Below are 57,671 nucleotides of genomic sequence, written 5' to 3' on the forward strand. Positions count from 1 at the left end.
TCTTCTGTTGTGATCAACCTTGCTTCGACAACAAGATGATCAACCAGGAGCCACGGGCACCCTCACGCCGGGGTCCACCCTGGACAGACTGACGGCCTCAGCCGACCCCCATCAACTTCGGTGAGCCGTTAAAGTCGGATTCTGGCATCAAAACTGTCCGTACAGGTGTGTATGGACGGTAAATCGGTTGTCCCCCGAAGAGCCGACTACCGGGTTGAAGAGGTAACTGCCAAAGTGTTTCTCAGGCAGTGAAGTCTGTTTCGAAGACAATCAGAAACCGGAGGAGGAAGCATGCCTGGTTACAATCCCAACTGCGACAATTGCTTCAAGTGCGGGACCTGCCGAGGGACAGGGGTGGTGCGCACGACGAAGATGGATCGTGGCATTGCGTACTACGTCGACGAGACGTGCAAGACCTGCCGAGGTGTCGGTGGTCGACCGGGGGCTGGGAAGCACAACCATTCGTAGTGCTTGGGCCCAGTAGAGCGGCTACGGCGAAATTGACGACGCGTGTCGTCTTGGAAGCAAGTCACGTGACTCCGCGGAGAGGGTGGTGAGCGGCGATGGAGTTCGTCGGCTGGCACAGGTCGAGGAGTGCCCTGCTGCCTCGCGACATCGTGCGCCGGATGGAGGACTTCGCACGCTACGAAATGCTGGGTGACGCGAGTGGGATCGACTCGAGCCAGGTGTGGCCGATGGTCGGCTCGATGTTGCCGGTGGCCCAGTCGAACCGGGACGGCTTCCTGACCGCGGTGGCGGAGACCGTGACACCGGTCGGTGGGTGGGCGGCCTACGGCGCCAGCCGGCTCGTGGCGGAGGTGATCGACTCGGACTTCGAGGAGGAGACCGCGCGGGTCATCCTCGACGGTGCCGTGACGTTCCTGCGACAACACGGTGTTCCGCCGCAGCGGCTGCGGACGTACGAATGGTTGTTCTGGCTTTCGCACGGGGGCAGCATCGACAACTGGCTCACCCGGTTGGAGCCGCCGCCGCCGGACGACACGTGCATCACCCAGCTCGCCCGGGGCGAGGTTCGCCGCGTCGCGCAGCTCACGGCGGCGCACGACTCGAACACGGTCCACGTGGGTTGGTCGGACGACGGGACGTTCGTCGGGGTCATCGACGCGCGGCGTAGCGACGAGGACCCGACCCGCGGCCGTTGGGTCTGGAAGAACGCAGGCACGATGTACGAGCTGTACATGGACATGGGCCTGGCGCTGCAGGTGCCGCCGTTCTGGGTGGATCCGGAACTCGAACACTACATTCCGCTGCCTCGACCCAGGATCTGAGAGTCCTGATCTCCAGGCACTGGTCCGGGCGATGTCGCCTCAGGGTCCGGCGCTCGCGTCGGTCGGCCTGCCGAGAGCCAGTCGCCCGGCGAAGTCGCGGCAGCGGGTCTTCCAGTCGGACTCTTTCGAGGCGTCCAGGCAGCGTGCCAGCAGGGCTCGGACGGCGTCCTGCAGGCCGGCGGCGAGGATTGCTGCCTCGTGACGTTCGAGGAGATCCGCCAGCCTGCGGCGGGCCCCCACCTCGACCAGGTCGAGTTCGGAGATCGCGTCGACGGCGACGCCGAGGTCGATGTCCAACAGGGACGGGATCAGGCGGCGGGCGAGGCCGACGTCGTCCGAATGATTGGCCAGTGCGACGCAGTGCTCGAAGAAGTCGGGCTCGGCAGGTCGCCTCACATACAACGTCGGCAGCAACTGTACGGCCAGCCGTTGGACGCCCTGCTCGGCGCTCGACAGCAGGGTGAGGATGGTCTCCTCGTCGGCCGCGGCCCGGGCGGCCAGGGCGCGTACGGCCTGTTTACGAACCGTCTTGTCCTCGAGTTCGTCGATGGCCGTCTGGCGGGTCAGGTCGAGGTCCGACAGCGTCAACCGGGCGGGGTCGGTGAACATGCGTGCGACGGCTGTGCGCCGGTGCCGGTCCCCGAGCAGACGCAACGACTGGGCGAAGAGCGTGGCCAGTTGCCGGCGGAGCGCCGCCTCGAAGAGGCCGTAACTGAAGGGGACAATCGTCAACTGGCGTTCGGTCTCCAGCTCCTGCAGGACTCTCACGAGGTTCTGCTTGCCCTTGTCGGTCACCGCCGACAGGTCATCGACGTCCTTGATGAGAGTCAGATAGGTCTGGTAAGTGCGGTCCAGGCACAGGACCACGAACGGTTTGCCGGAGACCAACGCCTCGTGCAGCTCGGTCTTCCACGTGATCTCGCCATAGTTCTCCACGATCACGAACACGCAGAGGTCGGCCTGCTGGACTGTGGAGATGGAGTTGTCCCGCCAACTGGCCCCGGCCGAGTTCAGGTGTAACACGTGCCCGGCCAGGTAGTGCCATGGTTGGCCACCGAAATCGGTCACCACCTTGACGAAGTTCTCGCGGACGTTGGCGGTGTCGGACGCACCGCAGAGCATCACTTCCAGCATCGACAGGCTCCCGTATCGCCGAAACCCGGACATGGACGAGGCCGGCGGGAGCACGGAGTCGAGTGTCTCCGCGCTCCCGTCCGGCGGACGAATCAGTCAGGAGCACCTACCCCACTGGCAGTTGTGTCCCGACTTCGGCCTTCCCATTTTCTCGGCCTCCTTGCACCAGGCGCACTTCGACCGTCCTGCCTTGATACATGCGCAGCCCATTGTCGCTCCCATCAAATGTGGATCATCGTTGCCGAACTGATTTCACCGGGGGTGGGTCAGGGGGATCATCTCGAACCGGGATCCGGCCATGCCCGCCGCTACTCCCCGGAGGCGGCCCGCGTCGTGCGCCTTGCCTAGATGAATGCACAGACCGGCCCAGGCTCCGTGGTCCTTCGACCATTTCATTGCCGGATACGAGTTGCAGCGAGGGCACAGCCACGTGAACTCGCCCTGGGCCTGGCGGCGGAAATTCTCCGGAAGCCAGACAGGCCGGTCACCGGATACCAGCTCGACATGCCTCATGGATGACCCGCAACCCTCTGCTTCGCCCTTGCCGCAAGCGTCGCAGGCGGGACCTGCTGGCCCCATGTCGATGTCTCCCAAGGGTAGTCCTCTCTATTTCACAGCACGGGCGGCATCACCGCAGGCTCTACGCCCGGCGGGTCAGTCGGAGGTGATCTTTGCGGACTGGTCCGCGGCGCGAAAGGTGTCGATGGCCTTGCGGATCAGCTTCGCCGAGTGCATACCGCCGCCGAGTCCGTGCGGTGAGAACAGCTGCACCTCCCGGAAGTCTCCGCGGTCCCACACGTACATGTGCAACGTCCCGACGTTCCCCTGGGCGCCGGCATTGAACTTCGGGATGCCGACCCCGACGGCGAAGGCGGGCTTGTCGTCGTCGAGTGACGAGAACGGGGAATTGTCCGTCGGCGTGAAGAACCCGCTGTTGTCTTTTCTGTTGACTCGGGCGGCGAAACCGCCGAGGGCGGCGCCGAAGCCACGGGCGGCCGCCGCGGCCTCCTGGAAAACCGCCGCGCAGTCCTTGACGCTCATTCGAGTCCGGATCTCCGCACTCTTCTGACCCATCAGATGCCTCTCATCAGTGAACGATATGCGTCACGGCCCGTAAGCCCTGACACGTGCACAGCCCACGGGTCCTCCGCCAGTCTTCCCCGCGCGTCGGCCATGGGCTATGGACAGACTCGACGGAACTGGCCGGCCGGTCGACCCACCACTAGGGAACCTCGGGACCGACGGGGCATCACGCCGTCGTACGAGAACATCTGGGCCGCCCGACCCGGCGGTGGGTCGCTGATCGGTCATATCTTGGTGGCCGAGCCGTCACGCTGAGCATCGCGACGCTCTCCCGCCGTGCCACTGCGCCTAAGCTCTGTCACATGCTGTGTCCCTTCTGTGGCAGTGAGACAACAAAGGTCGTGGACAGTCGGATGTGCGAGGGCGAGCGGGTCCGCAAACGCCGGTGTGACAAGTGCACCCGCACCCACACGACCGCCGAACGGATCAGTGCCGAGTGGATGAAGGTGCGGAAACGGAACGACACAGTGGAGCGTTTCGTCCGAGCGAAAATCGCCGAGAGCATCCGGACAGCGGCGGGCGGCACGCCGCTGTCGCCGGCTGACGTCAAGACCTTCGTCGACCGGGTGGTCCAGGTTCTGCAGCCGGACGCGCCCGATGTCCCGGTGCACAGCCGTGACATCGGCAAGCTGGTCATGGAGCAACTGCGCGGCGACACGGCCGCCGTGGACGTGGTGCGGATCCGGTATGCCATGGTGTTTCTCGGTAGCCGCGTCTACCCCGGCGGGTTCCGGGACATCGCCGCCTTCGTCCGCTGGCTTGACCAGGAGTACGGGTCTCCTCGCGTGACGGCGGCGCCCGAGGGGCCCACCAGTGTCATCAAGCGGGACGGCCGGACCGAGACGTTCCAACCGGGCAAGATCCTGGCCGGCGTGCGCCAGGCAGCCGCCGGCCGCGGCACCCCCGCCGAGGTCGACCAGTTGGCCCGCCGGGTTACCGACGAGGTCGGGACGCGGCTCGCCGGCCAGGGGGTGGTCACCTCACAGCAGATCGGCGCCGAGGCGATCCACGCGTTGCGTGCGATCGACCCGATTGCCTACCTGCGCTACGCGGCGGCGGTCAAGGGTTACCGCTCGGTGGACGACTACTGGCTCGACGCGACGGCCCTGCTGGAAAGCGCCGGTTAGCCCTCCAGCGCGAGTCGCGCCTTGGCCAGACCCCGTTGGGCGCGCTCGAGCTGGAAACGATCGCCCGATTCGGTGGCCAGCTGCTCCGCGCGCTGAAGCAGCGCGATCGCATCGTGTGGCCGGCCCGCCTTGGTCAGGGTCTCGCCAAGGTCGTTGGAGATCTCCGCCATCACCCCCCGGTCGTTCGCCTCTTCGCTGATCGCCAGGGCCTCCTGGTGCCCGGCGACAGCGCCCGCGAAGTCACCCATTTCGGCACGTACGCTGCTGAGATTGCTCAAGACCATGGCTCGGTGGTTTACGTCCCCGGCTTCCCGCGCGATCTCGTCGGCCTTGGTCAGCTCGGCCAGTGCGGCCTCGTACCTGCCCAGCCGGGCGAGGCAGAGCCCGACGTTCCCGCGCGAGCTGCCCTCGTTGGTTCGGTCCCCGAGCGCCTGTTTCAGAGCGAGACTCGAGCGGAAATGGTGCAATGCCCCCTCCCAGTCGGCCAACCGGTAGCTGATGACACCCATGTTGTTGAGCGTTCGCGCCCGGCCGTGCTCGTCGCCGGCGTCGGTGTATCGGGTCAGCGCATCCCGCAGACTGGTCAGCGCCTCCTGGTGCAGACCGAGCGCGTCAAGAGTGTTGCCGATATTGCCGAGACCATCCGCGATGCTGCTGCGGTGGTCGGACCGCAGGGCCAGTTCCAGGGCCTTCCGGTGGTGGTCCAGCGCCTCCCGGTAACGACCGAGCCGATCGAGCGACAGGCCCCGGTTGCCCAGGGCCGCGGCCTCCCCGCGGAGGTCCCCCGCGACACGCCGCGTCGCGATCACCTCGTCGGAGAGTTCCAACGCGCGGGCGTTCTCGCCGAGGTTCATGTGCATCACCGCCAGGCGATGAAGGACATCCGCGCGGTCCGTGGGGTTCCCGGCGGTCGCCAGGGCGGCCTCGTGCACGATCCGGATCGACGGCCAGAGGCCCTGTGAACTGAGGTACCGGTTCATGGTCTCGGACAGGCGGAGCACCCGCTCGCCCAACTCGAAGGCGTCGGCCCGGTGGCAGGCCGCGACCACGTTCGAATGTTCGGCCGCCATCCAGGCCAGGGCCGCCGGCCGATCGGGGAACGGGGGCACCTCGCGGTCCGGCACCGCCCCGATGTTCGCCCGTACGCGTTCGCCGAAGATCGCGACGGCAGCCGCCGCGGACGAGGCGGCGTAGTGGTCGGCGAGGCGTTGGACGGATGTGACGCGGTCCTGCGCGGAGTCCTCCTGCTCGGCGAGTTCCCGCCCGTACATGCGGAGCAGCACATGCATCTCGAAGCGGCGCGGTTGCCGCTCCTGCAGCAGCGACGCCCGGGCGAGAGCCCAGAGAGTCCCGCCCGCGACGACCCGTTCCAGGTCGGCCAGCGCGGCGAGGTCCCACGCGTCGTGCTGGGCGCCAGGGCTCAGGCCCAACAACCTGAACGCTCTCTGTAACTCGATCGGCAGGTGGCCGTACGACCAGGAGAAGACGGAACGGCAACTGGCCTGCGGATCATCCCTGATCTCCAACTGGTCGAGAGGGCGCTGTGCCTCGGCCAGTTCCTCGGCCAGGTCGGCAAGACTCAGCAACGGCCTGGCGCTCACCACCTCGGCGGCCACTCGCAGCGCCAACGGCAGCCGGGCACACCGCTGCACGATCTGAGCCGCCGCGGCCGGGTCGCTGTCGACCCGCTCGGCGCCGATGATCTCCCGTAACAGCATGAGCGCCTCGTCCGACGTCAGCACCTCCAGAAAGATCCTCTGCGCCCCGTCCCGCGCGGCGAGCCCGGCGAGCGCGTCCCGGCTCGTCACGATCACGAAGCAACCGGAGCCGCCGGGCAGCAACGGCCGCACCTGCTGCGCTGATGAAGCGTTGTCGAGCAGGATCAACAGGCGCCGCCGCGCGGTTGCCGTCCGATAGGCGGACAACCGTTCGGCCTCGGTCAGCGGGATCTCCTCGACCTGCAGGGCACGCAGCAGGACGCCGAGCGCTTCCCCGGCCGGCATCGGTTGGTTGGTCGGGTCGTACCCGCGTAGGTCCAGGTAGAACTGTCCGTCGGGAAACCGGTCGGGGTGCTCGTACGCCCAGTTCACCGCGAGTGCCGTCTTACCCACCCCGGCCGTTCCCGCGACGGCCGAGAGGATAACCGGCACGGATCCGCCCGCCCACTCGCTGAGCTGGCCCATCTCGGCGGTGCGGCCGACGAACGGCGTGGGACGCATCGGCAGGTTCGCCGGACCGTCGAAGACGGGCGGGCCGTACTTGGCCGCCTCGAAGAGCGCCCGCAGGCGCTCCTTGCTGGCGGCGTCTGTCGTCAGGACGTCAAGGATCGTGTCGATGCGGTCGGCAGGCGGTAGGACCGACCCGTCACGGTAGGCGTAGACGGTGCTGGCGGCCACCTTGAGCTCTTTCGCCACTGCCGCGACCGACAGCGAGCCTCGATCGACAACGCGCCGGAACTCTTCGGCGAACTGCTTGATCTGGGCCTCGTACTTACGGACCATCTTTCGTCCTTACAGCGCCTTACAGCGCCTTCCAGGGAACTCGTTCCGTCCAGTCCGGAATTGGTGTGCTCTCCGCACGGCCCGATTGGGGGCCGATCCTCAGAACCGGAAGGGGACTGCTGCACCATGCCCAGAAAAGGACGGATCAGGCTCGTTGGCAAGTGGGAGAAGTTCGCCGCCGAGGAAAGAGAGCGAGAGCTGCGGGACCTCGCCGACAGGCTGCGCACGGAGCTGCATTATAGCAAGGCCGAGGCGCGCAAGGACCTGCCGTGGGGGACGTCGAACTGATTGCCGCGGGACTACGAACCCGTCGGCTTTGTTCGCGAGGGCCATGCGCGGTACCGGGGGATGCTCGGCGCCGCGCCGGACGAGACCGACTACTCCACTGTCTCCGCTGATCGGGAAAGAGGCCGCCGGATCGCTGCGGCCTATATGGCCGGTCCGGTGCTCGACGACCGGGCCCGGCCGGCGTACCACGCCTTCGCCGCCGAGACGGCGCGCCAGTTCGATCTGTTGACCGCCCCGGTTCGTCGCGGCGGCCTCGGTGTCGAGGTGCGGGTGTCCAGTTCGGACCCGTATCCGGACGCTTCCAGCATGGCGCGGGACCTCCGTCGCCGACGGCTGCTATGGGTGTATTCGACCGCCGCATCGGGCTCCGCGCACCCACTTCTGAGCGACGAGGAGAACGACATGTTCCGAGCCGTGCACGACGCATTCGGCCACGCGGCGATCGGGCGCGCGTTCGATGCCGACGGTGAGGAAGCGGCGTGGCGGTCGCACTATTCGATGTATTCCCCGCTGGCCGGCTGGGCGATGACCACCGAGACGCGTGGACAGAATTGCGCCATGCTGCATCATTTCGGCGGGCGACGATTCCCGGAACAAAAGGCATTCCTGCTGCCGCCGGAGATCGCCCTGCTGTTCTGAGATTCGACGTCTCCCCGGCGGTGACACCGCGCCGCCGGGGAGACTCGGCGGCGCGCCGGGCGGTCGTCAGCGAAGAATTCATGGGAGACCTCGCGTTCATCCGCATCCGCTCATCATTCCCAGACGTTGGTCGAAATCCATCCCCGAACCGGCCGGGATGGATGGTCCTCCAGACCGTGGGTCCGTACCAGCCGTGGCGATATGGGCGACTTGGGGGGTGGCTTCGGACTCCGACCGGTCAGCCCACCTAACCGGGTTGTCGCTTAACGCCGACGGAGCGCTACCGATACGGTGGTGACTATGTCCCAGCCCACCGCCCCGCCGCTGCTCAGGGAGTTCATCGACATCCCGGAGCGCACCAGCACCAGTGACTTCGTGCTCAAGCTTGCCGACAGCGTCACCGACGCCGACGCCACCCTGCGCGAGTACGTCATCACCGACCGGCTGGTGGGCAACTTCGATGAGGCGCTCGGGCTGATCCGCTCCGCGGTCGAGGGGCAGGCGTCCAAGGCGGCGTACCTGCACGGATCGTTCGGTTCCGGCAAGTCGCACTTCATGGCCGTGCTGCACGCCCTGCTGCGTGGCGAGCCGGCCGCCCGGGGCCGCGACGAGCTGGCCCCGCTGGTCGCCAAGCACAGCGTCTGGCTGGACGGGCGCAAGTTCCTGCTCGTGCCGTACCACCTGCTCGACGCCCGGTCGCTGGAGCAGCGGGTGCTCGGCGGCTACGTCGACCGGGTCCGCGCCCTGCACCCGGACGCGCCGATCCCTGCCGTGCACCGCACCGACTCGCTGCTGGAGCAGGCGGCCGACCTGCGGGACAAGATAGGCGACAAACAGTTCATCGACGGGCTGCCCGGCGGCGACGCCGAGGACGAGTGGGGCGACAGCGAGACCTTCTGGAACACCGAGCGGCTCGACCGGGCGTTCGCCGGCGACTACTCCGACGAGTTGCGCCGCAAGCTCGTCAATGACCTGCTGGTCAGCTGGAACAAGGGCTTCTTCAGCAACGCCCGGGAGGACGCCGAGGCGTTCGTCTCGCTCGACCGCGGCCTGACCGAGATCAGCCGGCACGCCAAAGAACTCGGCTACCACGGCCTGATCCTCTTCCTCGACGAGCTGATCCTCTGGCTGGCCAACTCGATCGGCGACCAGCAGTTCGTCTCCCGGGAGATCCAGAAGATCACCAACTTCGTCGAGGGCGGCGACACCCGCCGGCCGATCCCGGTGGTCAGCTTCATCGCCCGCCAGCGCGACCTGCGCGAACTCGTCGGCGAGGACGTCGCGGGCGCGCAGGAACTCGGCTACCAGGACACCCTCAACCTGGCCAGCGGCCGGTTCGACGTGATCCAGCTCGAGGACCGCAACCTGCCCGAGATCGCCCGCCGCCGCCTGCTCAAACCCCTGACTCCCACGGCCGCCGCGGCGATCGGCAAGGCCTTCGACACCACCACCAAGGTACGCCGGGAGGTGTTCGACACCCTGATGGGCGCGGACTCCGGCACAGGCGCCGACATCGACGCGTTCCGGTCGACGTACCCGTTCAGCCCGGCGTTCCTCGCCACCCTGGTGCACGTCTCCAGCGCGCTGCAGCGTTCCCGTACCGCGTTGAAGCTGATGCGTCAGCTCCTGGTCGACCGCCGGGAGACCCTGCGCCTGGGCCAGCTGGTGCCGCTGGGTGACCTCTACGACGTGATCAGCGGCGGCGGCGACCAGCCGTTCACCGAGAAGCTCAAGGCCGAGTTCGAGATGGCCCAGAAGCTGTACGCCCTCAAGCTGCGCCCGCACCTGCTCGGTCAGTACAGCCTCACAGACGACGACCTGGAGACCGCGCGCCGGGGTGGCGCGCTGCCGGCCGACGTGGCGGGCCGGATCCGGGCCTTCACCGGCGACGACCGGTTGATCAAGACGTTGCTGCTGGCCGCGCTGGCGCCCAGCGTGCCGGCGCTGCGCAACCTGACCGCCCGCCGGCTCTCCGCGCTCAACCACGGCAGCATCACCAGTCCGATCCCCGGCGGGGAGGTCGCCCAGGTCAGCCGCAAGCTGGCCGACTGGGCCGGCCAGTTCGCCGAGATCCGGATCGGTGAGGGCGACGACCCGGTGGTGTCGCTGGAACTGGTCGGCGTCGACGTGGACAGCGTGCTGGCCACCGCCAAGCACTACGACAACGAGGGCGCCCGCAAGCACCTGGTCCAGCGGTTGCTGTGGCAGCAGCTCGGCGTGCCGTGGACCGATTCGTTCTTCGCCGAGGCCGCCCTCACCTGGCGGGGCAGCCGGCGCGGCATCGAACTCGTCTACGGCAACGTGCGGGACGCGGGCGACATCCGGGACGAGGCGTTCCAGCCCGCCGACCCGGCCGGTTGGCGGCTGATCGTCGACTACCCGTTCGACGACGGCAGCCACGGACCGGCCGACGACCGGCAGCGGGTGCAGGACCTGATCACCCGGACCACCGCCCGAACCGTGTGCTGGATTCCCGCGGCGCTCACCGTCGAACGGCTCAACGAGCTGGGCAAACTCGTCATCATCGACAAGCTGCTGGAGGGGCAGCGCTTCGACAGCCACGCCGGTCACCTCAACCCGGACGACCGGCGGCGGGCACACGGGGCGCTGACCAACCAGCGCAGCGCCCTGCTGGCCAAGATGCAATCCGTGCTGCGCCAGGCGTACGGGCTGGCCGCCAAGCAGGCCACCGACGTCCGGCTCGGCTTCGACGACCATCTCCAGTCGCTGACCCGGGCACTGGCGCCGAAGCTGCCGATGGGCGCTACCTTCAACGACGCCCTGCGCAGCCTCGGTGACCAGATGCTCACCCAGCAGTTCCCGGCACACCCGGACTTCGACCCGGACCGCAAGGGCGACCCGGTACGACCGGCCGACGTGAAGACCGTGCTCGACCACGTCCGGCGGGCGGTCGAGTCACCGGAGGGCCGCGTCGAGGTCGAGCGGGCGTACCGGCAGACGATGCGCCGGATCGCCAACCCCCTCGGGCTCGGCACCATGCACGAGGCCGCCTTCGTCATCGAGGGGCAGTGGACCCAGCACTTCCAGCAGAAGGCGGCGGCCGAGGGCATCCAGGGCGAGCTGCGGGTCGCCGACCTGCTCCGCTGGATCGACCAGCCCAAGGCGCGCGGCCTGGACCCGATCGTCGCCCAGCTCGTCGTCGCCACCTTCGCCGAACAGACCGACCGGGCGTTCTACCTGCACGGCAGCGAGGTCGTGCCGGCGCCCGAACCGGGCCGCGTAACCGCCGACCACACGCTGCGCGAGGAACGCCTGCCCAGCGAGGCCGACTGGGCAACCGCCCGCGCCAGGTCCGTCGCCATCTTCGGTTTCCAGCCGGCGGCCCTGCGCAGGGGCCGGTTGCTGGCCATTTTCGGGCGGGACCTGACCATGGAGGCCAAACGGCACCGCGATGCCGTCCAGGAACTGGTCTCCCAGTTGGAGACGCACGCGGCGAAGCTGGGGCTCGACGACCGGGCGACCAGCGGTCGGCTCGCCACCGCACGTGCCGCGAAGGAACTGTTGACCGCGCTGGACGAGCGGCGTTCAGCCGTGGAGATCGTCGAGCGGCTGGCCCGCGCCGACCTCGGCGGACCAGCCGACCGGACCGGCCGCAGCATCAGCAGCGCGGCCCAGGTCTCGGCCGCACTCGCAGCCGCCTCCTGGGACAACTTCGACATCGTCGCGGGTCTGGCATCCGGCGAGTACGGCGCCGAGGCGAACGCCATTCTCGCCGCGCTGCGCGGCGCCGCCCGAGCGGACGAGTTGACCACGCCACTCGCGCCGGCCCTGCACCGCGCCCAGACCGACGCGACGGCCTTGCTTCGTCGCGTGACCAGAAGTGGCTCTGGAGGCGATTCCGGTCCGGACCCGAGCCGTGGCGGTGGCTCGGACAGCACCGGGGGCGACCCCGGTTCGAGATCCGGTGGCGGCACCGGCGGTGCCGGTGCCGGTGGCACGGACGCCGATGGCGGCGGCCGTCGTCATGGTGGACGGCAGGTCAGCTCCGATGCTCTCGATCCGGCCCTCGCGGACCTGCATGCGTTCGCGGCCGACCACCCCGGCGCCACCATCGAGGTGAGCTGGAGAATCGTGCCGTGACCCAGGCGACCGCGCCGGCAAAGGCGTTGCGGATCAACCCGGCCGCGCTCGGCCAGAAAGTGGCGCAGCAGCTCGACCGGCACCGCAACGGTGAGGCGTACCCGGTGATGCTGATCCGCGCGGAGCCCACCTGGACGCACGACCCGGTGCTGCTGTTGCCCCAGGCGCGCCGGGCCCGGGTCGTACCGTGCGTGTCGCCGCTGGCCGTCTGGGAACAGCTCGCCGCCGAGCGCGGCGAGGAGACGTTGGTGCTGCTCACCGACGTCCCGGAATCCGATCTCGGGCCGGGCGTACTCAGTCGGGTGTTCCGGCAGCGGGTGATCACCGTCGAACCGTGGGACCTGGTGGTGGACGCCTTCGGTGCCCAACTGCCCGACACCGCGTTGGAGCACGAGTCGTGGGCCGGCGAGGCCCTGCTTGACGCCATGCCGCCGGGTGGCTGGCCCAAGCTCACCACCGCGGTGCTCACCCGGGACGTCGCGCTAAGGCACCTAGCCTCTGTACGCCTCGGGCTGGACCGGCGCGGCGAAGACCCGGACGACCTCGACGTGCCGGCGCTGCTGCGCTGGACCGGTGAGCCGGGCGCGGTCGAGGCGTACGGGCTGCTCCGGCCGGCCGAACGCGACGGTCTCGGTCGGTGGTTGGTGGACCGGTTCCGGCGCCCGGCGAAGGCCCTGTTCGCCCTCATCGAGGCCGGGCACGGCGCCGACGCGCTGCCGCTCGGCCTGGTCTGCGACGCGCTCTGGACCACGGACGCCGCCGAGGCGGTGCGCGCCCGAGGCCGCGTCGACCAGTACTTCGGCAACCTCGACGACGACGCCACCATCTGGAGCTTCGCCGACGCGGCGGTCCAGGTGGTCACCGCCATGCTCGCCGCACCGCGGGTGCGGCCCGGTGACGACCGGCGGGACCGGGAACCCGGCGCGCACCGGCGGGCGGCCGCGGTCCTGGACCGGGCCGAGGAGTTGCTCGTCCAGTTCGGGGCGGTGGGCAGCGCCGGCCACAGCCCGATCCTGCGTACCGGATTCGCCCGCCGGCTCGGCGCGGCCGCCGAGGCACTGCTGGCCGGGCTGCGGGACGGTTCCTCCGTCGCGGCGTTGGACACGGCGGTCGAGGACCTCCTCGGGCACCGGCTCGCCGACGTCGAGGTCGAACGGGTCCGGCGGGTACGGATGGCGCAGCGACTGGTCCGCTGGCTCGGCACGCCGGTCGAACCACCGGCCAGCGTCGCCGACGGGGTGGACCGGCAGATCGCCGACTGGGGCTGGGTCGACCGGGCGCTCGGTCACGTCTGGGCCGGTGAGGACGTCGACCCGGGACTGCAGTCGGCGTTCGGTCAGGTCCACGAGCGGGTCCGGCAGCGTCGTCGCGAGTTGGACCGGGCGTTCGCCGCGCGGCTCGCCGGCTGGGCCACCGCCGGGCCTGGCAACGACGGGGGACTGCTCACCGTCGAGAACGTCCTGCCCCGGGTGGTCGAGCCGCTGATCCGCGCCGACGGGCCGGTGCTGCTGGTCGTGCTGGACGGGATGAGCGCCGCCGTCGCCGTCGAGCTCGCCGAGGAGCTCTCCCAGCACTGGGTCGAGTACGACCCGCTGGCTGGTTCCGGGCCGGCGCGCCGGCGTGGCGTGGTAGCAGCCCTGCCTACCCTGACCGCGGTGTCGCGCACCTCGCTCTTCGCCGGCGCACTGCGGACCGGTACCCAGGCGACCGAAAACCAGTTTTTCGACCAGGGCCGGTGGGGTCGGGGCGCCCGGATCTTCCACAAAGGGCCGGCGCGCGGTGCGGCCGGCGAGGTGCTGGCCCGTGACCTCGCGGACGCGGTGGCCGACCAGCGACACCTGGTCGCGGTGGTCATCAACACCGTGGACGACTCCCTCGCCCACGGCCGGGAAGGGGACGAACCGGGCTGGCAGCTCGGTGACCTCGGCTACCTACGTAGCCTGCTCGACCTGGCCCGGTCGGCCGGCCGCGCGGTGCTGGTCACCAGCGACCACGGGCACGTGCTGGAACGCGACGGGACGTACGTCCGGGTCTCCGACGCGGCTTCCGCGCGGCACCGCACCGGACCCGGCCCGGCCGGCGAGGGCGAGGTCGAGTTGTCCGGACCGCGGGTCGTCGCGCCGGACAACCGCATCGTCGCCCTGTGGGATCCGTCGCTGCGCTACCGGCCGAGCAGGGCCGGCTACCACGGCGGTGCGGCACTGGCCGAGGTGACCATCCCGCTGCTGGCCTTCCTGCTGCCGAACGTGACCGATCCGCCGACCGGCTGGGCGGCTGTGCAGGGGCGGGAGCCGGACTGGTGGACCGCCGCCGCGCCCCCCGCCGCGGCGACCCCGTCGACGGCCCCGGCACCGCGGTCCGCGCCGAAGTCGCGCCGGAAGGCTGCCGTCGACGCCGGACCCGCGCTGTTCGACGTACCGGAAACACCGGCTCCCGTCGCGGCGCCCGCGCCCGAGCCGGAAGACCTGGTGTCGGCGTTGGTCGATACCGAATTGTTCCGCGCGCAGCACAGCCTGACCCCCCGGCGGGTGGAGGTCGGGAAGGTGGAACGGGCGCTGCGGGCGCTGCTCGACGCCAAGGGCGTGCTTCCCGCCGCCGTGCTGGCCGAACGAGCCGGTGAGGTATCGGCCCGGGCCGGCGGCTTCGCCAACATGCTGCAGCGCATCCTGAACGTCGACAACTACCCGGTGCTGTCGCTGATCGACAACGGGCGCACGGTCCGGCTGGACGTCACGCTGCTGCGCGAGCAGTTTTTGCCGGCCAAGGCGTCGTCGTGAACGCCGTCAGCCCGGCCCGGCGACGGGAGGTCCTCGACGCGCTGCGTCGTGGTGCCGTACCGGCCGCCGGCCTGGACCTCTTCGCCGTCGGCCTGGACCGGTTCACCGCCGCGATCGGTGACGACCTGGCCACCGTCGCGGCCGGCGGCGCGGTCTTCAAGGCCGTCCGCGGCGAGTACGGCTCCGGCAAGACCTTCTTCACCCGCTGGATCGCCGAACAGGCGAAACGAGCGAACCTGGCCACCGCCGAGGTGCAGATCTCGGAGAACGAGACGCCCCTGCACAAGCTGGAGACGGTGTACCGGCGGCTCACCGAGCGGCTGGCCACCTCCGCCTTCCCGCCCAGCGCCCTGCGGCCCGTCGTGGACGGTTGGTTCTACGCGCTGGAGGAGGATGCGCTGGCTGCGGGGGAGGTCCGCGCCGACGACGCCGCCGGTCTCGATTGGGCCGTCGCGACGCTGCTCGACCAGCGGCTCACCGAGGTCAGCCGCACCGCGCCGGCCTTCGCCGCGGCGCTGCGCGGCTACCGGGCCGCCACCGCTGCCGGCGAGCCGGCCACGGCGGACGCGGTGCTCGCCTGGCTCGGTGGTCAGCCGCACGTCGCGGCCGCGGCCCGCCGGGTCGCGGGCGTACGCGGAGACCTCGACCACTTCGCGGCCCTCAGCTTCCTGCAAGGGCTGCTGACGGTCCTGCGCGACAGCGGCCACCCCGGGCTGTTGCTGGTCCTCGACGAGGTGGAGACCCTGCAGCGGGTCCGCTCCGACGCCCGGGACAAGGCGCTCAACGCCCTGCGTCAGCTGATCGACGAGGTGCACTCCGGCCGGTTCCCCGGTCTCTATCTGGTCATCACCGGCACTCCGGCCTTCTACGACGGGCCGCAGGGCGTGCAGCGGCTCGCCCCATTGGCCCAACGGCTCGCCGTCGACTTCAGCACCGAGGCACGGTTCGACAATCCGCGCGCCGTGCAGATCCGGCTGCCCGGCTTCACCGTCGACTCGCTCGTCGAGTTGGGTGGCCGGGTCCGGGACCTGTACGTGACCGGGTCGACCGCACCCGACCGCGTGCGGTCACTGGCCGACGACGGTTACCTCCGGCAACTCGCCGAGGCGGTTGCGGGTGGTCTGGGCGGCAAGGTCGGCATCGCGCCGCGGCTGTTCCTCAAGAAACTGGTCGGGGACGTGCTGGACCGGATCGACCAGTTCCCCGACTTCGATCCGCGGCGGCACTACGCTCTGACCCTGTCCAGCGCAGAGATGAGCGACGTCGAACGCAACGCGACCAGGGCTGACGAGATCTCGCTCGACGTCTAGGAAAGAATCAGACCATGAGCACAGATCTGGCATCCCTCCTCGGTACTCAGGAGACTGCCGCCCTTGAGTTCAAGCGAGAGGCGACCGACCGGAACGCCATCCGGAAGGCCATCTGCGCTCTCGCCAACGACCTACCTCGGTTGGGCGGGGGTGACCTGATCATCGGTGTCGACGACCACGGTCGACCGGTTGACGGCACGGACGTCTCCGATGCGGCTCTCCTCAAGATCACCGAGTATCGTGACCAAGGGCTTATCCTTGACCGGCCTTCAATGGTGGTGACCGCCGAGACATTCCGCGGAAAGCCTGTCATCCGGGTTCGGGTAAATGCATCCCGAACGCCGCCGGTCAGGTTCGACAACGTCGTGTATGTGCGACCCGGCCCAACTACCAGGCGAGCCGGCCGGGACGATGAACGCGTTCTGTCGGAGCGGCGGCGGTCTTTCGAGGCGCCGTTCGATGTGCGTCCCCTTGCCGGCAGTGCACTGGACGACCTCGATCTCGAGCTGTTTCGCATGGAGTACCTCCGGCAGGCCGTGGACGTCACGGTGTTGGAGGAAAATCATCGGTCTATCGAGCAACAGCTGGCCTCGCTTCGGCTCGCCGACGTTGACGGCACGCCAACCGTACTCGGTCTGCTGCTCGTCGGTATCGACCCCACCGTCCGGGTCCCCGGCGCTTACCTGCAGTTCGTTCGGTACGAGGGAATGGACGTCGGTGGGTCGATCCTGGATGAGCAAGAAATTCGAGCCAACATCATAACAATCGCCGAGCGGCTCGAGATCCTGCTCAGGGGGTATCTGCGTACGCGCCTCACGGAAGTCAGCGGCTTCCGGGAAGAGGCTCGGCCCAACTACCCGCTGGAAGCACTCCGAGAAGTGTGCATGAACGCAATAATGCATCGTAATTACGAATCCTCCAACGCACCAATTCGGATTGCCTGGTTCGACGACCGCATTGAGGTAACGAATCCGGGTGGTCCGTACGGTCAGGTGCGGGCCGACAACTTCGACCGCGTCAATGACTATCGTAACCCTTCGCTCGCCGCCGCCATGAAGTCCCTCGGATACGTCAATCAATTTGGTCGTGGCATTGGCCGCATCCGAGCTTCGTTGATTCGTAACGGCAACCCAGAGCCGGTTTTCGTGGTGGACCAATCCTCGTGGACCGTCACGGTGAGGAGCGCGACATGATCTCCCTTGCTCTGTTCAACAACAAGGGTGGCGTGGGCAAGACGACGCTGACCTATCACCTGGCACACATGCTGCAACGCCTTGGCCACAGCGTTCTCGCCGTCGACCTTGATCCACAGTCGAACCTGACGGCCGCCTTTTTGGACGAGGACGCGCTTGGCGAACTGTGGGACGAAGCAGCGACACCTGCCTGGGGTGGTCCTCACCAGCGTCGACTATGGTCTCCGCTGGAGCAGGGGATCGGCACGGTAGTGACCGCTATCCGGCCGATCATGGAGGGCGTGGGAGACATCGAGAGCGTGCGGCCAGTCACGATCACGCAGGATCTCGCCCTGATGCCAGGTGACCTCGAACTCAGTGCCTTCGAAGATCGCCTGTCCGATGCCTGGCCTCGGGGCTTCACCGGCAAGGACCAAGCCGCGATAAGAGTGACGACAGCATTTCACCGAATTGTGCAACGGGCCGCCGCTGAGGTCGAAGCTGAGATCGTGCTCATCGATGTCGGCCCCAACCTGGGAGCTATTAACCGAGCAGCCCTACTGGCTGCTGACGCGGTGCTGATGCCGCTGGCGGCGGACCTCTTCTCCCTGCGCGGCTTGAAAAATCTCGGTCCGACGCTGAGAGATTGGCGGACGACGTGGCGGGAAGTCGTGCTGCCGAAGGTTCCGTCGAATATCGCCGCACCGGCCGGTACGATGATGCCGCTCGGTTACGTGATCATGCAACCAACGATGCGCCTCGACCGGCCGGTGCGTGCCTATCAGCGGTGGCTGGATCGCATCCCCAGCGTCTTCGCAACCGCGGTGTTGGGGGAGCCGGACGCAACCGACATCGGTCGTGGGTACGAGATCGCGACGCTACGCAACTACCAGAGCTTGATGCCACTGGCGCACGATGCGCGTAAACCGATGTTCGACTTGCGATCCGGTGATGGCGCATTGGGAAGCACCCAGACCTTGGTGCAACGGTGCCATCAGGACTTCAGGTCATTGAGCGAGGAACTGTTGAGGCGGCTCGCAACAGTGTCCACCCATAGCTGATCGTGAAAACAGAGTCGCTGCACCCTGTTGTCCTGCACCACATCGTCAACTCATTGCAGTGGCCGATGCTGCGTCCGCTGCAGGAAGCCGCAGTTGAACCCTTGCTGGCCGGCGACGACGCGCTACTGCTCGCGCCGACGGCAGGCGGCAAGACGGAGGCGGCGCTGTTCCCCCTGCTGTCCCGGATGGCGCAACAGAACTGGCGTGGGACGTCCCTGCTGTACGTCTGCCCGCTCAAGGCCCTGCTCAACAACCTGCTGCCTCGGGTAACTGGCTACGCGGAGTGGCTGGGCCGGCGTACCGCGGTCTGGCACGGTGACGTTACCTCCGGGCAGCGGCGCAAGATCCTGCGGGAGCGGCCGGACATTCTGCTGACCACGCCCGAGTCGTTGGAGTCGATGCTGGTCAGCGTCAACGTCGACCACGACGAGTTCTTCGGCAACCTGCAAGCCATAGTGGTGGACGAGGTGCACGCGTTCGCCGGTGACGACCGGGGCTGGCACCTGCTGGCCGTACTGGAACGGCTCGGTCGAGTGGCGGGGCGTCCCGTCCAGCGGATCGGGCTCTCCGCCACGGTCGGCAACCCCGACGAGTTGCTGTCCTGGCTGCAGGGCGCAGGGCGGGCGAACCGGCCGGCCCGAGTGGTGGCACCCGATTTCCCCGACCGGGCCCCGTCGGACGGCCCGAGCACATCGGTGGCCCGGGCTGCTGCCCGGCCAGCCGGCCCCGCCCCGGCGTCGACCGCACCGCCTGGCGATGTGGAACTGGACTACGTCGGTTCGGTCGACAACGCGGCCAGGGTGATCGCCGCCCTGCACCGAGGCGAGAAGCGGCTCGTCTTCTGCGAGTCCCGGGCGCTGGTCGAGGAACTCGGACAGAAACTGCGAGCGCTCGACGTGACCACCTTCCTGTCGCACGCCTCGCTGGCCGTCGACGAGCGACGGCGGGCCGAGGAGGCGTTCGCACAGGAGCGGGACTGCGTCATCGTCTCGACCAGCACCCTCGAACTGGGCATCGACGTCGGCGACCTCGACCGGGTCATCCAGATCAACGCGCCACGCACCGTCGCCAGCTTCCTGCAGCGGATCGGGCGCACCGGACGCCGTCCGGGCAGTGTCCGTAACTGCCTGTTCCTGGCGCTGGACAGTCCCGGCCTGCTGCACGCCGCCGGCCTGTTGACGCTGTGGGGCCGCGGCTGGGTCGAGGCCGTCGTCCCGCCGCCCGAGCCACGGCACATCGTCGCCCAGCAGGTACTCGCCCTCTGCCTCCAACGGCAGCGGGTCGGCGACACACTCTGGTCGGCCGAGTGGAACGGCCTGCCGCCGTTCGACCACACCGCCCAGGTCGTCGTCCGGCACCTGGTCGAACAGGGTTTCCTCGAATCCGACGGCGGCATGCTCTTCGTCGGTCCCGAGGCCGAGCTGCGGTTCGGTCGGCGGCACTTCATGGACATGACCGCCGTGTTCACCGCACCGCCGCAGTTCACCGTACTGGCCGGCCGGACCGAGATCGGCCGGGTCGATCCGGCGCTGCTCACCGAGAAGGTGCATGGCCCTCGGCTGTTGTTGCTGGCCGGACGCAGTTGGCGGGTCACCCACGTGGACTGGACACGCCGCCGCTGCTTCGTCGAGCCGGCTGACTCGGGTGGTAAGGCGCAGTGGCTGACCGGAGCGGGGCCGCAGGGGCTGTCGTACCTGATGGTGCGGGCGATGCGCGAGGTGCTGCTCGGCGGCGAGCCGCCGGTGCGGCTGACCCGCCGTGCCGCGGGCCGGCTCGCCGAACTGCGGGACGGGGCCGCCAGCGCAGTCCACCCCGGTGGCACGGTGATCACCCGTACGGGAAGGGGCGAACTGCGCTGGTGGACCTGGGCAGGGTTCCGGGCCAACGCCACCCTGGCAGCCACGCTCAGCCCTCTCCTGGATTCGACCCAACAGTTCGACGACGTCAGCCTGCGGCTGCTCGATGGAACTTCCCGGGACACGGTGTTGGCGATGATCGGCAGCGCGGTGGGAAGCGTCTGCCTTCCCGATGTCGACGATAGGGCCTTGGCTGGTCTCAAGTTCGGTGCTGCGTTGCCTCAACGGCTGGCGGTGGCGACGCTCGCGGCGCGGCTGGCCGATGTGGATGCGGCAGTGGCGGTGCTCGGTGAGCCGGTCAGGTTCGTGGTTCCTGCTAGCGGCTGAGGCCTTTGTTGGACAGCGAGGCCCACGGGTTCGTCGTGTCGCACGTGCCGGTCACCGCTTGGCCGCGGCCTTCTTGGCCGGTGCCCGCTTCGCTGCGGCCTTCTTGGCCGGCATCCGCTTCGCCGGTGCCTTTTTCGCGAGGGTCCGCTTGGCGGCGGTGACCTTCTTCTGGGCGACGCGGGCCGAGGTCGGCTTGGGCTTCTTCGTCGGGGTCTTCGCCGCGGTCGCCCCGGTGGCCCGTTTACTGGCGGTGGCGACCTTCTTTGCTGCCGCGGCTGCCTTGCCGGGGGCCTTCTTGGCCCCGGTCGCCTTCCTGGCGCTGGCGGGCCTGGTGGCCGTCCGGGTCCGGCCGCCCCTGCCGCCCGGGTGATGGGTGCGCGACCCGGCGAGTCCGTCGGCCATCTCAACTCCTCCTCGTGAGAGTGCCTCGCCCGTTCAACGCCGACGCCGATCGGGACACCGCGCCAGCGGCGCTGAATCCGTCGTGCCATGCGCCCGTCGACCGAACTGTCTCCCCTTGAAGGAGCCGGATAAACCCATGATCGCGGATAGTTTTGGCCGGTCAGAGCGAGCCGAACTCTCCGTGATCATGAAAGGTGGTGGTGGACGGGGCGAGGCGACCGTCGCGTAACCGGTGCGTCACGTCGCAACCGTCGGCCACCGCCGGGTCGTGGGTGGCGATCACGACTGTCGTACCCCGCTCGTCCCGTAACCGCAGCAACAGCTCCACGATCGACGCGCCGGTACGCGAGTCCAGGTTCCCCGTGGGCTCGTCGGCCAGCAGCAGCCGCGGCTGGTTGATCAGGGCGCGGGCGACCGCCACCCGTTGCTGTTGACCACCCGAGAGCCGGGACGGCAGGGCGTCCGTACGGTCGGCCAGCCCGACCAGGGTCAACAGTTCGCGCGCCCGGGCGGCCTTGTCGAAGTCGGTGCGGAACGGCAGCACCGGGGCCATCACGTTGTCCAGGGCGGTCAGCGCCGGCAACAGGTGGAACCGTTGGAAGACGAACCCGACCGTGCGCCGGTACGCGGCCAGCCCGCGCCCGGACAGCCGGCCGATCTCCTGGCCGGCCACCTCGATGGTGCCGCCGTCCAGCCGTTCGAGGGCGCCGACCAGGTGCAGCAGGGTGGACTTGCCGGCGCCGCTGGGGCCGGTGAGGGCGACGGCCGTGGCCGGTGCGATGTCCAGGCTGACGCCGTCCACGGCCGGCAGGCGTCCGCCGTCGGGCAGGGCGAAACTCTTGCGGGCGGCGGTGATCCGGACGATCGGGTCGGTCATCGCGCGGGTTCACTCCTGGGCCAGTAGCTGGGCGGTGGGCAGCCGGCGGATCAGGGTCACCGGCACCAGCACGCCGAGCATGGCGACGGCGACCCCGACGGCCAGCGCGGCCAGCGCACCGGCCGCCAGCGCGCCGGTCACGCCGCCGGCGAAGACGGCCGCCGCGCCGAGGCCGGTCCCCGCGCCGACGGTACCGCCGATGACGCCCATCGTGAGGGCCTCGACCGTCACCACCCGGGCGAGCATGCCCTCGGTCCAGCCGACTGCGGTGAGCAGAGCGAACTCGGCGGCCCGTTCCGAGACGTTGAGATAGAGCACGTCCGCGACCGAGACGACACCCAGCACGATGGTGACGGCGACGGCCAGGTAGTCGACGGTACGGGCCTGGACGGCGACCGCCTCACCGAGCAGGGTGCCGGCGACGGCACCCCGGAAGGCGAAGGTGATCGCCAGCAGGACGGTCAGCGCGGCGACTCCGATCGCCATGCTCAACGCGCCGAGTGCCGTGCGACCGGGGGTCCGTACCAGATTGGCCAGCGCCAGGCCGGCGAGCCGGCGGGGCGCGCGGCGGCGGGTGGCGGTCGCGGAGACCGCGGGGCGGATCAGGCTGCCCGGGTCGGGTCGGGCCGCGCGCCAGGCGGGGACCGCCCCGGCGGCCAGGGCGAGCAGCACCGCGATCGGCACTGCGGACAGCGCGTGCGCCCAGCCGATGTCCAGGCCGAACAGGAGGGCGACGGGTATCGCCAGCAGGGTGCCGGCGGCACCGGCGGCCAGGCCGATGCCGGCGAGTTCGGTGCCGAGCAACAGCAGCAGCTGTCGTCGTCGCCAGCCGACGCAGGCCAGCACGCCGAGGTCGGTGCGTCTGGCCCGGGTGGCGGCGCTGCTGGCGTTCAGCACGGCGAGCGCGCACACCGCGAGCACCAGCGCCGACAGCAGGACGCTCTTGCGGTCGGCGGCCCGGACCAGGACCGCCGCCACCCCCTTGCGGACCCAGGGTTCGGCCAGCGCCAGCTCCGGGCGGCCGTAATCGCCGGCGGGGTAGTGCACGGTGACCGGCGTCGGGGACGAGCCCAGGGTGATGTCCACCTGCAGGCCGGTGCGTTCGGCGATCTGCTGGGCCACCAGCCGTACCCGTTCCCGGGACACCGGGTCGATGCCGACCTCGCCGGCCAGCCGGACCCGCACCATGCTGATCGGGGCGGCGCCGTTGAGCTGGTACTCCGGGTAGTCGGGTTCGGTGCGGTAGCGGCCCGCGCCGAGCAGCCGGGGCAGCGCGGCCATGGTGGTGAGCAGCAGCGGCGGCTGGCCGAGCAGGCCGGTGACGTTGGCGTTCGGTTCGAGCCGGCCGCCGCCCAGGGCCCGCCGGGACGCCTCGTCGGCGCCGGCCGCGCCCGGGTTGGCGTAGGTGTCCATCGGCACCGCCGACAGCGCGCCGCCCAGGTTGACCCGCCCGGGGTCGAAGGTGCCGACCGCGTCCAGAGCGACGTCGGGCATGCTGACGTCGCCCGGGCGCAGCGCCACCGGCGGCGTGTTGGTGTGCACCGCCACGCCGGCCCGCACGCCGGTGTCGGCGAACTCCATCGGTACGGGGTGCCCGCTGCCGCCGTCGTCGGCGCCCACGCCCCACAGCTTGCGGTCGTGCGGCACCCGTTCGGCGCGCAGGCCGTCGCCGTCCGGCTCGGTCTCGGGCGGTCCGACGGTCCAGAACCGGGACAGCCACAGCGTGTCGGCGGACGCCGAGTCCTCCAGCCGGTCCGCGGCCGGCTCGCGCAGCCGGCCGACCATCTCCCGGTACGGCCCGTCGACGGTGACCGTCCGGTGGTCGACGGCGCTGCCCGGCCGCTTGGTCAGGTCGGCACGCAGTCGTGGACTGTCGACGGTGGACCGGACCGCGTCGACCGCGCCCGGCGCCAACCGGTCCACCGTCAACTCCAGCCGCGCGTCGAGCTGCGGCCGGTCGGCGACGAGGATCGGCAGCGACGCGTACGGGTAGGGCATGCCGGTCAACCGGTGCTCGACCGGCTGCTCGCCGGCGGTGAAGTACCGGCCCGAGGTGACCGCCCCGTCCAGGCCGGCGAGCGCGGCCTCCGACTCCGGGTCGACGGCCGCCATCAGGAACGGCACCGACCAGGCCAGCGTGACGGCCGGGGTGGTCGGCTCCCCGGTGCCGGTCCGGGATCCGGGGCCGCCGGTGCAGGTCAGTGACGACCGGCCGCGCAGGTCGGTGGGGTCCAGCAGGTCGTCGTGGTCGACCACCGTCACCAGCGGGCAGACCGGCACCCGCCGGCCGTCCGGGTCGACCTCCCTAGGCGCGGGCGGCGGCGTACCGGCGGGCAGGTCGTCGTACTGTTTCTGGTCGAGCGGGTTGCGGGTGGCGTAGAGGAACGCCGGTCCGTCCGGGATGCGGCTGAGGCCCCGGTCGGTGACCCAGGTCGGTCGTACCCGTAGCACCTGTCGCTCGGCGGCCGGGTCGAGCTGCCCGCGCAGGTCGACCCGTACGGGTACGGTGCGCATGAGGTAGCCGACCATCGCGACCGGCGCCGCCACCGAGACGTCCCGTAGCTCCCGGATCTGTTGCCACGCCTGGGTGCTGATCCCGCCGCGCAGGCCGGCGAGCTGGCCCGACTGCACCAGCCCGCGCTGCTGCTCCAACGGCAGCACGCTGCCCTTCGGGCGGACCAGGATGTCGTACGCGGGGCGGTAGTTCGCCGCCACCGCGCCCACGGTCGTCAACCGGGCGGTGACCGCGGCGCCGGTCAGTACGGTGAAGCCGACCACGGCGACCGCGATCATCGACAGCAGGGCCAGCGAGCGGCGGGCCCTGACCCGCCACTGCGCCATCGCCATTCTCAGCACGGGGACCTACCGTCGATGACCACGTCCGCCTCGATCAGCCTCAGCAACAACCGGCGCGGTAGCTTACCGAGCTTCCGTAGCAGTCGGGCGTGTTGTTCGCGTAGCAACGCCACCGGGGCGGCAACGTCCGCTTCTGAACGGCCCGCTGGTCCTGGCGCGCGGTTGCCCATGGGAGGGCGGTTCGCGCCGACATCTCCGGCGTACTGGCGCGGGGTTGACACCATCGGTGGGCGTGGCGGTGAGTTGTCGGACCCGGAGCGGACACCGGGCATCTCCTCGTACCCGGGAGGTGTGATGCCGTACGTCAGAGCGCACACCCGCCGCGACGGCGCCCGCGTCCGCGGTCATTTCCGGCGTCGCCGGCGGGGATCCGTCCGCCGATCGGTGACCCGCCGGCGCACCGGCGGTCGCGGGGTGGGCGGCCTCGACCTGCTGCTCGGTGGGCTCGTCCTGGTCCTCACGGTCGTGGCCGTCCGGTACGTGGTGGGTGTCGTGACCCGGCATCCCTACTGGACGGGATTCCTGGTGACCGTCGTGCTGGCCGGTGCGGTCGCCGTGCTGGTCGCGGTGGCAAAGGGGCAGGCTCGCCAGCGCGCGGAGCAGGCCGAGCGGGACCGGTTGGTCGCGGTGACCGACACGATGAGCGGTGCGGAGTTCGAGCAGTGGTTCGGTCGGCTGCTCGCGGCCTCGGGCTTCCGGGACGTGACCGTGGTCGGTGGGGCCGGTGACCGGGGCGCGGACGTGACCGCGATCGCGCCGGACGGTCGCCGGGTGGTGGTCCAGTGCAAGCGGCAGCACCTCGGCAACCGGGTCGGCAGCGCGGCGATCCAGAGGTTCGCCGGCACCTGCCACCGGGTGCACCACGGCGACCTGTGCATGATCGTCACGAACGGTTGGTTCACCAACGGTGACGGGGCGCGGCTCGCGCACGAGTTGGGCATCGCGCTGGTCGACCGGCGGCTGCTGGAGGTCTGGGCCTACACCCGCAGGCCGCCGCCGGCGCTCGCCGGGCGGTGACGCCGGCACCCGGGTCGGCTCGGCCGGCTACGAAGCCGCGGGTCGCTCGGCCGGCTACAAAGCCGCGGGTCGGGTACTCCCCGGCATGGCCGAAATGTTGGAGGACGGGGACATCTATCTCTTCTACCGGCCACGGGTGGCGGACGAGCACGTGGAGTCGGTGGCGGAGGTACAACGGCTGTTGCTGGTGTTGCGCCCGTGGCGGGGCCGGCGGCGGATCCGGCTGCTGGTGGTGGGCCGGAAGATGATGCCGGAGATCGCCGAGCACGATCGGTTCTGGGCCTTCGTCGCCGCGGTGGCGGACCGGCCGCAGCAGCTCTCCGACGCGCTCCAGCCGCGCGGCTACCAGACCCGGACCCGGGGCGAGCGCCGGCAGCCACCGGCCCGGCCGGTCGCCGAGGGGGCGTACGTGATCGCCCGGCACGACGATCACACCCATCTGGCGTACCAGTTGGAGCTGCCGCACCGGCTCGGCCCGGCGCAGCACGACCTGCACATCGAGCCGGAGGCAAGCTACATCGTCACGGTGAAGAATCCCCGGGTGCCGTCGCCGCCCGGCGTCGGGTTGTCGAGTTCCGGTCGGGCGAGGTTGCCGGCCGAGCTGCAACGCCGGTTCGGTGACCGGCGTTTCGCGCCCCTGGACCCGCCCGCGTTCCTCGACCAGCGGGGTGTTGAACTCGTCCTGATCGGGGCGGCGTACGACGCCTCGAAGGAACTCGGCGTCGACCTGGACGTCGAGGTCGAGCGGGCCGAGCGCAGCACCGTCTTCGACGACCTGCGCATCGGCCGGGCGGAGCGGCCGGTGGAACCGCTGTTCGCCGGCGAGTGGCGTTGACCGCCCGGCCCGCTTTCGAACCGTTGCCCGTCGGCCGGCGGCCCCGACGCTCGGTCCTATATGGAACAATACGGCCGTGCCCGGCGCCGTGCCGGGCCGGAAAATCGTGGGAGTGTTCGTGCCCGTTACCGCCAACCTCGTCAAGCTGGTCGACAAGGAATACCAGGACAAGTCCCTGGCCGAACTCGTCGACGCCCCGGTGGCCGCGCTCGCCGGGATCAGCGACCGCGCCGCCTCGCACCTCAAGGAGGCGCTCGGCATCAAGACGATCGGCGAGCTTGGTCGCAGTCAGTACTTCCGTACCGCCAAGGCGCTGGTCGACCTGGCCGACCACGGCGAGTAACCCCGACGATCCGCCTCCGGCCGCCGACGTTCCGACGTCGGCGGCCGGACCGCGTTACGGGAGCAGTGGTGACGGGTACCCGCCCGGCCGGAGGTGCACATGGGGGAGCCGGCAGGGGCGGGCGGCGCGGTGTGCCGCACACGGCGAACGCGCGGATGAGCGCGCGGGCGGAGGCCGGGCACCGCTGTGTGCCGCACACCGCGGACGTGCGGATCGAGGCGTGGGCGCCGACCCGGGAAGGGTGCGTCGCCGAGGCGGTTGCCGCGCTGGTGGACAGCTTCGCCGACCTGTCGGGGGCCACGCCGGTCGGTGACGCCGCGTTCCACGTCGGCCCCGGCGAGGACGGCGACCTGCTGGTCGGCGTCCTCGACGAGGTGATCTACCGGATGGACGTCGAGGGGCGGCTTCCGGTCCGCGCGGACGTCACCGCCGTGACCGACGGCTTCGACATACGGCTGGAGATGACCGACACGGACCGGGCGGAACCGGTCGGCGCGGTGCCGAAGGCGGTCGCCCTGCACGAGTTGCGTTTCGGCCGGGAGGCGGACGGCTGGACGTGCGGCGTGACCCTGGACGTCTGACGCGGCGACCGACGGCCGGTTCTCTCCTCACCGCGACCGGGACCAACCAGACCCGCGTCAGCCCTTCACCACGCCGACCGGGACCAGCCGGGCCACCCGCCGGCACAGACCGGCACCCTCGGCCGCGTCGACGACCGCGTTGATGTCCTTGTACGCCTCCGGTTTCTCCTCCGCCAGGCCGCGCCAGGACGCGCCGCGTACCGCGATGTTGTGGGCCTCCAGTTGGCGCCGCAGGTCCTGGCCGCGGATCGATGTGGTCGCCTGCTTGCGGCTCTGCGTCCGACCCGCGCCGTGGCAGGTGGAGGCGAACGCCGGCGCGTCCGGCACGCCGGTGAGCACGTACGACGGGGTGCCCATCGAGCCGGGGATGAGCACCGGCTGCCCCACCGCGCGCAGGTCGTCCGGCAGGTCCGGGTGACCCGACGGCAGCGCCCGGGTGGCGCCCTTGCGGTGGACGCACAGTTCCCGCCGCCCGCCGTCGACGCCGTGGGTCTCGATCTTCGCGAGGTTGTGCGAGATGTCGTACACCAGGTCCAACCGGCAGCCGGTGACCCGGTCGAAGACCCGCCGGGCCGACTCGGTGAGCAGTTGCCGGTTGGCCCGGGCGTAGTTCGCGGCGGCGGCCATCGCACCCAGGTAGCCGCGGCCCTCGGGGGAGGACACCGGGGCACACGCCAACTGCCGGTCCGGCACGGTGATGCCGTAGCGGGGCATCACCGTCTCCATGACCCGGACGTGGTCGGTGCAGATCTGGTGCCCCATCCCGCGCGACCCGCAGTGGATCATCACGCAGACCTGGCCGGTACGCAGCCCGAACGCCGTGGCGGCACGCTCGTCGTACACCTGGTCGACCGCCTGCACCTCCAGGAAGTGGTTGCCGGAGCCGAGGCTGCCGACCTGACCCTGCCCACGTTCCACCGCCCGCCCGCTGACCTGTCCGGGGTCGGCCTCGGACACCGCGCCGTAATCCTCGCAGCGGTGCAGGTCCCGCTCCACGCCGTGGCCCTGCTCGACGGCGTAGCGGGAACCGCCGCGCAGCACCTCGTCCAGTTGCGCGCGGCCGGTCAGCTGCCACACCGCGCCCTTGCCCATGCCGCGGGGGATCGCCACGTCCAGGCCGTCCATCAGCGGATCCAGCACCGGCCGCAGGCCCGCCAGGTCGAGGTCCGCGGCGAGCAGCCGGACCCCGCAGGAGATGTCGAACCCCACCCCGCCGGGCGACACCACGCCGTCCGCGGCCACGTCGGTGGCGGCCACCCCGCCGATCGGGAAGCCGTAGCCCCAGTGCAGGTCCGGCATGGCGTACGAGGCGGCGACGATGCCGGGCAGCGCGGCCACGTTGGCCACCTGCGCCAACGACTTGTCCGTACCGAGGTCGGGCATCAGGTCCCGGGACGCGAACACCACCCCGGGTACGCGCATCGGGTCGTGCCGGTCGATCCGGAACCGGTACGGCGTTTCCTCAACCAGGTCCATGCCACCGCCCCTCCGGCGCCCGGGCGGCACGCGCTGCCGGGCCGGCTGGCGGCTACCCGGTCCGGCCGGAAGTACACGTGGCCGGTGGCCGCCCGCCAACGGCTTCTTCACCAACGGCGACGGGGCGCGGTTCGCACACGAGTTGGGCATCACGCTGGTCGACCGGCGGCTGCTGGAGGCCTGGACGTACTGCCGCCGGCCGTGAGTCCTATAGGCGGTCGGCTCTGCGCACGCGGACAGGCGCCACCCGCGCGATGGTGTCGAAATCGGCATCGACATGTAGCACGGTCAGCCCCCACGCGTCGGCCGTGGCGGCGACGAGGAGATCGACAACTGACGGGCCCTTGTGTTGTCCTAGGTTCACCAGATCGTCCTGGACCCGCTCGACGAATCGCCAGGCGTCATCGGGCATCGGGTGCCAACCGAACAGGGCTCGCAATTGAGCCCGGAGCTGATCACGATCGGACTTGCCGACTGCGGCGCGCACCAGCTCCGCCTCGACCACCGGACAGACGCCGACCAGCCCGGCTCGTACGGCGTCGAGCCAGTGCGGAGCTAGGTCCCGTCCCTGGCGAAGCCTGATCACCATCGAGGTGTCGGCCAGGAAGGTCACGCGGCGTGGCCTCGGTGGTCGTCCCGCTCGTCCTGCTCGATCAGATCCGTGTCCAGGCGCCCCAGCAATTCGCGGAAGGATTCGAGCAGCTCGGACCGGCGGTCGGCGTCGACGGCGGCGGCCAGTTCGAGGGCGGCGTTGACCGTTTCCCGTTTCGTGCTCGTGCGCAACGCGCGTTGCGCACGAGCCAGCTTCTCGTCGTCGATGTCGATGATCGTTCGCGCCATGTATCAAGGCTACCAGGCTGATATCAAGATACAGGCTGTTTCCGTCACCAGCCCCGGGCGCGCCATTCGGGCAGCTTGGGGCGTTCGGCGCCGAGCGTCGAGTCGGCGCCGTGGCCGGGGTAGAACCACGTCTCGTCCGGCAGCCGGTCGAACAGCTTGGTCTGCACGTCGTCGATCAGGCTGGCGAACGCCGCCGGGTCCTCGTGCGTGTTGCCGACCCCGCCCGGGAACAGCGAGTCCCCGGTGAACAGGTGCGGGATCCCGTTCGGGTCGCGGTAGAGCAGGGCGATCGAGCCCGGCGTGTGACCCACCAGGTGGATCACCTCCAACTCGCGGTCACCCACCCGTACGGTGTCGCCGTCGGCCAGGTGCTCGGACGGGATCGGCAGCCCTTCGGCGTCCGCGCCGTGCACCAGCGAACGGGCGCCGGTGGTGGCCACCACCTCCTCCAGCGCCACCCAGTGGTCCATGTGCTCGTGCGTGGTGACCACACTGGACAGTCCGGCGTCGCCGATCAGCTCCAGCAGCCGAGGCGCCTCGTTGGCCGCGTCGATCAGCACCTGCTCGCCGGTGGACCGGCAGCGCAGCAGGTAGGCGTTGTTGTCCATCGGGCCGACGGACACCTTGGTGATGGTGAGATCGTCGAGTTCACGTACGTCGGCCGCACCGCCGGTGGTGACGTCTCCGCTATAGGCCATGGGGCAGTCAGATCCATTCCGGGGGAGTGGGCAGTTTTCCGTCGGGAGTCACGGTAAGGCGTGCGCCGTCGGTCCGCCCGATCAACCACCCGGCGAGTTCGTACACCGGTCCGGCGACGGTGGGCGCGGCCTCCGGCTCGCCGACGGTGAGTTCCACCCGGCCCTCGGCGGGGCGCAGCACCAGAGCCGGGCTGCCGGGCCGGCGCCCCAGGCCGGCGACGACGTCGTGCAGCAGCCGGTGGCTGAACGACGCCGGCCAGTCGGCCGGTTCGTAACCGGCGGCCAGGTCGACGTGGTGCACCTCGACCTCGCGCAGCCGCATCCAGACCAGGGCCGCCGCCGGTATCGGCCCGAGCCGGTGGTCGACCGTCGCGGCCCAGTCGGCCGGCGCCATGGCGGCCACCGCGTCGGCGAACCGGGCCGCCGATTCCCGTACGTCGGTCAGCAGTTCCGCCGGGGACCGGTCCGCGCCGGCCTCGATGTCCGCATCCCGGGCGGCGTCGCTGGCGTACCCCCTGAGCCGCTCGCCGGTGCGGGCGCCGGTGAGCATGGTGACCACCGCGTCGCCGCTGCGGGCGATGTGCGTCAGCACGTGCCCGCGGCTCCAGCCGGGCAGCAGGGACGGGCCGCGGGCGGCGGTCTCGTCGAGGGATTCGGCGGTGCGCAGCAACCGTTCGGTGGCCCGGTCGACTTCGGGCATCAGGACGAGTGGGTCAGCGGTCACGGTGCAGACCCTATCCGGGCGCGGTGCCCGACAACGGGTACGGCGGGGCGGTGGCGCGGCGGAATTCGCTTTCGGGGGGTCGCGGTGGGCCCTACCGTCGGTGCCGACGCGTCACCCGTAGCCGAGGAGGGAGGTGGACAGCCGTGCCGGTCGTCGTACGCGTGCCCGAACAGCGCTCTCCGACTCTGACAAGGGTGGACATGAACTTCGATCTGACCTCGCTCGGCTGGACCGCCGGGCTGGCGGCCGACTGGTCGCCGCAACGTACCGGGTGCCGGCCGGGCCGGGTGGTCCGGGTGGACCGCGGCGTCTGCACCGTGCTCTGCGCCGCCGGCACCGTCCGGGCCAGCCTGGGCGGCGGTGTGCTGGCCGCCGCGGCCCGGGACCAGGCCGACCTGCCGTGCGCGGGGGACTGGGTGCTGGTCCGCACCTGGCCCGACGAGCGGGTCACCGCCGAGCGGGTGCTGCCCCGCCGGACCGCGGTGATCCGGCGCACCGCCGACAAGGACTCCTCCGGCCAGGTGCTGGCCGCCAACCTGGACACCGCCGCGGTGATCGAGCCGATGCACCCGGCGCCGGACGTCGACCGGATCGAGCGGCTGTTGTCGCTGGCCTGGGAGTCCGGCGCCCGGCCGGTGGTCGTACTCACGAAGTGTGATCTGGTGCCGGATCCGGCCGCGGTGGCGGCGCAGGTGGCCCAGGTCGCGCCCGGGGTGCCGGTGCTGCCGGTCAGCGCCGAGCGCGGCGTGGGGGTGGACGCGCTGCGGCCGATGGTCGCCGCCGGGCTGACCCTGGGCCTGCTCGGTCCGTCCGGTGCTGGCAAGTCGACCCTGGTCAACGCGCTGGCGGGGGCGACCGCGATGGCCACCCAGGCGGTTCGCCGGGCGGACGGGAAGGGCCGGCACACCACCACGTACCGGGCGTTGATCCCGATTCCCGGCGGTGGCGCGGTGCTGGACACCCCCGGGATCCGCGCGGTCGGCCTGCTGGACGCGGCCGACGGGCTGGACCGGACGTTCAGCGACGTGGCGGAACTCGTCGCGGCCTGCCGGTTCGCCGACTGCGCCCACCAGAGCGAGCCGGGCTGCGCGGTACGCGCCGCGCTGGCCTGCGGCGAGCTGTCCGGGCGGCGCTGGGAGAGCTGGCTGAAGCTGCAACGTGAGACGGCCTACGAGACCCGCCGCCGGGAGGCCCGGCTGTCCGCCGTCGCCCGTCGCTCCCACCCCGGCCGGCCCCGCGGAGGCTCCGGTCCGCGGTGACGGGCCCGGCGGGCGAGGAATGCTGGCAGACTCCGGAAGCATGCCGGAATTGCCGCCGCGGACCGGGACGAGCCTGGCCGCCGACCTGCGGGAACTGGGCGTACGGCCGGGTGCCACGATCCTGCTGCACGCGTCGTTGCGCTCGCTGGGCTGGGTCTGCGGCGGTGCGCCCACGGTGGTCCGTGCCCTGTTGGCGGTGCTCGGCCCGGCCGGGACACTGGTGGTGCCGGCGTTCACCCCGGAGAACCGGGACCCGTCGCGGTGGTCGCACGCCCCGGTGCCGGAACGGTGGTGGCCGGCCATCCGCGCCGAGCTGCCGGCGTTCGACCCGGCGGTGACGCCGTGCCGGGAGATGGGACTGATCGCCGAGACGGTACGCACCTGGCCGGGCGCCGTCCGCAGCCCGCACCCGCAGACCTCGTTCGTCGCCGTCGGCGCCCGTGCCCGGGCGCTCACCGCCCGGCACCCGATCACCTGTGAGTTGGGGGAGGACTCACCGCTGGCCGCCGTCGAGGCGGTCGGCGGGCAGGCGCTCCTGCTCGGGGTCGGATTCGACCGCTGCACGGCGTTCCACCTCGCGGAATACCGACAGCCGGGGCTGCGGCACCGGGCCAACCGGTGCGTGGTGATGACGACGGCCGGTCGGAGGTGGATCAGCTACCGGGCGGCGGTCCTGGACGACAGCGATTTCGCGGCTCTCGGTGCGGACTACCGCGAGGCCGCTCCGAACGGTGTCGCGGCCGGTCCGGTCGGCGGGGCGGCGGCCCTGCTGGTCGACATCCGGGACGCGGTGGCGTTCGCGACCGGTTGGCTCGTCGGCCGGGGTGTCCCGACCGGCTCGCTTGCGCCGCGGTCCGGTCGCCGCGCGGCGGCCCTCCGGCCGGTGCGCTGAGCCCTCGCCGGTCAATTGCCTGGTCAGGGCGTCGACGGCCGAGACGCGTCACGGACGGCGACAGACTCCTCGCACTGAGCGCTGTGCGAACAGCTTCGAAACGTGCATTATGGCTCTGCGCGACGTGCCGGTCACGAGCCGCGCCGTCTCGCGGTTGTCATGCATCTGTCGTCCGGAACGGTGGTGCCCTGCGGTGACAGCACAGCACGCCGACAATGCCGACGCGACCGGTGCCGGGCCGGCAGGTGCCGAGCCGGTCGGAACCGGGCGGTCGGACGCTGCTCCCGTCGCCGGCGGCCTCTACTTCTTCCTCAGCTACGCGCGCAGCGGCGACGACCCGTACGTACAGCAGTTCTACCGGGACCTGTGCAGCGAGGTCCGGGTCCGGGCGGGACTGGCCAGTACGGAAGAGGTGGGCTTCCTGGACAGCCACAGCATCGACATCGGGTCGACCTGGTCGGTGGATCTGGTGGAGGCCTTGTCGGAATGCCGGTCCTTCCTTGCCCTCTGTTCACCCCGCTACTTCCTCAGCGAGCCGTGTGGCCGGGAATGGCAGATCTTTGACGAACGACTCGCCCGGCACGAACGGAACACAGGCGCGCGCTCGAATGCCCTGCTCCCCGTCTTCTGGCTGCCGCCGCGACGGGTGCCCGAGGCCGTGAGCCGTAGGCAGTACGACAACGAGGCGTTCAGCGACGCTTACCGGCGGGACGGGCTGCGGCAGCTCATGCGACTGAGCCGCAACCGGGACGAGTACCTCGACATGCTCAGCATCCTGGCCGACCGGATCGTGGAGAACGCGTTGGTCGACCCGCTGCCCCCGGTCACCGGCCGGACCGTCGACTTCGAGGACGCGCGGAGCGCGTTTCACACTCCGGGCGAGCGGAACGCGCGGGAACTGCGCCGGATCTCCTCGGTGGCCCGGTCCGACCACGTCGATTTCCTGGTCGTGGCGCCCAGTCGGCAGGAGGCCGGTGTCGTCCGCCGGCGCCTCGAGTTCTACGGCGACACCTCGGAGGACTGGGCGCCGTACCTGCCGTCCCTGCCCGGGTCGCTGGCCAGCTTCGCCCGTGAGGTGGCGGCGAAGGTCGGTCTCACCTCGGACGTGTTGCCCATCCAGCGGTCCGCGGAGCCGGGTCGGGCCGGGCGTCGCATCGTCGTGCTGCTGGTGGATGCCTGGTCCACCCAGCTCGAGGCGTACCGGCGGGCGCTGACCCGGCAGGAGAACCGGGGGACGCCGGCCGCGACGGCGATGGTGCCCCGCAGCCACGAGGACAGTGAGACGCACGAGAACTGGCGCTGGCTCTCCGACGGGCTGCGCAGCGTCTTCCTCGACCGGGTGGCGGCCGGCGAGTCGCTGGCCTACCGGGCGGACATCCTGACCCACCGCGCGTTCGACGAGGACCTGCAGGTGGTCCTCGAAGTCGCGCGTAACCGCATCTTCGCCCAGGCCGGTCCACCGGCGGCGGAGACCGACCGGGGCGGACCGCCCAGGCCGATTCTCGAAGGCCCCTGAGGAGGCGGCGATGGCGTTACCGGCGGGAGACCGGCGTACCGGTCCGGGACAGGTCATCACCTTCTATTCGTACAAGGGCGGGACCGGGCGGACCATGGCACTGGCCAACGTCGGCTGGATCCTCGCCAGCAACGGGCACCGGGTCCTGACCGTGGACTGGGACCTGGAGTCGCCGGGCCTGCACCGGTTCTACCATCCGTTGCTCGGTGACCCACAACTGCACGCGTCCGAGGGCGTCATCGACCTGTTGCGGGACTTCGCCGCCGCCGCCGTGGGCGAACCCCGGCGACCTGAGGCCGCGGACCTGCCGGTCCGTCCGAACGTCCGCGGCTACGCGGTTTCCGTCGGTGTGGTCGATCCCGGCGCCGAGCCGCGGGCCGAAGATGTCCGCCACGGTGGCGACTCCCTTCCCGCCGGGTGGCACATCCGGTGGCGCTTCGCCAACGGCGGTGAACTCGATCTGTTGCCCGCGGGCCGACAGGGCCCGGCCTATTCGGCGACCGTGAGCACCTTCGACTGGCCGAGCTTCTACGAGCGGCTCGGCGGTGCGGCGTTTCTCGCCGAACTACGGGAGAACTTCCGGGCCCACTACGACTTCGTCCTCATCGACAGCCGCACCGGCCTGAGCGACAGCGCCGGCATCTGCACCGTTTTGCTGCCCGACATGGTGGTCAACTGCTTCACCCTCAGTAATCAAAGCATCGACGGCGCGGCTGCGGTGGCCCGTTCGATCCGCGGGCAGCGGATCGAGGACCCGGTACGGATACTGCCGGTGCCCATGCGGGTGGAGGAAGGTGAGCAGAGCAAACTCGACGCCGGCCGGGACTACGCGCGAGCCCGGTTCGCGCCGTTCCTGGAGCACCTGGACCCGGAGGAACGCGCCCGGTACTGGGCCGATGTGGAGATCCCGTACAAGCTGTTCTACGCGTACGAGGAGATTCTCGCTGTCTTCGGCGACCGGGCCCACCAGCCCACCACCCTGCTCGCCGCCTACGAGCGGCTGGCCCGGGTGGTCAGCGGCGACGACCTGACCCACCTGATCGTGCTGGACGAGCAGGTACGACGGTACTGGCTGGCGAGGTTCGAGCGCCGCCATCCGCGGGCCCTGGTCCGACCGCTGATCACCTACGCCGCCGAGGAACGGCTGTGGGCCGAGTGGATCGCCGACGTGCTCGGTGAGGTCGGGCTGCGGGCGGCGCTCCGGGAGAACCACGAGGTGACCGCCGCCGACCTGGCCGCGGAGGCCGAGGGCGGCACCGACCTCGTGGTCGTCCTGCTGTCCGCCGGCCATCGACCGCCGCCCGAGGTGGTCGGCTGGTCACAGCGACCGACCTCGACGGTGGCCGGGCGCGTCAACATCCTGCCCATCTCGTTGGACGGCACGCCGGCGCCGGAGGCGCTGGGCAGGTACGGCGTGCTGGAGCTGTCGGGGATGTCGGAGGAGCGGGCTCGCAGCCGACTCCTCTCGGCGGTCAACTGGCCGATCGTCGAGCCGCCGATGCGGGCCGAGACCGGCCGACCCCGGTTTCCGGCCACCCCGCCGCCACTGTTCCGGCTGCCGTTGCGTAACACGTTCTTCACCGGTCGCCGACAGTTGCTGGCCGACGTCCGGGAGCGCCTGGTCGCCCGGGCGGGCGCCGGCGCGACCCTGGCGATCACGGGTCTGGGTGGCGTCGGCAAGACCCAGCTGGCGACCGAGTACGCGTACCGGTTCGCGGGTGACTACGACGTGGTGTGGTGGGTGTCGGCGGCGCAGGGCAGCATGATCCGTGCCGGTCTGGTCGACCTCGCCGACGAGCTACGGGTGCCGACAACCGATACCACGGCGGAACGTATTCGGTTGTTGCTCGAGGCGCTGCAGCAGGGCCGTCCGTACCAACGATGGTTGTTGATCTTCGACAGCGTCGGGGAGGTGGCGGACCTCGAGGACGTCCTGCCGGCGGGCCCGGGACATGTGTTGATCACGTCCCGATGGGCGATCCAGACCCGGGACGCCAGCGTCGTCGAGGTCGCGCCGTTCGGTCGGAGGGAGAGCGTCGAACTGCTCCGGCTGCACATCCCGGCGGTGACCGACGAGGAGGCGGACCAGATCGCCGAGCGGCTGGGAGATCTCCCGCTGGCCATCGAGCAGGCCGGGGCGTGGCTGGCGCTGACCGGCATGCCGGCCGACCGCTACCTGGCGCTGGTGGACAACCAGTTGTCCCGGCTGCTGAGCCAGAATCCGCCGGCCGGTTACGAACAGGCCGGGGCGATCACCTGGCTGCTCTCCCTCGATGAGCTGCGTGACCGGGTGCCGGCCGCGGCGCGCCTGGTGGAGTTGCTGGCCTTCTTCGGGCCGGAGCCGGTGGTCGCCTCGCTGCTGTACAGCCGCGCCTTCATCGAGACCGTGGCCGGCGACGACCCCACGCTGCGCGACGACGCCACCTACGCGGGGCTCATCGTTCAGGCCAGCCGCTACGCGCTGGCCCGCTTCGACGAGGCGAACAGCAGCATGCAGATGCACCGCCTGGTGTCCGCGGTCATCCGGGAGAACCTGCCGGCCGAAACCGCTGCCGAGTACCGGCGGCAGGTGCACGCCATCCTGGTGGCCGCCAGCCCGGCCGACTCGGAACGGCCGGAAACCTGGACCGCGTTCGCGAACCTGTGGCCGCACCTCGTTCCGTCCGATGCGCTGCGCTCCGACGACGACGAGGTGCGGCAACTCGTCCTGGACGTCGCCCGCTACCTGTACCGGCGCGGTGACTTCGCCAGCAGCGCCGAACTGATCGAGAGGACGCTGCGGATCTGGCCGGATTCCTGGCCGGACGACGACCTCAAGCTGCAGGTAGCGAAGATCTTCCTGGCCAACGCGCTGCGTCCGCGGGCCGCCTACGCGCAGGCCCGGCGTCTCGACGAGGACGCCCATGCGCGCCTGATGGCCACCGTCGGGCCGGCGAACCAATACAGCATCATGGCCATGTCCGGGCTGGCCGCCGACCGCTGGATGACGGCGGATTACGCGGAGGCGAGGGCGCTCAACGAGGAGGCGCTGCGCCGCTCGGTCGAACTGTACGGCCAGACCCATCGCCGGTCCTACCGTGCCGTCAACAATCTCGCCATGGTCATGGAACACCTCGGTGACTACCGGGAGGCGTACCGTCTGCACGAGGAGGCGTACTTCGGCCGCCGGAAGCTCGGTGAGCGATTCCCGGAGACGCTTTTCTCGGCCACCAACTTCGGTCGGGTGCTCCGGTTCACCGGCGACCTCCGTGGTTCGCGCCGGATGCTGGAGGTGGCCCGGGCCGGACACCGTGCGGTGCACGGCACGGATCACTCAGCCACCCTGCGGAACGACGTCGAGTTGGCCGCGACGCTGCGTCGGCTGGGCGCGTTCGACGCGGCGAGGGCGACCGCGCAGGGGGCCTACGACGTCTACGCCGCGACCCGGCCGCCACACGGGATCGACCGGCTCGCGTGCGCCAGCACGCTCGCGCTGGCTCTCTCGGCACTGGGCGAGGAGAGCGAGGCCGCCCTGCTCGGCCGCGAGTGCGTGGACCGGTACCGGGACGCGTTCGGCCGGGACCATCCCTCGACGCTGGCCGTCGACTGCAACTTCGCCGCGATCCTCCGGCGGTCCGGCGAGATCGAGGCCGCCCGCCGACGGGCGGACCGGGCTCTGGAGCGGCTGCGCGCGGTGCTCGGGCCGGACCACCCCTACACCCTGCTGTGCTCGGTCATCGCCGCGAACGCGCGGTTCGACGCCGGTGACCGGGACGGGGCGTTGGTGCTCGAGCAACGCGTGTACGGACAGATGGCGCGCTCGCTCGGCGAGACCCATCCCGACCGGATCATCGCCGGTGCCAATCTGGCGGTCAGCCGGGAGGTGAAGGGCGACACGGCCGGGCTGACGGAGTTTCGCGAGGAACTCCTGGAGGTCGCGGTGCGGGTGTTCGGCCGGGACCATCCGGCCACCGAGGCGTTCCGGGCCGGCCAGCGGTGGGACTGTGAGATCGACCTGTCGCCGTACGCGTGACCCGTGGCCCGGTCGCCCGGTCAGACGTAGTTGTTGAAGGCGACGAAGCCCTGCGGTCGTCGGTGCGGGGCCGTGGCGACGATGTCGCGGATCGAGGCCGCCAGGGGGGCGGGCTTCCGGTGCAGTTCCGCGACGCGATCCGACGGCGGGTAGCTCGGGTCCGAGGCGCATCGCTCAACGTCGGGTCTCAATCCGTCCATGCCGCCTCGTTCTCTGCGTGATCGTCGACTGAGGCTACCGTGCGCGCGGGGGCCGGTCGTCGTCCGGGCCGCGCAGTCCACCCACACGGCGGAACGCCGGGGTGGCCCTGGACGCCCGCCGGGTGGATGCTGCCGGGTCACACGCCTCCGACCTGCGGGAATGCGACCGTGAGGAAAAGTGTCGTACCCCGGGGCTAGAGTTGCCGAGGCGCCAGACGCGTGCCCAGGTGACCCGGAGGACCATCGCCGGGATACCGGGCAGACCGTACCTTTTCTCTCCCGGGAGTGCACGGACCGTGACCGACCGACTGATCATCCGTGGCGCGCGCGAGCACAACCTGCGCGACGTCAGCCTCGACCTGCCGCGGGACGCAATGATCGTCTTCACCGGCCTGTCCGGTTCGGGGAAGTCCAGCCTGGCGTTCGACACGATCTTCGCCGAGGGGCAGCGGCGCTACGTGGAGTCACTGTCCTCGTACGCGCGGCAGTTCCTCGGCCAGATGGACAAGCCGGACGTCGACTTCATCGAGGGGTTGAGCCCGGCCGTCTCGATCGACCAGAAGTCCACCTCGCGCAACCCCCGCTCCACGGTCGGCACGATCACCGAGGTCTACGACTACCTCCGGCTGCTGTTCGCCCGGGTCGGTGAGCCGCACTGCCCGGTCTGCGGCGAGCGGATCTCCAAGCAGAGCCCGCAGCAGATCGTCGACCGGGTGCTCGCCATGGCGGAGGGCACCCGGTTCATGGTCCTCGCCCCGGTGGTCCGCGGCCGCAAGGGGGAGTACGTCGACCTCTTCGCCGAGCTGCAGTCCAAGGGTTACGCCCGGGCCCGGGTCGACGGCGTGGTGCACCCGCTGACCGAGCCGCCCAAGCTGAAGAAGCAGGAGAAGCACACCATCGAGGTGGTGGTCGACCGGCTGACCGTCAAGGCCGGCGCCAAGCAGCGGCTGACCGACTCGGTCGAGTCGGCGCTCGGGCTCTCCGGCGGCATCGTGCTGCTCGACTTCGTCGACCTGGCCGAGGACGACCCGCACCGGGAGCGCCGTTACTCCGAGCACCTGGCCTGTCCCAACGACCACCCGCTCGCCATCGAGGACCTCGAACCGCGGGTCTTCTCCTTCAACGCCCCGTACGGCGCCTGCCCGGAGTGCACCGGGCTGGGCACCAAGAAGGAGGTCGACCCGGAGCTGGTGGTGCCCGACGTCGAGCGCACCCTGCGCGAGGGCGCCATCCAGCCCTGGTCCGGCGGCCACACGTTGGAATACTTCCTCCGCCTGCTGGAGGCGCTCGGCGACAGCGAGCACTTCGACCTGGACACGCCGTGGCGGGCGCTGCCGTCCCGGGCGCAGAAGACGATCCTGCACGGCTCCAACGACCAGGTGCACGTGCGCTACCGCAACAAGTACGGCCGCGAGCGCTCCTACTACACCGGCTTCGAGGGCGTGGTGCAGTGGATCGAGCGCCGGCACTCGGACACCGAGTCGGACTGGTCCCGGGACAAGTACGAGGGCTACATGCGGGACGTGCCGTGCGCCTCCTGCGGCGGGACGCGGCTCAAGCCCGAGGTGCTGGCGGTCACCCTGGCCGGTCGCAGCATCGCCGAGGTCTGCGCGCTGTCCGTGGGCGAGTGCGCCGACCTGCTCGGTGCGATGACCCTCACCGACCGGCAGAAGATGATCGCCGAGCGGGTGCTCAAGGAGATCAACGCCCGGCTGCGGTTCCTGGTCGACGTCGGGTTGGACTACCTGTCGCTGGACCGGCCCGCCGGCACGCTCTCCGGCGGGGAGGCGCAGCGGATCCGGCTGGCCACCCAGATCGGCTCCGGCCTGGTCGGGGTGCTCTACGTGCTGGACGAGCCGTCGATCGGGCTGCACCAGCGGGACAACCACCGGCTGATCGAGACCCTGGTCCGGCTCAAGGGGCTGGGCAACACGCTGATCGTCGTCGAGCACGACGAGGACACCATCCGGACCGCCGACTGGATCGTGGACATCGGCCCGGGCGCCGGCGAGCACGGCGGCAAGATCGTGCACAGCGGGTCGGTGCCCGACCTGATGACCAACCCCGAGTCGCTGACCGGGGCGTACCTCTCGGGGCGTAGGTCGATCCCGGTCCCGGCGATCCGGCGGCCGCGTACGACCGGCCGGGAGCTGGTGGTGCAGGGCGCCCGGGAGCACAACCTGCGCAACATCACCGTGCCGTTCCCGCTCGGCCAGCTGATCTCGGTCACCGGGGTCAGCGGCTCGGGCAAGTCGACGCTGGTCAACGACATCCTCTACGCGGTGTTGGCGAACCAGATCAACAACGCCCGGCTGGTGCCCGGCCGGCACACCCGGATCAGCGGTCTGGAGCACGTCGACAAGGTGGTCGGCGTCGACCAGTCGCCGATCGGGCGGACCCCGCGGTCCAACCCGGCCACGTACACCGGGGTCTGGGACCACGTCCGGAAGCTGTTCGCCGAGACCACCGAGGCCAAGGTCCGCGGGTACGGTCCGGGCCGGTTCTCGTTCAACGTCAAGGGCGGCCGGTGCGAGGCGTGCAGCGGCGACGGCACCCTCAAGATCGAGATGAACTTCCTGCCCGACGTGTACGTCCCGTGCGAGGTCTGCAAGGGCGCCCGGTACAACCGGGAGACCCTGGAGGTGCACTACAAGGGCAAGACCGTCTCCGACGTGCTGGAGATGCCGATCGAGGAGGCGGCCGGCTTCTTCGAGGCCATCCCGGCCATCCACCGGCACCTGAAGACCCTGGTCGACGTCGGTCTCGGCTACGTCCGGCTCGGCCAGCCGGCGCCCACCCTGTCCGGCGGCGAGGCGCAGCGGGTCAAGCTCGCCTCCGAGCTGCAGAAGCGGTCCACCGGTCGCACCGTGTACGTGCTCGACGAGCCGACCACCGGCCTGCACTTCGAGGACATCCGCAAGCTGCTCGGGGTGCTCGAGGGACTGGTCGACAAGGGCAACTCGGTGATCGTCATCGAGCACAACCTGGACGTGGTGAAGAGCTCGGACTGGCTGATCGACATGGGCCCCGAGGGCGGTCACCGGGGCGGCATGGTGCTCGCCACCGGCACCCCGGAGGAGATCGCCGAGGTAGCGGAGAGTCACACCGGTCAGCACCTGCGGCACGTGCTCGGGCTCACCGGCGAGCCGAAGGGCTCGCCCGAGGCGACCGCCCGCGCCGCGAAGGCCAACGGCACCGCGAAGGCCAACGGCACGGCGAAGAGCGCCGGCGCGGCCGGGACGGCTGGGACCGGCGGCGCGGCCACCGCCGACGGACCGGCCAGGACCGGCGGTACGGCCAGCAAGGCCACGAAGTCGGCGGCCAAGGCGACCAAGGCGGCGGCCAAGCCCGCGAAGGCGACCAGGGCGGCGGCCGGTACCCGGGCGACGAAGGGTACCGGCACGAAGGCGCGCTGAGCTGCGGAAATTGTCCGATCGAGGACATCGGCGATGATCGACGTCCGTGGGCCACACCCTCGACCCGGTGGTATCGGTTGAACCCTCAACCGGCAGGCTGCGTGACTACTGACGTGCCGGCCGCGGAACTCGCGGCGCGGCGGTAGCCGAGAGGGAGGCTCAGCATGAGCGACGAGCAGACGATGACCACGGTGGGCCAGCAGTCCCGGCGGGCACTGCTGGCCGGCGCGGGCGCGGTCGGCGCCTCGGTCGTCCTGGCCGCGTGCGGCACCGACAAGTCGGGCGACAAGCCCACCGGGGGTGGTACCCCGGCGCCGTCCGGTGGCGCGTCCTCCGGCAGCGCCAACCCGGCCGGCAACGCGCTGGCCAAGACCAGCGAGATCCCGGTCGGCGGAGGCAAGATCTTTGGCGATCAGGGCGTGGTGGTGACCCAGCCGACGGCCGGTCAGTTCAAGGGCTTCAGCAACATCTGCACGCACCAAAATTGCCCGGTCTCCGTCATCGCCGGCGGCACGATCAACTGCACCTGCCACAACAGCCGGTTCTCGATCGAGGACGGCTCGGTCAAGGGTGGCCCGGCGAACAAGCCGCTGCCCGCCAAGGAGGTCAAGGTCAGCGGGGAGAACATCACCCTGGCCTGAGCCCACGGGATCGCGGTCCGGCCGGCACGACGCGGTGCCGGCCGGACCGTCGGCGCCGGTTGCTGACGGGGGTACGGACTAGTCTTTTCCTCGTGGCCGACCCCTCTACCTACCGTCCCGCGCCGGGCACCATCCCGGACGCACCCGGCGTCTACCGGTTCCGGGATCCGACCGGTCGGGTGATCTACGTCGGCAAGGCGAAGAGCCTGCGCAGCCGGCTCAACTCCTACTTCGCCGACCCGTGGACGCTGCACCAGCGCACCCGGCAGATGGTCACCACGGCGGCCTCGGTCGACTGGATCACCGTCGGCACCGAGGTGGAGGCGCTGCAGCAGGAATACACCTGGATCAAGCAGTACGACCCCCGGTTCAACGTCCGCTACCGGGACGACAAGTCGTACCCGTACCTGGCCGTGACGCTGGACGACGAGTATCCGCGGTTGCAGGTGATGCGTGGCGTCAAGCGCAAGGGGGTGCGCTACTTCGGGCCGTACTCGCACGCCTGGGCGATCCGCGAGACGCTGGACCTGCTGCTGCGGGTCTTCCCGGCGCGGACCTGCTCGTCCGGGGTGTTCAAGCGGGCCGGCCAGGTCGGCCGGCCGTGCCTGCTCGGCTACATCGGCAAGTGCTCGGCCCCCTGCGTCGGCACCGTCTCCGCCGACGAGCACCGGGACATCGTCAACAACTTCTGCGACTTCATGGCCGGCCGCACGGACAGCATGGTCCGCAGGCTGGAGCGCGAGATGGCCGAGGCCAGCGAGCAGTTGGAGTTCGAGCGGGCGGCCCGGCTCCGCGACGACATCGCCGCCCTGCGCCGGGCCATGGAGAAGCAGACCGTGGTGCTCGGCGACGGCACCGACGCCGACGTGGTGGCGTTCGCCGACGACCCGCTGGAAGCGGCCGTGCAGGTCTTCCACGTCCGCGACGGCCGGGTACGCGGCCAGCGCGGCTGGGTGGTGGAGAAGGTCGAGGAGCTGTCCGTCGGCGACCTGGTGCACCACTTCTGCACCCAGGTCTACGGCGGGGAGAGCGGCGAGACCGACGTACCCCGGGAATTGCTGGTGCCGGAGCTGCCGGCGGACGCCGACGCCCTCGCCGACTGGCTGTCGGAGCGGCGGGGCAGCCGGGTGACCCTGCGGGTGCCGCAGCGCGGCGACAAGAAGGCCCTGCTGGAGACGGTGGGCCGCAACGCCGGCGAGGCGCTGGCCCGGCACAAGCTGCGCCGGGCCGGCGACCTGACCACCCGCAGCAAGGCGCTCGACGAGATCGCCGAGGCGCTGGGCATGCAGACCGCGCCGCTGCGGATCGAGTGCTACGACGTGTCCCAGATGCAGGGCACCGACGTGGTGGCCAGCATGGTTGTCTTCGAGGACGGCCTGCCGCGCAAGGCCGAGTACCGCCGCTTCGCGGTGCGCGGCGCCACCGACGACCTGTCGGCGATGTCCGAGGTGCTGCGCCGCCGGTTCGCCCGCTACCTGGCGGCCCGCGCCGAGACCGGCGAGCTGGGCGAGGAGACCGCCAGCGACCCGGACCGGCCGGGCATCGACCCGACCACGGGCCGGCCGCGCAAGTTCGCGTACCCGCCGCAGCTGGTGGTGGTCGACGGCGGCCAGCCACAGGTCGCCGCGGCGGCGGCCGCGCTGGCGGAGCTGGGCGTCGACGACGTGGCGCTGTGCGGGCTGGCCAAGCGGCTGGAGGAGGTGTGGCTGCCGGACGACGAGTTCCCGGTCATCCTGCCGCGCAACTCCGAGTCGCTCTACCTGCTGCAGCGGGTCCGGGACGAGGCACACCGGTTCGCCATCACGTACCACCGGCAGCGCCGGTCCAAGCGGTTGACCGTGTCCGGCCTGGACGACGTGCCGGGCCTGGGCGAGGTCCGCCGCAAGGCGCTGCTGCGACACTTCGGCTCGGTGAAGCGGCTGGCGGCGGCCGGCGTGGACGAGATCGTCGAGGTGCCCGGCATCGGCCGGCGTACCGCCGAGGCCATCCTCGCGGCCCTGAACGGCGACGAGGGTGCCCGGGACGGCGGTGAGGGTGGTGCCCGGGACGGCGGCGTGGATACCCAGGGTGGCGGTGACGGATCCGCCGCGCCCGCCGCGACCTAGCTCCCCGCCGAGCGTCGACGGCTCGTCCCGGAACGCGGGCACCGGCCGTCGAGGCAGGTCATGCCGGGTTCCGTCCGGCAGCCGACCACGGCCACCGGCCGTAGGATCCGGCCGGCCGGACCGGTTCGGGGTCCGCGCTGGTCGGCCGCGGGTTGCCGGCGCGGTCGCGGCAGACGTACGACAGGCTCGCGTGGATCCACGCGCCGTCGTTGTCGCGCAGCACGGCGAGGCCGCAGTGCCGGCACGGCGAGACCCGGGGGTACGGCGCGGTCACCGCTCGCCGCTCTCGACCGGTGTCGTCACGTCCGGCCCGTCGTCGGCGCGTTCGGCACGGTCGCCGTCGTCGGTCCAGCACGCGCCGGCCGGTCCGGCCGTACGGTGTGGACCGGGATGTCCGGGTACGCCGACACAGGCGTCGCCCTCCGGGCCGATCATGCCGCAGAACAGCGGCTCGACGTGGTTCCACGCGTCGGCGCGGGACAGCAGCGGTACGGTCGCCGCCACCTCCGGCCGCAGCACCGAGAGTCCCTCGGCGTAGCTGGCGGCGTTGTCCAGAGCCTCGGCACGGTTGGCGGCCGGGAAGGTCAGGTGCAGCGTGTATCGGCCGAGACCGCCGTACGTGTTGCCGGCGGGCCGGGGGCGAACGGGCCGCCGGTCCCGTTCGGAGGCGTAGCGGGCCAGCAGGGCGTCGACGTAGTCGCCGGTGTCCTGGCACTCGCTCAACACCCGGTCGATCGCGGCCCGGACCGGCTCCGACACGTCCGCCCCGTCCAACGCGGCGAGCAGTTCGGCGTCCCGATCCGGCCGGGCGGGGGTGGCGGCGCCGGCCGGCCGCCAGCGGGACGAGCGGTTGTCGTTCATCGGGTTCCTCCCTGTAGTCAGGACGTCACATAGAGAGTCCTCTGCGAGCAGGAGAAATGCAACGTCATAGAATTAATTGTTTGAACCTTGACTTTTGGTGGTGTGTCGATGACGATGCGTGGTGTCTGTGAGGAGGAATGATGGCGCAGATTGCGAGTCCGACGGTCCGGGCGCGGCGGCTTCGGCGTGAGTTGGCGCGCCTGCGCAACCGAGCAGGTTTGACCGCCGAGGACGTCGCGCGAAGCCTCGACTGGCACCGAACCAAGGTCATCCGGATCGAGAACGGGCACTCCCGTCTGATGCGCAAGGACATGCAGACGCTCTTCGACCTCTACGGAACGTCGGACGAGGAGCGTGAGTCGTTGACGGCGCTCGCCCGACAGGCGCACCAGAAGGGCTGGTGGAGTGCCTACGGAGATGTGCTGCCGGACAACTATCTCGGTTTCGAGGCGGAGGCGTCGTCGATCAGCACCTTCGAGAGCTTGTACGTGCCCGGTCTGTTGCAAACCGAGGACTACGCCCGCGCGATCATCCGCGCGGGTCGGGACACGGCAGACGACGACGAGGTGGACAGGCGAGTCGCCGCTCGACTGGCGCGCAAGGCGCTGCTCGTCCGCAGCGCGCCACCGGCGCTGTGGGTAGTGCTTGACGAGGCCGTCGTGCGCCGCTTGGTCGGCGGACCATCGGTCATGCGCGGCCAGCTCGCCCGATTGGCGGAGGCGTGCCGGCTACCGATGGTCGAGCTTCAGGTTTTGCCCTTCGCTGCCGGCGCCCATGCGGCGATGGGTGGTCCCTTCACCATCCTCGACTACGCCGATGCCGCTCTCGATCCGGCCATCGTCTACGTCGACAACGACACCAGCACCATGCTGCTCGAAGACGAAAAGCAGGTGTTGCGATATAGACTCATGTTCGATCACCTGCGGGCCAAGGCCCTGGATCCGGACCGATCCGCCGACTTCCTTGCCGAGGTGGCTGACGACTATCCGGATTGAGTCCGACCAGGAGGTTCAATGGCCAGCGCCGCTTCCGCTCGCACCGTGGCGGTCTGGCACAAGAGCAGCCGTAGCAGCGCCAGCGGTTCCAACTGCGTCGAGGTGGCCGGGTTGGCGGGTGGGGTGGCGGTGCGGGATTCCAAGGACCCAGCCGGCCCGGTGCTGATGTTCGACCGGCCGGCCTGGGTTGGGTTCCTGTCCGGGCTGTCCCGCGGGTCGTCCGACCGTCGCTGACCGCCCGTACGGTCGATCGAAAGGCCGCGTCGGAGCGGGAGCGGACGGCGGCCGGACCGGTCGGCGTGGGGTGGTCGACTGCCCGTGGTTCCTCTAGCGTGCTGGGGCGACCACAGCCGACGCGGGGGATTGTGGGCCATGAATTGTCCGAGGTGCGGAGCCCAGCTCGATCATCCGGCTCAGAGCGACACCTGCGTGAGCAGTGCGGCACCCGTCATCGAACTGCCGCAGAACATTCGTACGGCCCGCTGGACGCTGTTGGTGCTGACGGTTCCGTACGTCGGGCTGGCGCTGCTCGCGGCCGCGGGCGTCGGCCGCCTTCCCGTCAGTGACCGACGTCATGATGGACAAACCGCCCTGGCCACCGCCGGCGGTTGCGCATGACCACGATGTGCGGCCGATGATCGCCGCCGGCCCCGCAGTCCTGGCGACTTACCAGGCCGGCATGGACAGCGGCGAGGCCTGCTTCGAGCACCCCGTACCCATTGGGTATCGGGCGCAAAATCACTGGTCAAGGGCCTGAAAGTGACGGGACGGATGCCAGGGGTCGCTGGACCACCGACATCCGCCCGCCGTATGGTGGCTACAGGAAAGACTGCAGCATCGCTGAGATCGGGGCTCCAACCCACGGTCCCAACACCGCGATCACGACGGCGAGGACCGTCAGGATCACGACCAGGCGGATAGTCGTCGACCATCCGCCGGTGATGGCGGCCTGCACCGTCGACCACATGTTGTGGTCGCCCTTAGGTGCAGGCCGATCTCCATCCGTAGCGCACATGGCGCCACCCCCACTGTTCACGCGGAGCCCTGCTCCGCGACCTTCCGACCTGCCTTCTGGCCTGCCGGTCTCTTGAGCCGTTTCTTTGCCGGCGCCTTGACGACGCCCGCGATCGACGCGGCTCGGCTTTCCGCCGCGGTGGCGCGCTGTAGCGCGCCACGCGCGGTCATGCTGTAGGGGTTTTCCAGGGCGCGGTGCCAAACGGCACGCAGTCCAGTAGGCGATCGCGGTTCGGCGACGACCTGCCGGTGCTCGAGCAGCACTGGTTGGCCAATCTCGGTCCGTTGGGTCCGCAGCTCCTTGTAGCCACGCTCGGCGGTCCGCTCCGAGATGCCGTACCACTCCGGCGCCCGCTCGACGGCCATGGAGAAGGTGGGCTTCTGCGTCGTCTCGGCCAGCATGATCAGGAACATGGCCTTGCCAGGCATCGCGAGCCGGTCGGCAAGGCCGCTCTTCCAGTAATCGTGCGGGATGGTGAAGTAACCCTTGCCGACGTTCTCGCCCACTCCGGGGTGCGTCCACTCTTCGCCGGACCCGTCTTCCCGAAGCGGCCGGACCAGGACCCGACGGCCACGGGGTTCGCGTTCGACCAGCTTGAACTCCGCGAGCAGGTCGAATGCCCGGCTCACGGTTTGAGTGTTCCACTTGGTGGTTTCCGTGCTGAGCATCCGAGCCCAGGTCGCGAGCAGGAACGGCTTCTCGTCGTCGAGCACCGGGACCAGCGCGTGGAGCAGGAGCAGCGCGTCGAGCGCCCGCTCGTGGCGGCCGGTGACCAGGTCCGCCAGAACCGACGCCCGGACCGTCGACCCGGCGGGCCGCTGGACGAACAGCTTGCGCATCGGCATGAAGCCGCGCTTGGCGTCGTCGAGCAGGCGCGCCCGGGCGCGGAAGCCGTTGAGCGGCTTCTCGTCCTGGATGCCAGCAAAGGGGTTACTCACGAGAAGTGACTGTACCGCATCAGGTCGCTTAATCTCGTGTGCGGGACCATCAACCATGGCTCTACCAGGTGCCAATATGGGATGCAATGCGACTCAACCTGCGATGCTGCAATGCGAGAAGACCTGTGAAGCTGCAGAGCTAGAGCGGTGGGACGGCGGCTTCGCCGCCGCTCGGGTCGACGAGACCGCTGGGCCGAGAAAAAGTTGTGCGAATCTGAGGCGCCGGGCGCATGGAGGCCAGAACTCCCGGTGTCGGGTCTGCAAGGCGTTGGAGACGACTGCGGCGGTGTCGTGCCGTGTGGCTCCGTGTCATGGGCTCCGGTCCGCTCCTGGTGCTGGGCACGGTGGTGGCGTTGGCCTTCTATGGGGCCCTGCTGATGTGGTCGATTCGGATTAGCCGTCTCGTCCAGGCACACGGCGGCCCGATCTGGATCTCCCGCAATTTGATCGGCTTGCTGGCAGTGGCGCTCTACTTCGCGCTGAACCTGCTGCCGACGGCGGCGAACCCGGCGGTATTCCATCTCCTTCGGGTGGTCAGCGCGATGTTGCTGGTCGTCAGCACGTTCATCACCGAGCGCCGACTTCGGCGGTGGCTCGCCGATCCGCACTTCCGAGCGGCGGAGACCTTCGACCTGTCGCCCGAGCCGCGACCGGAGGACTGGAACGCCAACCTCTGGGACCCTGAGGTCCAGCGGGACATCGAGCGGCGCCGCCGGCGCCAACCGACCGACTGATCGAGCGCCGGCCTCCCGGACGGCGGGGCGGTCGGTGCGGGGTGCCCCGCGGAGGGACGGGGCACCCCTTGCCGGACCGATGGAGCACCGTCGCGGCAGGCCAGACGGGACGGGCGGCCAGGGAGCCGACCGCGGCCACCAGCCCCGCATGCCCCCGTTGGCGGCCGGCCACGGCAGGCGTCCGGGCCGGTCCGGCCGGTCAAGTCTGCCGCCGCCGACGGCCCCGACCGTTGACCTTCCGCGCCACGAGAGTGCCCGTCCGTGCCACGTTTCGCCGTCCGCCGAGGTTGGCCGCGATCACCCTTCCCGGTGCCGGCTGCGGTAGGCGTGCGGTCCCATCCCGTACGTCGCGGTGAACAGCCGGCTGAAGTGGGCCTTGTCCCGGAAGCCCCACCGGGCCGCGATGGCGTGTACGGGCTGGTGGCGCAGCCGGGGGTTGTCCAGGTCCCGGCGACAGCGCCGTAGCCGGCGCAGCCGGATCTCCCCGGCCACCGTCGTCTCCTCGGCGGCGAACAGCCGGTGCAGGGTGCGCAGCGAGATGTGGTGCGCCGCGGCGACCGTCGACGGGCCCAGCGCCGGGTCGCCCAGATTCTCGTCGATGAAGGCGTGCACCCGGGCCCGCAGTGCCGTCTGCCGGGTCTCGCCCGGCAGCGCGGTCTCGACCTCCAGCCGCTCCGCCAGCAGCGCCGCGACCAGGTCCAACGCGACGTTGCCGAGCTGCTCCGCGTCGGCCGCGCGGTACTGCTCGGGATGCTCGGCCAGCCGCCGGACGTAGGGTGCCAGCAGCGCCCCGATGCCCTCGTCGGCCGGCAGCCGCACGCCGAGCAGCCGCTCCACCTTGGCCCGTGGCAGCGGCAGCGCGGCGTGCGGGATCTGCATGGTGATCGAACTGGAGATCACCGGTCCGCCGTGCGGCGCCGGCTGGTGGACGGCCTCGTGCGGGCGGGACGTGTCGATGAAGGTGAGGTCGCCGGGCCGCAGTACCGACTGCCGTCCGGACTCGATGATGATGCTCCGCCCGGCGACCGGGATCGCCAGCTGGTAGATCTCCGGGTCGGACCGCCGGATCAGCTGATCCGTCCGGCTCATCCGCAGCGACGGGTAGCCGAACGAGGTGATCTTGAACGCGCCGAGGGAGGAGATCCGCGCCCAGGCGTCGAAGTCGGCCAGGTGCTCGCTGTAAATCCGGGCCACGGCCGTCTCCTGGGCGACCAGGGCCTGCCAGAAGTCGAAGCGCTCGGCCGGTCGCAGCGGCGAGGTGGCGATGGTCTGCGTCTCGAGGATCGGTCGTCACCTCCTCCATCCGGTGGCCCTGGGCAGCGTAGCCAGACCCCGCTCGCGGCTCACCCGCAGCTCCGGCTGGCCGGGCGGTGCCGCCCGGCCCGTTCATGACACGCCCGAGGCACCCCGGACGGTTGCACCCGGTGGGGTCGTCGGTGGGTTCGGCCGGATAGAGTACGGACCTTCGGCGGAGGGCGACCGGACCGGAACGGACGGGGGACGAGTGAGCGAGTCGCACCCGGTGCGGGCGGGCCACGGTACGCGCGACGGCGACGCGCCCGCCGCGGAACCGACCCGGTCCGACATGGCGTTGGTGGTGGTCACCGGGGTCTCCGGTGGCGGGCGCAGCACGGTGGCCCGGGCGCTGGAGAACGTCGGCTACTACGTGGTGGACAACCTGCCCCAGGCGCTGATGCTGGAAATGGCCGAGCTGGCCTTCGCCGCCGGTGGCGCGACCAAGCACACCGCGATGGTGCTGGACGTGCGCAGCCGGGCGTTCTCCACCGACCTGGCCGGGGCGATCCGGGCCCTCAAGGAGCGCGGCTTCCAGCCCCGGGTGGTCTTCGTGGACGCCGACGACGAGGTGCTGATCCGGCGGTTCGAGAGCGTCCGGCGGTCGCACCCGTTGCAGGGCGACGGCCGGCTCGCCGAGGGGATCGCGATCGAGCGTGGACTGCTGGAGGAGGCCCGCGAGCAGGCCGACGTGATCATCGACACCAGCCACCTCAACGTCAACCAGTTGCGTCGCCGGGTCGAGGAGCTGTTCGGCGGGGAGGACGCCCGCCGGCTGCGGGTCACCGTGCTCTCCTTCGGTTTCAAGTACGGGCTGCCGGCCGACGCGGACTTCGTGCTCGACGCCCGGTTCCTGCCCAATCCGTACTGGGTGCCGGAGTTGCGGGAGCACACCGGCCGCGAGGAGGCGGTCAGCGAGTACGTCCTCGGGCAACATGGCGCGGTGAGCTTCGTCGAGACGTACGCCCGGTTGATCGGCGCGACGGCGCCCGGGTTCGAACGCGAGGGCAAGCGCTACCTGACCGTGGCGGTCGGCTGCACCGGCGGTAAGCACCGCAGCGTGGCCATCGCCGAGGAACTGGCCTCGCGGCTGCGGCTGGCCCGGCTCTCGGCCCACACCCACCACCGGGACCTGGGGCGCGAGTGAACGCCACGAAGGTGGTCGCCTTCGGGGGCGGCCACGGCCTTTCCGCGTCCCTGCGTGCCCTGCGGCACTGCGCGCCGCAGCTCGACCTGGACATCACCGCCGTGGTGACGGTCGGCGACGACGGCGGGTCGAGCGGCCGGTTGCGGGCCGAACGGGACGCCCTGCCGCCGGGCGACCTGCGGCAGGCGCTGGTGGCGCTGGCCGGTGATCATCCGGCCATCCGGCGCAGCGCCGAGCTGTTCCAGCACCGGTTCGCCGACCGCGGTGCCCGGCGGGGCGTACCGGCGGGGCCGGCCGCGTCGGACGGACCGGCGGAGCGGACGGCGGGAGGTCCGCCGGGCCGGGCCGTCGCCGCTGGTGCGGCCGGCGATCCGCTGGCCGGGCACGCGGTGGGCAACCTGGTGCTGCTGGGCCTGATGGAGCAGCTCGGCGACCCGATCGCGGCGCTGGACCACGCCGCCGCCATGCTCGGCGCGGTCGGCCGGGTGTTGCCGATGACCTGCCGCCCGGTCGAGATCGAGGCCCGGGTCCGCGGCGCCGACCCGGCCCGACCGGACGAGGTCGACACGGTACGGGGTCAGCACGCGGTGGCCGTAACCCCGGGCCGGGTCGAGTCGTTGCATCTGACACCGGCCGATCCGCGGGCGTGTGCGGAGGCGGTGATCGCGGTCGCCGAGGCCGACTGGCTGATCTTCGGGCCAGGGAGCTGGTACACCAGCGTGATCCCGCACCTGCTGGTGCCCGACCTGGCCGCCGCGATCGTGTCCAGCCCGGCCCGCCGGTTGGTCACGCTCAACCTTGCGGCGGAGAAGGAGACCCTCGGATTGTCGGTTGCCGATCATCTTGTGGCGCTCGGCGGCTACCTGCCGGAGCTGAAAGTCGACCTGGTTCTCGCCGACGGCAAGGCGGTCGGCGATCCCGAACCGGTCGAACGTGCGGCAGAATCGCTGGGTGCCCGGCTGCTGCTCGCCCCGGTCGCCGTTCCGGACGGCTCGCCGAGGCATGACCCGGTCGCCCTGGGAGCGGCGCTGGTGCCCGTCCTGGGCGCCGATCGTTAAGCACGTACGAATCACCGGCATCCCGCCGGAACCGGCCCGTGAGGTGACGAGACAATGGCGATGACGGCTGCGGTCAAGGACGAGCTGAGCCGGGTCGACGTGCCCAAGCCCTGCTGCCGTCGGGCGGAGATGGCGGCCCTGTTGCGGTTCGCCGGTGGACTGCACATCGTCTCCGGGCGGGTCGTCGTGGAGGCCGAGCTGGACACCGGGGCGGTGGCGCGCCGGCTGCGGCGGGAGATCGCCGAGGTGTACGGCTACTCCAGCGAGATCCACGTGCTCGCCTCCGGCGGACTGCGCAAGGGCAGCCACTACATCGTCCGGGTGGTCAAGGACGGCGAGGCGCTGGCTCGGCAGACCGGCCTGCTGGACGTGCGCGGACGCCCGGTGCGCGGCCTGCCCCCGCACGTGGTGGCGGCCAGCGTCTGCTGCGCGGTGGCGGCCTGGCGGGGCGCCTTCATGGCGCACGGCTCGCTCACCGAACCGGGCCGCTCCAGCGCGCTGGAGATCACCTGCCCCGGTCCCGAGTCGGCGCTGGCCCTGGTCGGGGCGGCCCGCCGGATCGGCATCACCGCCAAGGCCCGCGAGGTGCGCGGGGTGGACCGGGTGGTGGTCAAGGACGGCGACGCGATCGCCGCGCTGCTGACCCGGATCGGTGCGCACTCCAGCGTACTGGCCTGGGAGGAGCGCCGGGTGCGCCGCGAGGTACGGGCGACGGCCAACCGGCTGGCCAACTTCGACGACGCGAACCTGCGCCGGTCGGCCCGCGCGGCGGTGGCCGCGGCCGCCCGGGTCACCCGGGCGCTGGAGATCCTGGCCGACGACGCGCCCAACCATCTCACCTCGGCCGGTCACCTGCGGCTGGAGCACCGGCAGGCCTCGCTGGAGGAGTTGGGGGCGCTGGCCGACCCGCCGTTGACCAAGGACGCCATCGCCGGGCGGATCCGACGGCTCCTCGCACTGGCCGACAAACGGGCCCGTGACCTGGGGATTCCGGACACCGAGGCGGCCGTCACGCCGGACATGCTGGTGGTCTGACGGCCCCGGCCGACAGCCGGGCCGAGGGCGCCCAACCGGGAGTCCGGGGCGGATTGTGCCCCGCAGCAGCGCAGTCCACCGGGCTCCGATAGGGTCGCAGCGTACGGCGACGGTGCCGGGCGCTCGGCTCCCGCGCCGTAGCCCACCGCCTCGGGCGGTCAGGTCTCCGGGCCGCGGCGGGGTGGCCGAGTTGTTGACAGCGGCCGACTCCATTGGTCGGCGCACCACATTCCGTCGGCCATCGGCTGCGGCCGGCGGACCAGAACGCGAGGAGATGGAACCTGTGACCATCCGGGTTGGCATCAACGGCTTCGGCCGGATCGGCCGCAACTTCTTCCGGGCGGTGCTCGCCTCCGGGGCCGACATCGAGGTGGTCGGCGCCAACGACCTCACCGACAACGCCACGCTGGCTCACCTGCTGCGCTACGACAGCATCCTGGGTCGGCTGCCGCAGGAGGTCAAGGCGAGCGCCGGCGAGATCAGCGTCGGCGGCAAGACGCTCAAGGTGTTCAGCGAGAAGGACCCGGCCAAGCTGCCCTGGGGCGACCTGGGCGCGGACGTCGTGATCGAGTCGACCGGCTTCTTCACCGACGGCACCAAGGCCAAGGCGCACGTGGACGGCGGCGCCAAGAAGGTCATCATCTCGGCGCCGGCCAAGAACGACGACTTCACCGTCGTGATGGGGGTCAACGACCACGACTACGACCCGGCCAAGCACACCATCATCTCCAACGCCTCCTGCACCACCAACTGCCTCGCCCCGCTGGCCAAGGTGCTGCACGACACCTTCGGCATCGAGCGTGGCCTGATGACCACGGTGCACGCGTACACCCAGGACCAGAACCTGCAGGACGCCCCGCACAAGGACCTGCGTCGGGCCCGGGCCGCCGCGATCAACGTGGTGCCCACCTCGACCGGTGCGGCCAAGGCGATCGGCCTGGTGCTGCCGGAGCTCAACGGCAAGCTCGACGGGTACGCCCTGCGGGTGCCGGTGCCGACCGGCTCGGCCACCGACCTCACCGTCGACCTGGCCCGCGCGGCCACCGTCGACGAGGTCAACGCGGCGTTCAAGGCCGCGGCGGCGGAGGGCCCGCTGAAGGGCTACCTGACCTACTCCGACGAGCCGATCGTCTCCTCGGACATCGTCACCGACCCGTCCTCCTGCATCTTCGACTCGGGCCTGACCAAGGTCGTCGGCACGCAGGCCAAGGTGGTCGGCTGGTACGACAACGAGTGGGGCTACTCCAACCGCCTCGTCGACCTGGTCAAGCTGGTGGGCTCGTCGCTGTGAGTGCGAGGAGTGAGCTTGCGAGCCCCGCAGTCACGAACGGAAGGTTGGCTCGGTGAGCATCCGTAATCTCGACGACCTGCTCGCCGAGGGGGTGTCAGGTCGGCGCGTGCTGGTGCGCGCCGACCTGAACGTGCCCCTCGACAAGGGCGACGGCCACATCACAGATGATGGCCGGATCCGGGCGGTGCTGCCGACGCTGACCGCCCTGCGCGACGCGGGCGCCCAGCTGGTGGTCTGCTCGCACCTGGGCCGCCCCAAGGGCGAGCCGGACCCGAAGTACAGCCTCGCCCCGGTCGCCGAGCGGCTCGGCGAGCTGCTCGGCTCGCCGGTCGCCTTCGCCGCCGACACGGTCGGCGACGCCGCCCGGCAGGCGGTGGACGGGCTGGCCGACGGGCAGGTCGTCCTGCTGGAGAACCTGCGGTTCAACAAGGGGGAGACCAGCAAGGACGAGGCCGAGCGGGGCGCCTTCGCCGACCAGCTGGCCGGCTTCGCGCAGGCGTACGTGGACGACGCGTTCGGTGCCGTGCACCGCAAGCACGCCAGCGTGTACGACGTACCGGCCCGGTTGCCGCACTACGCGGGCCGGCTGGTGCTGCGCGAGGTGGAGGTGTTGTCCGGGCTCACCGGCGACCCGGAGCGGCCGTACGTGGTGGTGCTCGGCGGGTCGAAGGTCTCCGACAAGCTCGCCGTCATCGAGGCGCTGCTGCCGACCGTCGACCGGCTGCTCATCGGCGGCGGGATGTGCTTCACCTTCCTGAAGGCCCAGGGGCACCCGATCGGCACCTCGCTGCTCGAGGAAGACATGATCGACACCTGCCGTTCGCTGCTGGAGCGCGCGGCCGGCAAGATCGTGCTGCCGGTGGACGTGGTGGCCGCGGCGGCGTTCGCCCCGGACGCGGAGCACGAGACGGTGCACGCCCACTCGATCCCGCGTGACCGGGTCGGGCTGGACGTCGGTCCGCGTACGGTCGCGGAGTTCGCGGCCGAGATCGGCACCGCCCGGACCATCTTCTGGAACGGCCCGATGGGGGTCTTCGAGATGCCGGCGTTCGCCCACGGCACCCGCGGGGTGGCCGAGGCGATCGCCGAGGTGAAGGGCTTCACCGTGGTCGGCGGCGGGGACTCGGCGGCGGCCGTGCGCGCGCTGGGCCTGGACGAGAACGCGTTCGACCACATCTCCACCGGCGGGGGAGCCTCGCTGGAATACCTCGAGGGCAAGACCCTCCCCGGCATCGCAGCCTTGGAGCAGTAGCGGTGAGCGCGAGGAGTGAGCCGGTCCTGCGAGCCCCGCAGTCGCGAACGAAGGACGAATGATGGCAACCGCCACCCGCCGACCCCTGATGGCCGGCAACTGGAAGATGAACCTCAACCACCTCGAGGCCATCGCCCTGGTGCAGAAGCTCGCGTTCAGCCTGAACGAGAAGCAGCTCACCGACGTGGAGACGGTGGTGCTGCCGCCGTTCACCGACCTGCGCAGCGTGCAGACCCTGGTGGACGGGGACAAGCTGCTGATCGGCTACGGCGCGCAGGACCTGTCGCCGTTCCAGTCCGGCGCGTACACCGGGGAGATCTCCGGCGCGCAGTTGGCCAAGCTGGGCTGCCAGTACGTCGTGGTCGGCCACTCCGAGCGGCGGGCCTACCACTACGAGGACGACGCGCTGGTCAACGCCAAGGTGGCGGCGGCGCTGGTGAACGGGTTGACCCCGATTCTCTGCGTGGGCGAGGGACTGGAGGTCCGTGAGGAGCTGCGGCACGTGCCGCACTGCTGCGGGCAGCTCGACGCGGCGTTGCAGGGCCTCAAGCCGGAGCAGGTGGCCGGGCTGGTCATCGCGTACGAGCCGATCTGGGCGATCGGCACCGGCAAGACCGCTACCCCGGAGAACGCCCAGGAGGTCTGCGGCGCGGTCCGCGAGCGGGTGGCCGAGACGTTCGGCAAGGAGACGGCCGAC

At 70.7% G+C, this 57,671-nt stretch carries 45 protein-coding genes and 1 pseudogene (1 of these 46 running past the window's edge); 31 read left to right on the forward strand and 15 right to left on the reverse strand.

The window, feature by feature from the left end; translation table 11 throughout:
- Positions 1–626 precede the first annotated feature (626 nt).
- A complete protein-coding gene (locus tag ACFOX0_RS09280; protein ID WP_377543602.1) occupies positions 627–1,289 on the forward strand; it encodes a hypothetical protein in 663 nt (220 codons plus the stop codon).
- 39 nt (positions 1,290–1,328) lie between these two features.
- Here the strand turns inward: ACFOX0_RS09280 and ACFOX0_RS09285 are convergent, their stop codons facing one another.
- Together ACFOX0_RS09285 and ACFOX0_RS09290 are read right to left on the reverse strand one after the other, a co-directional pair.
- Positions 1,329–2,423, reverse strand: a complete 1,095-nt coding sequence (locus tag ACFOX0_RS09285; protein WP_377543604.1) for a hypothetical protein — start codon at positions 2,421–2,423, stop codon at positions 1,329–1,331.
- Between the two features lie 654 nt (positions 2,424–3,077).
- Entirely contained in the window at positions 3,078–3,464 is a 387-nt protein-coding gene (locus ACFOX0_RS09290; protein WP_377543606.1) for a hypothetical protein, read from the reverse strand.
- Positions 3,465–3,808: 344 nt separating this feature from the next.
- Here ACFOX0_RS09290 and ACFOX0_RS09295 point away from each other — a divergent pair, with 344 nt between their 5' ends.
- Positions 3,809–4,633, forward strand: a complete 825-nt coding sequence (locus ACFOX0_RS09295) for an ATP cone domain-containing protein (protein WP_449288849.1) — start codon at positions 3,809–3,811, stop codon at positions 4,631–4,633.
- On the opposite strand, the gene ACFOX0_RS09300 is transcribed toward ACFOX0_RS09295, so the two are convergent.
- Complete coding sequence (locus ACFOX0_RS09300; RefSeq protein ID WP_377543611.1) at positions 4,630–7,134, reverse strand: ATP-binding protein; 2,505 nt, start codon at positions 7,132–7,134, stop codon at positions 4,630–4,632. The two genes, ACFOX0_RS09295 and ACFOX0_RS09300, sit on opposite strands and share 4 nt — an antisense overlap.
- A gap of 348 nt (positions 7,135–7,482) precedes the next feature.
- Here ACFOX0_RS09300 and ACFOX0_RS09305 point away from each other — a divergent pair, with 348 nt between their 5' ends.
- The 7 genes from ACFOX0_RS09305 to ACFOX0_RS09335 all read left to right on the forward strand — a co-directional run bounded on the left by ACFOX0_RS09305 (position 7,483) and on the right by ACFOX0_RS09335 (position 20,665).
- On the forward strand, positions 7,483–8,061 hold the full coding sequence (locus tag ACFOX0_RS09305) for a hypothetical protein (RefSeq protein ID WP_377543613.1): 579 nt from the start codon (positions 7,483–7,485) through the stop codon (positions 8,059–8,061).
- A 300-nt stretch (positions 8,062–8,361) separates the two neighbouring features.
- On the forward strand, positions 8,362–12,162 hold the full coding sequence (gene pglY, locus ACFOX0_RS09310) for a BREX-2 system ATPase PglY (RefSeq protein WP_377543615.1): 3,801 nt from the start codon (positions 8,362–8,364) through the stop codon (positions 12,160–12,162).
- Complete coding sequence (gene pglZ, locus ACFOX0_RS09315) at positions 12,159–14,939, forward strand: BREX-2 system phosphatase PglZ (protein ID WP_377543618.1); 2,781 nt, start codon at positions 12,159–12,161, stop codon at positions 14,937–14,939. Before pglY ends, pglZ begins: the two co-directional genes overlap by 4 nt.
- On the forward strand, positions 14,936–16,249 hold the full coding sequence (brxD, locus tag ACFOX0_RS09320; RefSeq protein WP_377543621.1) for a BREX system ATP-binding protein BrxD: 1,314 nt from the start codon (positions 14,936–14,938) through the stop codon (positions 16,247–16,249). The genes pglZ and brxD overlap by 4 nt, the downstream gene beginning before the upstream one ends.
- A gap of 14 nt (positions 16,250–16,263) precedes the next feature.
- A complete protein-coding gene (locus ACFOX0_RS09325; RefSeq protein ID WP_377543623.1) occupies positions 16,264–17,442 on the forward strand; it encodes an ATP-binding protein in 1,179 nt (392 codons plus the stop codon).
- Positions 17,439–18,482 carry a ParA family protein gene (locus ACFOX0_RS09330; RefSeq protein ID WP_377543625.1) on the forward strand — a complete coding sequence of 348 codons (1,044 nt, stop codon included), beginning with the start codon at positions 17,439–17,441 and terminating at the stop codon, positions 18,480–18,482. Before ACFOX0_RS09325 ends, ACFOX0_RS09330 begins: the two co-directional genes overlap by 4 nt.
- A 2-nt stretch (positions 18,483–18,484) precedes the next feature.
- A complete protein-coding gene (locus ACFOX0_RS09335) occupies positions 18,485–20,665 on the forward strand; it encodes a DEAD/DEAH box helicase (protein ID WP_377543628.1) in 2,181 nt (726 codons plus the stop codon).
- Between the two features lie 51 nt (positions 20,666–20,716).
- Here the strand turns inward: ACFOX0_RS09335 and ACFOX0_RS09340 are convergent, their stop codons facing one another.
- The 3 genes from ACFOX0_RS09340 to ACFOX0_RS09350 form a co-directional block, all read right to left on the reverse strand.
- Positions 20,717–21,067 carry a hypothetical protein gene (locus ACFOX0_RS09340; protein ID WP_377543631.1) on the reverse strand — a complete coding sequence of 117 codons (351 nt, stop codon included), beginning with the start codon at positions 21,065–21,067 and terminating at the stop codon, positions 20,717–20,719.
- A 160-nt stretch (positions 21,068–21,227) separates the two neighbouring features.
- The gene (locus ACFOX0_RS09345; protein ID WP_377543634.1) at positions 21,228–21,944 is read right to left on the reverse strand and encodes an ABC transporter ATP-binding protein; all 717 of its coding nucleotides are present in this window, start codon (positions 21,942–21,944) and stop codon (positions 21,228–21,230) included.
- A gap of 9 nt (positions 21,945–21,953) precedes the next feature.
- On the reverse strand, positions 21,954–24,791 hold the full coding sequence (locus ACFOX0_RS09350; protein ID WP_377544216.1) for an FtsX-like permease family protein: 2,838 nt from the start codon (positions 24,789–24,791) through the stop codon (positions 21,954–21,956).
- Between the two features lie 303 nt (positions 24,792–25,094).
- Here ACFOX0_RS09350 and ACFOX0_RS09355 point away from each other — a divergent pair, with 303 nt between their 5' ends.
- The 4 genes from ACFOX0_RS09355 to ACFOX0_RS09370 all read left to right on the forward strand — a co-directional run bounded on the left by ACFOX0_RS09355 (position 25,095) and on the right by ACFOX0_RS09370 (position 27,576).
- Positions 25,095–25,817, forward strand: a complete 723-nt coding sequence (locus ACFOX0_RS09355; RefSeq protein ID WP_377543636.1) for a restriction endonuclease — start codon at positions 25,095–25,097, stop codon at positions 25,815–25,817.
- Positions 25,818–25,902: 85 nt separating this feature from the next.
- Positions 25,903–26,652, forward strand: coding sequence for a hypothetical protein (locus tag ACFOX0_RS09360; protein WP_377543638.1), 750 nt, complete (start codon positions 25,903–25,905; stop codon positions 26,650–26,652).
- 118 nt (positions 26,653–26,770) lie between these two features.
- Positions 26,771–26,995 carry a hypothetical protein gene (locus ACFOX0_RS09365; RefSeq protein WP_377544218.1) on the forward strand — a complete coding sequence of 75 codons (225 nt, stop codon included), beginning with the start codon at positions 26,771–26,773 and terminating at the stop codon, positions 26,993–26,995.
- 155 nt (positions 26,996–27,150) lie between these two features.
- Entirely contained in the window at positions 27,151–27,576 is a 426-nt protein-coding gene (locus ACFOX0_RS09370) for an archease (protein WP_377543640.1), read from the forward strand.
- A 57-nt stretch (positions 27,577–27,633) separates the two neighbouring features.
- Here ACFOX0_RS09370 and ACFOX0_RS09375 read toward each other — a convergent pair whose 3' ends face one another.
- Complete coding sequence (locus ACFOX0_RS09375) at positions 27,634–29,052, reverse strand: RtcB family protein (protein WP_377543642.1); 1,419 nt, start codon at positions 29,050–29,052, stop codon at positions 27,634–27,636.
- Between ACFOX0_RS09375 and ACFOX0_RS09380 the strand changes: the two genes are divergently transcribed.
- A complete protein-coding gene (locus tag ACFOX0_RS09380; RefSeq protein ID WP_377543644.1) occupies positions 29,051–29,257 on the forward strand; it encodes a hypothetical protein in 207 nt (68 codons plus the stop codon). The genes ACFOX0_RS09375 and ACFOX0_RS09380 overlap by 2 nt on opposite strands.
- 3 nt (positions 29,258–29,260) lie before the next feature.
- On the opposite strand, the gene ACFOX0_RS09385 is transcribed toward ACFOX0_RS09380, so the two are convergent.
- Genes ACFOX0_RS09385 through ACFOX0_RS09400 form a run of 4 tightly spaced genes read right to left on the reverse strand, consistent with a single transcriptional unit; the run spans position 29,261 to position 31,314 of the window.
- Positions 29,261–29,665: a PIN domain-containing protein gene (locus ACFOX0_RS09385; protein WP_377543646.1), complete on the reverse strand. Its 405-nt coding sequence runs from the start codon at positions 29,663–29,665 to the stop codon at positions 29,261–29,263.
- The gene (locus ACFOX0_RS09390; protein WP_377543648.1) at positions 29,662–29,892 is read right to left on the reverse strand and encodes a type II toxin-antitoxin system VapB family antitoxin; all 231 of its coding nucleotides are present in this window, start codon (positions 29,890–29,892) and stop codon (positions 29,662–29,664) included. The genes ACFOX0_RS09385 and ACFOX0_RS09390 overlap by 4 nt, the downstream gene beginning before the upstream one ends.
- 44 nt (positions 29,893–29,936) lie before the next feature.
- Positions 29,937–30,590 (reverse strand): MBL fold metallo-hydrolase, encoded by a 654-nt coding sequence (locus tag ACFOX0_RS09395; RefSeq protein WP_377543651.1) that lies wholly within the window; start codon positions 30,588–30,590, stop codon positions 29,937–29,939.
- A 7-nt stretch (positions 30,591–30,597) separates the two neighbouring features.
- Positions 30,598–31,314, reverse strand: a complete 717-nt coding sequence (locus ACFOX0_RS09400; protein WP_377543653.1) for a maleylpyruvate isomerase family mycothiol-dependent enzyme — start codon at positions 31,312–31,314, stop codon at positions 30,598–30,600.
- Positions 31,315–31,514: 200 nt separating this feature from the next.
- Between ACFOX0_RS09400 and rsgA the strand changes: the two genes are divergently transcribed.
- The 4 genes from rsgA (at position 31,515) to fxsT (ending at position 38,993) form a co-directional block, all read left to right on the forward strand.
- Positions 31,515–32,573 (forward strand): ribosome small subunit-dependent GTPase A, encoded by a 1,059-nt coding sequence (rsgA, locus tag ACFOX0_RS09405; protein ID WP_377543655.1) that lies wholly within the window; start codon positions 31,515–31,517, stop codon positions 32,571–32,573.
- A gap of 40 nt (positions 32,574–32,613) precedes the next feature.
- A complete protein-coding gene (locus tag ACFOX0_RS09410) occupies positions 32,614–33,465 on the forward strand; it encodes an aminoglycoside N(3)-acetyltransferase (protein ID WP_377543656.1) in 852 nt (283 codons plus the stop codon).
- A gap of 193 nt (positions 33,466–33,658) precedes the next feature.
- Positions 33,659–34,981: a TIR-like protein FxsC gene (locus tag ACFOX0_RS09415; RefSeq protein ID WP_377543659.1), complete on the forward strand. Its 1,323-nt coding sequence runs from the start codon at positions 33,659–33,661 to the stop codon at positions 34,979–34,981.
- Between the two features lie 10 nt (positions 34,982–34,991).
- A complete protein-coding gene (gene fxsT / locus ACFOX0_RS09420; protein WP_377543661.1) occupies positions 34,992–38,993 on the forward strand; it encodes an FxSxx-COOH system tetratricopeptide repeat protein in 4,002 nt (1,333 codons plus the stop codon).
- Between the two features lie 20 nt (positions 38,994–39,013).
- Here fxsT and ACFOX0_RS09425 read toward each other — a convergent pair whose 3' ends face one another.
- A complete protein-coding gene (locus ACFOX0_RS09425; RefSeq protein WP_377543663.1) occupies positions 39,014–39,193 on the reverse strand; it encodes a hypothetical protein in 180 nt (59 codons plus the stop codon).
- Positions 39,194–39,489: 296 nt separating this feature from the next.
- On the opposite strand from ACFOX0_RS09425, the pseudogene uvrA reads away from it, so the two are divergent.
- The 3 genes and pseudogenes from uvrA to uvrC form a co-directional block, all read left to right on the forward strand.
- Positions 39,490–42,429 (forward strand): annotated as a pseudogene (uvrA, locus tag ACFOX0_RS09430) (excinuclease ABC subunit UvrA); the annotation flags it as partial.
- Between the two features lie 344 nt (positions 42,430–42,773).
- A complete protein-coding gene (locus ACFOX0_RS09435; protein WP_377543665.1) occupies positions 42,774–43,250 on the forward strand; it encodes a Rieske (2Fe-2S) protein in 477 nt (158 codons plus the stop codon).
- A gap of 92 nt (positions 43,251–43,342) precedes the next feature.
- The gene (gene uvrC, locus ACFOX0_RS09440; protein ID WP_377543667.1) at positions 43,343–45,355 is read left to right on the forward strand and encodes an excinuclease ABC subunit UvrC; all 2,013 of its coding nucleotides are present in this window, start codon (positions 43,343–43,345) and stop codon (positions 45,353–45,355) included.
- Between the two features lie 270 nt (positions 45,356–45,625).
- Here the strand turns inward: uvrC and ACFOX0_RS09445 are convergent, their stop codons facing one another.
- Positions 45,626–46,216, reverse strand: a complete 591-nt coding sequence (locus ACFOX0_RS09445) for a hypothetical protein (RefSeq protein ID WP_377543669.1) — start codon at positions 46,214–46,216, stop codon at positions 45,626–45,628.
- A gap of 140 nt (positions 46,217–46,356) precedes the next feature.
- Here ACFOX0_RS09445 and ACFOX0_RS09450 point away from each other — a divergent pair, with 140 nt between their 5' ends.
- From ACFOX0_RS09450 to ACFOX0_RS09460, 3 genes are all read left to right on the forward strand, one after another.
- The gene (locus tag ACFOX0_RS09450) at positions 46,357–47,211 is read left to right on the forward strand and encodes a helix-turn-helix domain-containing protein (RefSeq protein WP_377543671.1); all 855 of its coding nucleotides are present in this window, start codon (positions 46,357–46,359) and stop codon (positions 47,209–47,211) included.
- Between the two features lie 18 nt (positions 47,212–47,229).
- The gene (locus tag ACFOX0_RS09455) at positions 47,230–47,445 is read left to right on the forward strand and encodes a DUF397 domain-containing protein (RefSeq protein WP_377543673.1); all 216 of its coding nucleotides are present in this window, start codon (positions 47,230–47,232) and stop codon (positions 47,443–47,445) included.
- A 195-nt stretch (positions 47,446–47,640) separates the two neighbouring features.
- Positions 47,641–47,829, forward strand: a complete 189-nt coding sequence (locus ACFOX0_RS09460; protein WP_377543675.1) for a hypothetical protein — start codon at positions 47,641–47,643, stop codon at positions 47,827–47,829.
- Positions 47,830–48,243: 414 nt separating this feature from the next.
- On the opposite strand, the gene ACFOX0_RS09465 is transcribed toward ACFOX0_RS09460, so the two are convergent.
- Positions 48,244–49,164, reverse strand: a complete 921-nt coding sequence (locus ACFOX0_RS09465) for a hypothetical protein (RefSeq protein ID WP_377543677.1) — start codon at positions 49,162–49,164, stop codon at positions 48,244–48,246.
- Positions 49,165–49,496: 332 nt separating this feature from the next.
- Between ACFOX0_RS09465 and ACFOX0_RS09470 the strand changes: the two genes are divergently transcribed.
- Complete coding sequence (locus ACFOX0_RS09470) at positions 49,497–49,898, forward strand: hypothetical protein (RefSeq protein ID WP_377543679.1); 402 nt, start codon at positions 49,497–49,499, stop codon at positions 49,896–49,898.
- A 297-nt stretch (positions 49,899–50,195) separates the two neighbouring features.
- Here ACFOX0_RS09470 and ACFOX0_RS09475 read toward each other — a convergent pair whose 3' ends face one another.
- Positions 50,196–51,182, reverse strand: coding sequence for an AraC-like ligand-binding domain-containing protein (locus ACFOX0_RS09475; RefSeq protein ID WP_377544220.1), 987 nt, complete (start codon positions 51,180–51,182; stop codon positions 50,196–50,198).
- A gap of 301 nt (positions 51,183–51,483) precedes the next feature.
- Here ACFOX0_RS09475 and rapZ point away from each other — a divergent pair, with 301 nt between their 5' ends.
- The 6 genes from rapZ to tpiA all read left to right on the forward strand — a co-directional run.
- Positions 51,484–52,338, forward strand: a complete 855-nt coding sequence (gene rapZ / locus ACFOX0_RS09480; RefSeq protein ID WP_377544223.1) for an RNase adapter RapZ — start codon at positions 51,484–51,486, stop codon at positions 52,336–52,338.
- Positions 52,335–53,396, forward strand: coding sequence for a gluconeogenesis factor YvcK family protein (locus ACFOX0_RS09485; protein WP_377543681.1), 1,062 nt, complete (start codon positions 52,335–52,337; stop codon positions 53,394–53,396). The genes rapZ and ACFOX0_RS09485 overlap by 4 nt, the downstream gene beginning before the upstream one ends.
- Before the next feature lie 54 nt (positions 53,397–53,450).
- Positions 53,451–54,431, forward strand: a complete 981-nt coding sequence (gene whiA / locus ACFOX0_RS09490; RefSeq protein WP_377543683.1) for a DNA-binding protein WhiA — start codon at positions 53,451–53,453, stop codon at positions 54,429–54,431.
- A gap of 283 nt (positions 54,432–54,714) precedes the next feature.
- Positions 54,715–55,722, forward strand: a complete 1,008-nt coding sequence (gene gap / locus ACFOX0_RS09495; protein ID WP_377543686.1) for a type I glyceraldehyde-3-phosphate dehydrogenase — start codon at positions 54,715–54,717, stop codon at positions 55,720–55,722.
- A 52-nt stretch (positions 55,723–55,774) separates the two neighbouring features.
- Positions 55,775–56,974, forward strand: coding sequence for a phosphoglycerate kinase (locus ACFOX0_RS09500; protein ID WP_377543688.1), 1,200 nt, complete (start codon positions 55,775–55,777; stop codon positions 56,972–56,974).
- A gap of 61 nt (positions 56,975–57,035) precedes the next feature.
- Positions 57,036–57,671, forward strand: partial view of a triose-phosphate isomerase gene (gene tpiA / locus ACFOX0_RS09505; RefSeq protein WP_377543690.1) — the 5' portion only. The gene runs 156 nt beyond the window's last position; 636 of the gene's 792 nt are visible here — the first part of the coding sequence; it begins with the start codon at positions 57,036–57,038; the stop codon falls past the right edge of the window.

The organism is Micromonospora zhanjiangensis (genome assembly GCF_042650605.1).
GTDB classification, from domain to species: Bacteria; Actinomycetota; Actinomycetes; order Mycobacteriales; family Micromonosporaceae; genus Micromonospora_J; species Micromonospora_J zhanjiangensis.

What these genes read in the sequence shown, in the direction of transcription:
- ACFOX0_RS09445 (WP_377543669.1), bottom strand. Translation starts at nt 46,216, where the DNA reads ATGAACGACAACCGCTCGTCCCGCTGGCGGCCGGCCGGCGCCGCCACC.
- ACFOX0_RS09355 (WP_377543636.1), top strand. Translation starts at nt 25,095, where the DNA reads ATGCCGTACGTCAGAGCGCACACCCGCCGCGACGGCGCCCGCGTCCGC.
- ACFOX0_RS09425 (WP_377543663.1), bottom strand. Translation starts at nt 39,193, where the DNA reads ATGGACGGATTGAGACCCGACGTTGAGCGATGCGCCTCGGACCCGAGC.
- ACFOX0_RS09435 (WP_377543665.1), top strand. Translation starts at nt 42,774, where the DNA reads ATGAGCGACGAGCAGACGATGACCACGGTGGGCCAGCAGTCCCGGCGG.
- ACFOX0_RS09325 (WP_377543623.1), top strand. Translation starts at nt 16,264, where the DNA reads ATGAGCACAGATCTGGCATCCCTCCTCGGTACTCAGGAGACTGCCGCC.
- rsgA (WP_377543655.1), top strand. Translation starts at nt 31,515, where the DNA reads ATGAACTTCGATCTGACCTCGCTCGGCTGGACCGCCGGGCTGGCGGCC.
- ACFOX0_RS09305 (WP_377543613.1), top strand. Translation starts at nt 7,483, where the DNA reads ATGCTCGGCGCCGCGCCGGACGAGACCGACTACTCCACTGTCTCCGCT.
- ACFOX0_RS09350 (WP_377544216.1), bottom strand. Translation starts at nt 24,791, where the DNA reads ATGGCGATGGCGCAGTGGCGGGTCAGGGCCCGCCGCTCGCTGGCCCTG.
- ACFOX0_RS09285 (WP_377543604.1), bottom strand. Translation starts at nt 2,423, where the DNA reads ATGCTGGAAGTGATGCTCTGCGGTGCGTCCGACACCGCCAACGTCCGC.
- ACFOX0_RS09280 (WP_377543602.1), top strand. Translation starts at nt 627, where the DNA reads ATGGAGGACTTCGCACGCTACGAAATGCTGGGTGACGCGAGTGGGATC.
- rapZ (WP_377544223.1), top strand. Translation starts at nt 51,484, where the DNA reads ATGGCGTTGGTGGTGGTCACCGGGGTCTCCGGTGGCGGGCGCAGCACG.
- fxsT (WP_377543661.1), top strand. Translation starts at nt 34,992, where the DNA reads ATGGCGTTACCGGCGGGAGACCGGCGTACCGGTCCGGGACAGGTCATC.
- whiA (WP_377543683.1), top strand. Translation starts at nt 53,451, where the DNA reads ATGGCGATGACGGCTGCGGTCAAGGACGAGCTGAGCCGGGTCGACGTG.
- ACFOX0_RS09450 (WP_377543671.1), top strand. Translation starts at nt 46,357, where the DNA reads ATGGCGCAGATTGCGAGTCCGACGGTCCGGGCGCGGCGGCTTCGGCGT.
- ACFOX0_RS09345 (WP_377543634.1), bottom strand. Translation starts at nt 21,944, where the DNA reads ATGACCGACCCGATCGTCCGGATCACCGCCGCCCGCAAGAGTTTCGCC.
- ACFOX0_RS09375 (WP_377543642.1), bottom strand. Translation starts at nt 29,052, where the DNA reads ATGGACCTGGTTGAGGAAACGCCGTACCGGTTCCGGATCGACCGGCAC.
- ACFOX0_RS09410 (WP_377543656.1), top strand. Translation starts at nt 32,614, where the DNA reads ATGCCGGAATTGCCGCCGCGGACCGGGACGAGCCTGGCCGCCGACCTG.
- ACFOX0_RS09300 (WP_377543611.1), bottom strand. Translation starts at nt 7,134, where the DNA reads ATGGTCCGTAAGTACGAGGCCCAGATCAAGCAGTTCGCCGAAGAGTTC.
- ACFOX0_RS09340 (WP_377543631.1), bottom strand. Translation starts at nt 21,067, where the DNA reads ATGGCCGACGGACTCGCCGGGTCGCGCACCCATCACCCGGGCGGCAGG.
- ACFOX0_RS09290 (WP_377543606.1), bottom strand. Translation starts at nt 3,464, where the DNA reads ATGAGCGTCAAGGACTGCGCGGCGGTTTTCCAGGAGGCCGCGGCGGCC.
- ACFOX0_RS09360 (WP_377543638.1), top strand. Translation starts at nt 25,903, where the DNA reads ATGGCCGAAATGTTGGAGGACGGGGACATCTATCTCTTCTACCGGCCA.
- ACFOX0_RS09455 (WP_377543673.1), top strand. Translation starts at nt 47,230, where the DNA reads ATGGCCAGCGCCGCTTCCGCTCGCACCGTGGCGGTCTGGCACAAGAGC.
- ACFOX0_RS09395 (WP_377543651.1), bottom strand. Translation starts at nt 30,590, where the DNA reads ATGGCCTATAGCGGAGACGTCACCACCGGCGGTGCGGCCGACGTACGT.
- ACFOX0_RS09390 (WP_377543648.1), bottom strand. Translation starts at nt 29,892, where the DNA reads ATGGCGCGAACGATCATCGACATCGACGACGAGAAGCTGGCTCGTGCG.
- ACFOX0_RS09370 (WP_377543640.1), top strand. Translation starts at nt 27,151, where the DNA reads ATGAGCGCGCGGGCGGAGGCCGGGCACCGCTGTGTGCCGCACACCGCG.
- pglY (WP_377543615.1), top strand. Translation starts at nt 8,362, where the DNA reads ATGTCCCAGCCCACCGCCCCGCCGCTGCTCAGGGAGTTCATCGACATC.
- ACFOX0_RS09380 (WP_377543644.1), top strand. Translation starts at nt 29,051, where the DNA reads ATGCCACCGCCCCTCCGGCGCCCGGGCGGCACGCGCTGCCGGGCCGGC.
- ACFOX0_RS09330 (WP_377543625.1), top strand. Translation starts at nt 17,439, where the DNA reads ATGATCTCCCTTGCTCTGTTCAACAACAAGGGTGGCGTGGGCAAGACG.
- ACFOX0_RS09295 (WP_449288849.1), top strand. Translation starts at nt 3,809, where the DNA reads ATGCTGTGTCCCTTCTGTGGCAGTGAGACAACAAAGGTCGTGGACAGT.